We start from the raw sequence: 41,998 nt of genomic DNA on the forward strand, positions 1-41,998 counted from the left end.
CCGCAGGGTATAATGGAAATACATGAGGATTCCGAGCACCGCGCAACGATGCGGGCGGGCTGCGCAGTAGATTTATTCCCAAGCTCTCACTCCACCGCGCTAAACCTTGCTACCAGGCGGCGCAAGACCACATCCTCCGTTCCCGCCCGCGCCAGCATCTTCAAAACGGGGCCTGCGGCCCGGCCATCGTTCGCGGCGCGCGCCGCTTCGAGCAAGATGCGCGCGTCGCGGGGCTCACGCTGAAGCGACCAATTCGCGCGCGCCAGTTGCACGGACCGCCGCGGTTCCTGTAACAGCACCAAGGTAAACCTCGCCTCCTCTCCGGGGTGCAGGAACGGACCGCGTACCCGGCCGGCTTCAAAGCGCGCCCTGAGATTCGTGACCCTCTCGGCGGTCTCCAAGCCCAGTGCGTGTTCCGCGAGCGCTATGCGCAAGAGCAAGCCATCGACGCGCGTCTCAGCGCGCAAGAGCCGAGCGACCTCCGCGTAGCGGCCTTGATCCAGCAAAAAATCGGCGTAGGCCGAGAGCAAGTACACATCGCGGCGCCCGAGATCCATCGCTTCGAGGAAATGCCGCTCCGCCTGGGCTACGCTACCGAGCCGCGCGGCGATCTCGCCGAGTAAGGTCAGCGCCCAGAGCCGCGTCGCCGGATCGGCCGCGGGCGCGGATTGGATCGCCCCCTCGAGCGCCGCGTAGCTCTCGCGCGCGCGCCCCGTTAGGCTTTCCACCGCGCCGAGACAGGCCGTCACGACGAGCGCATCGGCAAGGCGCAGCAGGGCGAGACAACTCTTCCGCGCTTCGGGATAACGTCCAATCACCGTCAGGATCGTGGAGCGCATCAGCCAGGCCTGGCCGTTGTGCGGGTTTTTGGCCAGTACGCGATCGAGATCCTTCAAGGCCGCGCTGAACTCGTGCCGATGCTGGCGCACCGCGGCCCGCAGCACCCTCACCTCGGCCGGCGCCTCTGCCACGTCCCACCACGGCTGCAGCACCGCTTCGGCGTAGCCGGCATAGCGCGGATCCGCTTCCGCGCGTCCGATCTCGAGGTAACGCCTGGCAAGCTCCGTGGCGTACCCGACTTGCTTGGGCGCGCGTTGCAACCTCAGGCGCAGATCCCGCAACTCGCGTGCAACGCGGTGGACAGAGATCGGCAACCGTTCGAGCACTTCCCCGTCAGTCATCGGGATATAGGGCACCGCCTGCGCGAGATCACAGAGCAGCACGATGACGAGACCGACGGGTAAGTGTTTCATGAGCAGGCCTTGCCGATCTCTGCTCGCGTCACCTAACAGGGGTTGGCGCCGGCTTCACCACAGTCGATGTGGCGCCGATCGCGGCCGCTATGGGGTGTCGGCAAGTACGGAAACGTCTTATAGATGCCGTTCGCGGTGACATTCGATCCGGGCGCCGCGATATTGAAGTTTACCCCGTCCCCAAGATTCGGGACCGGACCCAGCAATGCACCCGCGGCCACCCGCAGAACGATATCGGTCACATCGTCATTGGGACGGCGGCCATTCGGGAAACCCGCCGCATCGCCGGCCAAGCCCCCCAGGCGCTTCTGGTCCGCGGGCAGGCTCGGAGCTGCCGCGGTATTGAGCCGCAGTAGTTCCGAACAACGGTTAGCGCGGTTACAGATACTGGGATCCTGCCCGGGATACTTGAGGAGCGCGGTCACCAGATCCGTGCGATCGGTGGTCGGAAAATCAGTACCGAAAGCCAGGTTGATGACCGCAACCAACCTCGGATTGAGAAAGAAATCCAGGAACTGTTTTTCTCGCTTCGGATCCTGTGCGTTCCAGCGATCCTTCATGCCGGTGCCGATGATCAATTCATTGACCAAGGGGTTGGCCATGCGGGCGACCTGCACGAAGTCCCCTTCGGCTTTCACCTTGCCATCGGGTCGATGGATCTCAGTGCGTCGGCGGCTGGTCGAGGCATACATCCCGATAAAGCCATTGGACCCTTCCGGGACCAGGTCCGAGACTGGCACCTCCAGTGCGATGGTGTTGATGTTGAAACCGGAGAACATATCGTTGCCGAAGGGATCGGCCCCGTCGTTGCCATCATCCGGATCGGTCAGGATCGGGGCGGCGGCACGAAAATTCAGCGTGTCGAACGTGGCGCCGAGATCGATATAAAACGTCTCGTCGCGCTGTCCGGTGAAGACCCGGCCGCCGTTCTGGAGAGGATAGATCCCCTTTGCCGCCAGATCCTCATATTCGGGCATGGTCCGTGGGCCGATGTTTGACGGCACGGCAAACATCGGGCCGCTCCCCAAGTCGCGCCGTTTTCCCTTGCGGATCTCGGTAACGGTGTAACGCTGTCGCAACCCGAGGCCGGCCGCATCCGGACCGGTCAGATCACGGATTCCGGGCGGCAGCCCGGGGACCCCATCGACACCGGCGTAAGCCACGGGCAGATCGTTAAACGGCGGCCGGATCGCGGTCTTAAAGCGCAACCGGTAGACCACATCATCGGCGTTGCCGTCTTGATTGACATCGACATTGATGTCGTAGGCGACATTTTGATCAAAGAAATAATAATTCGGTCCGGCGCTCGGCTCCTGACCGGGGATGACGTTCAGAATAAAAACCACCTTGCCGGGATCTTCCCAACTCCGGAATGCGTAGACATCGGTGATGTCCGCTGCCGGGTCGAGAGCGATCAAGGGCGCCTCGCGGTGACTGGCGGCCTGGGTCATTGAGATACCCGCTACGGCCACAACCAGCCCCAGCGCCGTGGCCTGGATCATCGGTTTCAATGTGTTGCGAAGCATAAGGGTTCCTCCTTTTGCGTTAATACCTGGAAACTGCACCGACACGAGCGAAAACACTCGCATCTGAGCTAAGTACGCACGCAATCGGATTTTGGATGTACGCCTTTCTGGAACGCCGCACGCCGCGGCGGGGTGACGACTAATCGCCACCCAACATCAAGCGACGTTTAGGGACGAAACGCAGACCTGTTCAGAGAACCTACGCGAGCTTGCGCGCGATCAAGCTTGCTAGCGCCTTGGCTTCGTCCTGGGGCAGCGTCTGCGGTTTCCATCCGATACCGAGCCCCGGTCCGTCTTGATACTTCGGGATGATATGGAAATGCACATAGAAGACCGCCTGATGCGCGAGCGGCCCGTTGTTCTGGAGTACATTGTAGGCCGTCGCTCCGGTCGCGCGCATGATTGCCCGGCAGATGCGTGGCAAGGCGCGGCCGATGGCCGCACCGTATTCTTCCGGTAACTCGTCTAAGGTCGCCGCCGCCTGCTTTGGGATCACCAAGGTGTGCCCGCGCGACAAAGGAGAGACGTCCAAGAAAGCGAGCACCTGCGCGTCTTCATACACGCGGTGGCACGGGATCTCACCGGCAACGATCTTATGGAACACCGTGGACATGATAGAACCCTCGCCAAAAATGACAATCAAGCCCCGCCATGCTTCGAGAGACCGCCTCGGCGAACTAGCGGACCCACCTGAGAGCTTGTGAAAAAATCGTCGCGAGCGAAGGGAGGTCGCGTTTCGCCGGAGCGCAGGAACCGGAGTGTATGTTGAAATACATGAGGATTCCGAGCACCGCCCGGAACGCGAGATCCCGAGCGCAGTAGATTTATTCACAAGCGCTGAGCGATCCTAAACGCTTTCTAGGCGCTAAGGCTAGGGACGGCGGCCCGATAAAGCCACGCCAGAGTGAGGAACAGGCACAAAATCGCCACTCATTTGGCCGGGTGGGTAATCGGGGCGGTGCCCGCGCGGACAAGCCGAGATGTGTGAGGATCTTGGCCATCACGGGAAGCTATTCGAGGCGGCGGCTGCCCTTCAGAAGCTCGCCCGCAGGGTGAGCATGACACTGCGCCCAGGCAGGGGGGCGATGTCTTTCAGGAAGGAGGTATGGCGCCTTTCTTCCTCGTCGAGGAGGTTGGTGCCTCGCAAGGCCAACGTGAGGTCGCCCGGCTTGGTGCCGAAGGTGTAACCGACACCGAGATCGACCTGGGTATAGCCGTCGGTCTCGGTTTCGAGCGGCGCGTTTTCGGTCTGTTTCGCGATCCGCATGACCTCGAAATCACCGCTCCAGACCCCGAACCGGTAATCGAGGCCGCCGCCGAAACGCGGCGGGGTGATGCGCGGGAGGTCGTCGCCGCCGGTCAGCTTGCCGCGTACATAGTCCGCGAAGAGCCGGGCATCGAGGTCGCCGTAGCTCGTGCCCTCGAAGATCCCGAAGACGGTCTCGGCTTCCGCGCCGTAGAAGATCGCGTCGTCCTGCACGAAGTCGAGCCTCAAGAGATCCCCATCCGGGACGACGTTGCCCTCTTCATCCACGCGGTCGGCAACCCCGTCGCCGTCGGCGTCCACGGAATCGGCGAAGATGAAGTCCTCGATGAGATTGGCGAAGGCCGAAACGCGCCAGGTCCAGCGGCCTTCCGACTTGCGCAGCGTGAGGTCGAGATTGTTGGCGGTCTCCGGATCGAGTGCCGGAGCGCCGCGCTCGAAGGTGGCGGTCGCGTGATGGGGCCCGTCGTTGTAGAGCTCCTCCAGGCTCGGGGCGCGCTGGGCGCAGGTCACGGAGATCCCGGCCGAGTAATCTTCCCCGAAGCTTCGCAACGCACCGCCCGAGATGCTGTAGATGTCGTGCTCGACATCCGGGCTGCCTGCGTCGGCGTCGTAACGGGCGTTCTCGTAACGGGCGCCGGCCTCGAAGTGCCAGAGGTCCCAGTCGCGCTCCTCGAACCAGAATACCCCGACCGATCGGCCGACGACCGGGGGCGTCAGGGCCTCTTCACCACTGGCTTCGAAGTCTTGGTGGCGCACCTGGACCCCGAGCGCGCCGTTGAAGCCCCAAAGTGGTTGGTGCAGGAACTCGACACGCCCCTCGTATTCGTCGTTCTGGAAATCCGTGCCGACCTCGCCGCTCGGCTCGATCTCCTGATGCTCGTAGTCGTTGTGACCGAGCTTCATCTTCAGACGGCTGAAACCGGGAGCCGGGTTCTCGACCTCGCCTTCGATGTCGTAACGGAGCTGATCGAGATCGATCCGAACGCCCGCCTCGTCGCCGCTCCCCGGGACCCCGTAGTTGCTGGCGTAGTGGCTGATGGCGAAGCCGAGGTGGCCCCAATCGCCAATATAGGAGGCGCCGCCGGCCTCGTTCTCGGTATCGACGTCGCTATTGAAGAGCTCGCCTTCCGGCTCGCCGGGCCCGGGGTTTATAGAGCCGAAGCCGGGGATGTCATAGTCGGAGGTGCGGCGCTTCAAGCCGTCGAAGTGCAGCGCCAGGTTTCCGTAGCCCGCCTCCACGGTGCCGCCCCCGGTGCGCCCGTTGGTGGCGGAATCGTAGCGAAACTCCGCCTCGAGGCGGGGCTCATCCGGCACCTCCGTCGGGATGCGGTCGGTCACGATGTTGACAATGCCGCCGATGGCCCCGCTGCCGTAGAGCAGGGTGGAGGGTCCCTTCAGGATCTCGATCTGGCGCGCGTGCAGGGGATCGATGCCGACCGCATGGTCCGGGCTCAGGTTCGAGACATCCATGGACCCGATACCGCCTTCGAGGATGCGCACACGCGATCCGCCGAGCCCTCGGATCACCGGCCGGCTGGCGCCCTGACCGAAGTCGCTGGCGCTGATCCCAGGCTCGCGCGCGAGCGTCTCGCCTATGGTGAGGGCTTGCTTGCGCCTGAGGTCCTCGCCCGTGAGGACCTCGACCGGCTGGGCGATGTGACCCGCTTCGGCCTCCAAGGGGGTGGCGGTGACCGTGATAGGCTCCAGGACCAGCGTCTCTTCGTCCAATTTCTGTGGCTCTTCTTCCGCGCCCGCCGCAGGTGCAGCGCACGAGACTAGCGCCAAGCCGAGAATCAGAAGTTTCCGTCGCATGATTTCTCTCCAAGAAGTTTATGCCGAACGCGCATGCCGGCGCCCGAGGCCTGGCACAAAGCGCGTCGATCGAGAACAGACTTAGAAAACTAGACTTGGAGAGGGGCGGGCGGTGCGCGCGCCAGGAAGGGAAAGACAGTATCAACATCGGCGGCGATGCGAGGTTCCTCGGCCGCCAGGGCAGGGCTTTGAGGTAATGTTGCTAGCGCGTAGCCGGACGATAGACCATCCCCGAGATGATCGGCGGCATGGCATAGAAGACAAGCTGCATGGGGCCGGGCTTGCGCCGGTTCGATGGTATGTTCGAGCGCGTGCGCCAGCATCCCGAGCTGAGCGATGAGCAGCCCCAAGGTGATGGCGAAGACGCGCCGCCGCAAGCGGAGCTTAAGATTCGCGCCGATTGTCATGACCATCGCTCCGACATCTTAGGTGGAAATCAGTGGCTTAGCCAGCCTGAATTTACCGCCTCCGCGCACGCAATTACTTTTCGCGTTTTTCCAGACGCTCGATGCGGTTTGCGATGGCTTCCAAGGTGTCCTGAAGATCGCGGATCTTTCGGTAGGATCTGACGCTGACTTCGGATTCGAGCTCGGCGTGCACGTTCTGCCGTGGAATACCGATTGCGCAGTAGCCCCTGCGACCGTCTTTCATACGGCGGATTACGCTATCGCTAATCCGCTACGCGGGCTGAAATGCTCCGCCGCGAAGGCGGAACAGAGTTAGACCGATCAGGCTTTTCGACGTGAGCCGGTGAACGATTTGACGGCAAGCACTATGAAAAGCAAACAAACCACCGCCATCGAGATTTGCGCGATCTCGGGGCCCGAAAAGGTTAGTTCACCAAGACGCGGGATCAGGCGTCCGGCCGTTGCGATAAATCCGAGCAGAGCTACAACGACGGCCGCATGCATCAGATGTTTTGCCAGATTTTCTTTCATCCTGGCAAACACGCCCAACAGTAACAAAGCGGCACCGAACACAGCAGGGATCAAAGCTGTAAGACTTGCACGCCCGGTCATTAAACCGTTTGCGTAGCCAATAATCCCGATCAAAATGAGAAGAGATCCGCAGGCTATTGAAGTCGATGGCATATTCTTCACTCTACAAGATCCGGCCGGCATCAAGATCAAAATGTATTGGGCACTCCCGGAAGTCAAAAACGAATACGGCCGCCGTTACCGGATAAAAATCATTTTGTGCGCCGCCGCGTTATTTTTAAGTAAGAGTTTATCCGCCCATGGCTTGTTTAGCAATATCAACTCGTCGTACTGCAATGCCCTGCCGTGCACCCGAAGGTTCGGCACACCCCGTCGCTGTTGGATGTCCCGCACCTTGAGCGAGCACAATTTCCCCCGGCGCAACCCGTCGTGGAGAAATCGCCAGATCGCGTAGGATGCGCTGAGGAACGAAGCGCATCGTTCGAGTTATTCGCCCGCACAAACGTCGAACAGTCCATCACAACCCCGGTTTGCCGGATACATACATACCACGGGCCGCATTGTCGTGAAAACTCGAATGCGGCCAATCCGCAACTGCTTGACCCAGCCATGTTTTACCGGATAGCAATGGGATGTAATCGACGTGTTTCTTGAAATCGTCCTGATCTCGCAGCAGGTGCTTCCATAATCGACGTTGCCACAAGCCCCGTTCTCTCCGTTTCTCTCGGCTTTGAGAGATTCGTTCGCCTTTCTCGATAGCACTAGAAAAGTGTCCTTTCAGCATATTCCAGCGATAAACAACCAGGGTGGGTTAAGCGGAAATCATGACCGAATATCGCCGCGCCTATGCTGCGCGTTGTCGATGATAGTGTCGGGTCTGGTCTTGAAATATCAGTTTCTTATTTTTAGGGACTTGACCCGAATGGCACTCACTTAAGGCGGGAGTCCAAAATTTCCGTCATTCCCGCGGAGGCGGGAATCCAGGAAGGTACACGAATGACTGGATTCCGGCTCGCCGCTTCGCTCCGGCCGGAATGACGGTTTTGCCGGATTTTCTCTTAAGTCCGTAGGATGGGCTACACAACGTGCAGCCCATCAATCGCGAATAATGGGCTTCGGCGTAACGCGATTGCGAACGCACCAACATGCTCGGCGACTAGGCCAAATCGGGTAAAATCATCGCGGCTATCGGCCGGGAACTGATGCGTTTACCAAGGGGACATGATTTGCCACTTGCAACCAAGGCGTTAAAAATGGAGCGAATCTCGGTACTCAGCGGACCCCCCGCGCACCGAAGATTGGCTGACTGATGCCAAATCCACATCACGCCCGGCAGCATGAGATTGAATTCTGCGCCGATGTGAAATCATGGGCAGAGGCATTGTTCACGAGTCGCCAAGATTGGCCGTTTACAGAAGCCAAGATTGAGCAGTTTGGCCGGGGGACAAACAAGCGTTCCGACCTGCGCATTTATCGGAAAGGCAGTCACACGCCGGTCCTCGCCGGTGAAGTAAAGCTACCGGGAACCGCTGAAGGCCGCAGCCCTTACGATCCCGTCCTCATGCAGGACGCATTCAACAAGGCAGACAATATTCAGGCGCCGTATTTCTTCACTTGGAACGTCAACACCTTTGTCCTTTTCGATCGCAGCAAGTGGAACGTGCCGATGATCGAACGCCGGGTCAAGGACTGGAATTTGGGCGTCACTCTCGCGAGTCCTGGGGACTGTAAGCGTTCTGAGAATCAAAAACGCATCCGGGAAACGTTCTTGCCGCAGATCTTTGAATATCTCGCAGAGATTGTTACCGGCAAAGTCGTCGAGTGGGGAATGTCGCCTGATGACGTTTTCATTCGCTCGCTCGAAAGCCATCTTGATTGGCCGGTGCTTGGCACCACTGACTACTTGATCAGGATTTCCGATCAAGACAGCACCTTTGCCACAAAACTCCAGTTCTGGATGTCGGACGAGATGAACTGGACATTCGATCCTGCAGATCGGGAAAACTGGCGAGAAACTCTAGAGCGGGCGGCGTGTACGCTTTGTTACGTTTTCTGTAACCGCGCGATTTTTTATGAGGCGATCCGCGCGAGATACCCGGAACATCTCAACGAGCTCAAAATGCCCCGCCGTGGCCGACATTCACACTCCGGCATCTATGACTATTTCCGTAATCAGTTTCAACAGGCCGTGTCTAGGAAATTCCCGACCCTCGCGGCGTATCCCCGCAATTGGCTGAGCGCCTTTCGAAAGCTTTGCAACGCATGATCCAGCGGGAGGTAACACATTTGGTTGATGAGGCAATGCTTCAATGCCATTCTGAGGAGGCAATGCGAGAAATTCTGCGTCGACCTCCCGAACTCCCAAGTGAATTATGTCATGAAGACCGACGCGAATTGGACGATTGCGTCATCGACCTCATCGGCGTGAGCGACAAAAAGCAGCGCCAAAAATTGCTCGACGAACTCTATCGCGAAACTACCGAATACTACCGCTACGTGCGCACGCAAGAGATTCAAGCGATGGTGAATCGCTCTGGAAAAAAAGGCCGTCGCCTGGGCCCGCAGGACTTAGCCGAAAGCATTTGGAATTCGCTTGCTGACACTGAAAAAAGCCCTCCGATCATTGAATGGATCAAGTCATCGTGCAGCCATTCCGAAATGGTGGAAATTCCCGAAGGCAAACCAGAAGCGTTGGGCGCGGCAGACATGTTCAATCCGACAAGCGTGAACTTCAAAGGTAGTAAGGAAAATCATCTCATAAGTTACTCAAGTGCTGACCAGGCTGCCTTGGTGGCAGAACTAGCGAGGTTGGAAGTTCGCGGGAATGTCGAAGTACCCAAATCCGCTTCAGAGTGTATTGCGTGCTCAGAGCAATTGCGTGATCGGCTTAGGGATGCAGAGAATCGTTTCTGCGAACTCGCTGCTTCCCGCACCGGGACACAATCACTGCAAGAGAAAACGTCGGCTCTTTTGATGCATTGGTACCTCCACGGTAGAAATTGAAGAGGTTTCTCACACTGTCGAGGAAACCCCATTTTACAAGCAGAGTGAAATGAAGCTGCCGAACGCGAATCTGGCCATTATCGAGGAGACTAAGGTGATCGACTACTTGCTCAACCAGAAGCATCGCTTCGGCGCGAGCAAGGCACGGTTCTTTGGACAGTTCGGTTTCCGCCGCGAGAAGTGGGAGGATTTGGCCGCTGCACTGCGCAAGCACGGCCGGCAGAATGAAGTCACTGAGGTACGGGAAACTGGCTTTGGCCCGCGTTACGAAGTGGAGGGCGAGTTGACGACCCCGGACGGCCGACGTTCGCGCGTGCGAACCGTCTGGCAGGTGGACGCTGGCGAGATTGCACCGCGTCTTATCACCGCGTATCCTCTGGAGCAAGTATGATTAATGAACACGATTGCGTTGTACTGACTCAGGACGTGCCGGACGACCGGTTGGAAGCCGGTGACGTGGGCACGGTAGTTCACATTCACCACGGCGCGGCCTATGAAGTCGAATTTTTTACGCTTACCGGCCAGACTGTAGCCGTGGCAACGGTGTTGCCAAACCAGTTGCGTCCCATAGGCCAGCGTGACATCTCCCACGCACGCGAGCTGGCTGTCAGGTAAACCAATAGTTACCGACGCCGAGAGGTTGCTTGGCTACGACATAATCTGCTTGGCAGGTTAGTCCGCGTAGCGCATCGTTCGAGTTATTCACTGTATATCCGGCAAACCAGGGTTGTGGTGGACTGTTCGACGTTTGTGCACCACGACCGCATAGTCGTGAAAACTCGAATGCGGCCAATCCGCAACCTGCCATGTTTTACGGGATACCAATGGATATGGCGTGTTAGTGGCAATCGTCCTGATCTCGCAGCAGGTACTCCCATAATCGACGTTGCCACAAGCCCCGTTCTGTCCGTTTCTCTCAGAGATTCGTTCGCCTTTCTCGATAGCACGAGAAAAGTGTCCTTTCAACATATTCCAGCGCATGGAACAATCCGTGTCACCCAGAGGCAACGTCCAAATACAACGGAGATGATCCGGCAAGATAACCACCGCATCCAACTGGAATGGATGCTTTTTCCCTGACGTACCGAAACGCCCGACGTAACTCATCGATGTGACTTACCAGCAGGGTTACCCTTCTGCTTGGCAAAATTGACCGTGAAAAACCGCGTTGCCCCCGAAGCATAGGCGCGGCGATATTTGGTCATGACTTCCGCTTAACCCACCCTGGTTGTTTATCCCTCGACCGATGCGCTACGCGGGCTACGCGGGCTATAACTCCGTATCGCAGCATCAGCACCAAAGTAAGGCAGAACCGCAACGATTAGCACTATCTTGGTGCGAGACCAAGCTCCCGCCACCGTATCGGTAAAATATGTAGCTTTATAAATCATAAGGTTATGGTTTTATCGGCTATGGTTCAGTAACTGCTAAATTTGTCAGGTCATCGAGAGCGACGCGGGCGCGGGCTGCCCGCAAAGCGATCTTTGACGGGGGAAGTTACTCTATAAACGAGGCTAACTACGGGAGGCGAACACCATGTCTAACATTCTGGAAAATGGAAATCCTTCGCTAAGGTATAGGCGGAACAGGCATATTCTCACAGTCGTGCTAATGCTGCCTTTTGTGATTTTAACGTCTAACGCATCTGCAAAGCCGATATTCCAAGTAGAAGAGACGACCATCGATGGTATCCACCAGGCGATAAAGGGAAACCGGATCACGTGCCAAGGATTGGTACAAGCCTACATCAACAGGGCCGCGGCCTATAATGGTGTCTGCACCAAGCTTGTCACTGCAGACGGAGCAACTATACCTGCTACTACGGGCACTGTTCGCGCAGGTTCACCACTGGATTTTCCGACTGACACAGTCCTAGCATCGAGTATATTTCCGAATTTAAATCAGTATAGTGGACTGCCGCTTGAATTTGGCAGAATGGAAGCAACAGCATCTGATCCAAGCGTACAGCAGCAGTACGGCATGGTTGCCGCTATCCCTGATGCGGGCCAGCTTAACGCGCTTAGCACCCTCAACATCCGTGGCGAGCGTTCTGTGACATGCAAAGGCGCATACGATGCGCATCCGTCATCAGGTCCTCTTCCAGGAGGAGCTCCCCCAGGTTGCGAAGCATTCCGCCAGCAGCTAGATGCACTGGAAAGAGCCGCTGAATTGGATGCGCAGTACGGCAGCAATCCTCCACTAGACGAGCTGCCGATGTACTGCATTCCATTCTCCTTTAAGGATGTTTATCATACAAAGGATATGCGGTCAACCGCGGGCGGTGACATCAACTATGCCATGGATGCACCGCCATTTGACTCAACCCATGTGGCTGAGGTTAGGGCAAAAGGGGCCATCATTTACGCCAAGACAGTCAACACCGAATGGAACTTCAGCATTGGGGATCCACATGATGAGAAGTTCATCACTGCTACAGCAGAGAAGAATTTCCTTGGACTTTCGTCCCGCAGCACTTGGGCTGGCAACCCTTGCAATCCTTATGATACAGAGCGCGATCCCAGAGGGACGAGCTCCGGCTCCGGTGTGTCGGTCGCTGCCAATTTGGTTGTCTGCTCCTTTTGCGAACAGACCGCGGGTTCCTGCAAGGGTCCCGCATCCAGGACGGCCACGGTTAACCTTCTGGCCACCAAAGGTATAATGCCGGATGGAGGTGGCACTGGTTCGCAGAATTTCCCTGACCGCGTAGGCCTGACTTGTCGCACGGTCGGAGATGCAGCCCGTGTTCTCGATGCAGTGAAGAACCCAGAGAGGGGCTACTTCGATCCAAGGGATATTTATACTGCGCTACCAAAAGCCTTGATATCGGATGAACCATACGCCAATTTTGTTGTTGATGATAAAGACCTAAAAGGTAAAAAGAAACCTCTTGAGGGAATGCGCATCGGCGTTGTCCGCGACTACTTCGTAAAACACAGCCTAAACGATGTAGCAATTAGCGACCAAATTAACGATGAAGTAAAAAGAGTTCTACGCGATCAGCTCGGAGCGGAGCTCGTTGAGTCGTTCGATCCACGGTATGGTGACGATCCGGGGATTCCCGATATGACATACACCTTCCAAGATGCTTTCGCAGAGATGATGCCACGCTTTATTCCCGAGTACTTCTTTATGGAGAGGGATGGCGCTCTAGAATTCGCCGTACCAGGCCATGACGTGAGGACGCTAGATTATGCGGTTAAATTATCTGAAGGCGAGGCACCATTATCGGACAATATGAATCTCCGCCGCATCGTCAGCGGGGCCGGTAGTGCTGGCAGCAAAGTGTTAGCTATTGACAAATATCTGCTCCAAAGAGGTGATGAGAGGGTAACAGATATGGTAAGTTTGGACGCCAACGCGAAATACTATACGGACCGTGATAGAGCGGGGTCCCAAAATCAGGCGAGTGTGACTGACATAGAGACTTCGGTCAGCGGCAACCGCGCGAAGGTGAGTGACATGATGAAGCTTGTGGTTCTCAAGGTGATGCATGAAAACGACATCGACGTGTTCGTGAATCCGGAGAATACGATCCCCCATCCGAAGACTGGGTTCGCTACTGAGCCCACGAAAAACGACCGAGGGTCAGCCGGGGCAACCCAGAGTTTCACCGCCCTTATGGGAATCCCTGAGATTGTAGTTCCCGCAGGGTATAACCAAATCGTCTACGAGCCTCAGTTTGCATTAAGTGCAGACAAGACGGATTACATCACTGTCAGCGGCACCGAACAGTCGTTGTTTGATACGCCACTCCCAATCAGCATCATGTTCTGGGCCGGTCCAGGCGACGAACCACCCCTTATCAAGGTAGCTTCAGCCTACGAAGCAGCAACGCAGCACCGCGTGCCTCCGCCTGACTTTGGACCACTGTAACTATTCAGCGCCGTCAGCCAGAGAGGATAGCCTCAGGAGGCTCGCCTTGAAAGTGAGCACGAGCGACTCGAAGAGATCGCGGCTTTGTTTGCGTAGGGTGGCAAGGTAGGAGCGATAGTACAGAAAGTGGCCGCGCCTTCTGGGGTGAAAGGCGCTGGCGACCTTCTGTTTCAGTTTCGGCATGCGCATATCGTGCTCGGCTGGATGGTTGTCGAAGGACACGCGCAGATCGGCTAGGAAGCGCGGGACATCGTCGGCATTTGGTCGTGCAGGCGGCGCAGCAGATTAACCGTGTCGCACTGCTTGGCTCGACCCCACTGGCCGGTCAGGGGTTGTGCAGGATGGAGCCGTTGCGCGTTGTCGATTGATAATGTCGCGCCGAAGGGGTCTAGTCTTGAAATATCAGTTTCTTATTTTTAGGGACTTGACCCGAATAGCACTTAACTTAAGGCGGGAGTCCAAAATTTCCGTCATTCCCGCGGAGGCGGGAATCCAGGAAGGTACACGAGAAGGTACACGAATGACTGGATTCCGGCTCGCCGCTTCGCTCCGGCCGGAATGACGGTTTGCTGGATTTTCTCTTAAGTAAGTGCCATTTGGACTTGACCCTTTTGCCCGCGTATTGTCGTCAGCGCCACCAGACCCTGGCATGCCGTCCGAACGACCTATCGCCGTCTTCCGCTGGTCTCCGTCGGACCGGCTGACACGCCTCAGACCGCGCACGAACGAGGTCTGGTCTTGACATATCAGTATCTTCTATTTCAAGCCTTGACCGCTTTAGTCCCTGCTTTATTCTCTGCAACGTCTCCATCGTATCGCGGCCACGCTCTATCAGCAGCAACCCGGTGCGGCGGAGGCAATGGTCACGGCCGCGCCCTTGGTCTCCGCCGCGGGCCGCCGTGTGCCCGCCGGAGCGCACCACGGGACCGCGGCGCTCGCAATTCCCGGGTTAATACCGATAAAATCCTCACGATAAGGTCCGGTGGTCAGCAAGCGGTAGGTGCGTTCACACACGGCGATGCGCGCCCCGCGCGGATAAAGGTGGCCTTCATCGTCGCTGACCGAAGCGTAAGGGCCTCGATAGATCACGGCTTGACCCACGTCCAGGCACGGCGTGCCCTCGCCCTTGACCGCGGTTAAGGTCACGGATCGAAATTCGATCCCCTCAATGACCCGCCACGGCTCCTGCCCCCATTGATCATAGCGCACGGCCAGAAACCCCGCGCCGGTAAACGCCGCTAACATCTCTTCTTCCTGGAAGGCGCCCGAGACACATCCGCTCCAGAGCATGGGATCCTGCTTGAGTACGGCCGGGACGGATTCGTCGCAGACAATATCCGAAATCGCGACCCGCCCTCCCGGTTTGAGCACCCGGAAGATTTCGCGGACGAGATCCAGCTTATCTTGGTCGCGCACCAGGTTGAGCACGCAATTCGAGACCACGAGATCGACGCAGGCATCGGCGATCAGCGGATCGTCGCTCCGCTGTTTTCTTTGCCAGCTCTCGAAATGCTGTAGGTCGGACAATGAGCGCAGCGGACGGGTGGCGAGATACTCCTCGACGGCTTCGAGATCCAAGCCCAAGTCCTGGATCCGGGCCTTGACGAACCGCACCCGATCCCCGCCTAACTTCGCGGCCATCTCGCCGCGGTATTTACGCGCCACGGCGAGCATCTCGGCGTTCATGTCAACGCCGATGATCCGCCCTTCCCGGCCGACCCGATGGGCCATCAGATAGCACAGCTTGCCGGCGCCGCTGCCGAGATCGAGCACCGCGTCGCCCGTCCGCACATAACGCGATGGATCGCCGCAACCGTAATCCCGCTCGATGATCTCATCGGGCAAGAGGGCTAAGAGATCCCGGTCGTATGATACCGGGCAACAAAGCGATTCTTGCCGCCTTCGCGCGCCGTCGCTGTAGCGCGCCATCACCTCTGCTTCAACATTCATAATGCATCCTATACTACCCAAAGATATTTGAAATTGTCGACTCCAGAAATGTAAGGCGGGTTCGGCATGCTGTTTATGCCGCAACCCACCGACTCGGCACTAAGTCATAGCGAGAGAGGGTTAGCATCCATAACGTTCACGCGCGCGGCGCTCGCATACCCGAGGACCAGATCTACCGTGTCGTGGTGCATTTCCTCCCTGCGCGGGACAGCGTAATTGAGATATCGTGCAGGGTTGCGGTAGTATAATGCCTTATCATCTTTGTGTCGTCACGCAGTTACAATAGGTTCTTCAACCTATGCCTGTAAAAATAAAGGGGTATCGCGAGGCCTTGCAGGCCGGTTACGAATTGCTCTGGTACCGGGTACAAGAAGTACTCGGCCAAGGCACCTTCGGCATTACCTATCTCTGCGAAGATCTCAACACCGATGGCCTCGTCGCCGTTAAAGAATATCTCCCGCCTCAGGTCGCGCGGCGTGAAGCCGACCAGTACCTGCAGCCGCTCTCCGATGCGCTCGCTGACGACTATGCACGGGGCTTGGCGCGATTTATAGCCGAAGCGGAAAACTTAGATCGGTTCCGGCACCCGAATATCGTCCGAGTCGTGGATATCTTCGAGGCGAACAATACCGCCTACCTCATCATGCACTATGAGCGCGGGGAAAGCCTGCAATCGGCATTAGCCCGCCGGGGCACCTTAAGCGAGGGCGAGTTGCGGAAGCTGCTTTTTCCCTTGCTTGAAGGTTTGGAGGCCATGCACCAGAAGGGTTTCGTGCATCGGGACATTAAACCGAGCAACCTCTTCGTCCGGGCCAACGGTACGGCGGTCATTCTCGATTTCGGATCGGCCCGGCAATTAATCGTCAGCGATCCTCAAACCGTGACGAACCTAGTCTCGCCAGGGTACGCGCCGATCGAACAGTACAGCAGTTCCGGCGACAACCAAGGGCCGTGGACCGACATCTACGGTCTTGGAGCGACCTTGTATCGGGCTGCGACAGGGGACATACCCCAATCGGCAATTGCACGCGCCGAAGCCATTGTGCATGGTGCGCCGGATCCTTTTTTGCGGGCGGTCGGACATGCTAACAGCAAATATTCGACCACATTTTTGCGGGCCATCGATCAGGCATTGGAGTTCAAAGCCGGCGATCGCCCCCAGAGCATCGATGCGTGGCGTTGCGCCTTTGAGACTTACGGTCCCGCCAAGGTATTACCAGGCCTTGCGCAATCTAGGGCGGTAGATGAATCTCCGACCGTCCCTACTGAACCCGAGACCCTACCGTTGGAACTTCCGTTAATGACCGATGCCATGGCCTGGCTACCGGAAAGGCAACAGAATGCTCACCCTCCCGGCGCCACCGGCGCGCCGCATCAGCGGCAGCAGCGTCGCACGGCAATCGAGGTTCTGCGGGCCGCGGCGGTAATTCTTGCCGGTATCGGATCGATTTGGTTGCTTGCACCAACGCCAATCGATCAAGCGCCGGCCCTTGCGTCTTCAGCAAGCCGCACCTCGCCCCCCTCTCAACCCCCCCCGACGGTCAGGGCAAGTTCGCTCGCTGCGCTAAACGTCGATCCCACCGTGGTTGAACAACCTCTTCCCGATGAAATCAACGCGGATTTATCGCGGGGGTTTCCGGTACCTGGGCCGATCGACGCACGGCCGGCGCAGCCAAAGAACGCCACCAAAGCCGGACCATCCGTGGCTAAGCTGCTGGCGCTAGCGGGGGATGATGTCGCGGCTTATCGCTTGACGACACCGCAAGACAACAACGCCCTTGCAAAGTACCGGCAGGTATTGCGAGTGGAGCCTCAAAATCAGAAGGCGATTCGCGGCCTTCGGGCGATCGTGGCCAAGTACGTGGATATGGCGTACCGGCAAATCAGGCGAAATCACCTTGACGAGGCCGCGCTGTATCTCCACCGAGCGGCGGGCATTGCGCCCAAAGACCCGAGTGTAAGGCAAGCGCGTAATCTCTATGTTAAGCGCAAAATAGCAAAGGCGAGAGCCGGCTCGCCCGCACGACGCGGCCTCACGCAGATCGAGCGAGGCGCGGGACCGCGGAACACCGGGCAACCGGGCGCGCGATTCGAAGACTTGCGGCGGCGTGCTAAGCCAGCCCCCTAACCTACGCCCGCCGGCAAACATCCATGGATCTATCAGCGCTCACCGCGATTTCACCCATTGACGGCCGCTACGCCGAAAAAACCGCGGGGTTGCGGCTTATTTTCAGCGAATACGGTCTCATTCGGTATCGTCTTCAGGTAGAGATCCGATGGTTACAAATGCTGTCGGCGTCTCCGGAGCTTTCGGAGGTACCCGCCTTCAGCGCCAATACGAATGCGTGGTTGAACGGCCTCATCGATGACTTTAGCCCGCGCGATGCGCAAAGGGTCAAAGCCATCGAAGCGAGCACCAATCACGACGTCAAGGCAGTCGAGTATTTCCTGAGAGAACGCCTTGAAGCACACCGGGAGCTTGCGGCGGTGAGCGGGTTCCTACACTTCGGCTGCACCTCGGAAGACATCAATAACCTGGCCTATGCCTTGATGCTGCGCGCCGCGCGCAGCCACCCGATCCTGCCGCTATGGGATCAGCTCATACAGACTTTGGTCGGTTTCGCACACCGGTTCGCCGCGGACGCCATGCTTGCCCGAACCCACGGCCAACCCGCCTCCCCGACGACGCTCGGAAAGGAGATCGCCAATTTCTCTCACCGGCTCGAGCGCCAGTACCGGCAGTTAAAGGAAACTCCGCTGCTCGGAAAATTCAACGGCGCGGTCGGGAATTACCATGCGCATCTCGCGGCCTATCCCGGCGTCGGCTGGCCGGCGATCGCGCGTGCCTTTGTCGAAAGCCTCGGGCTCGAACATAACCCGTACACCACCCAGATCGAACCCCATGACTACCTCGCCGAGTTCTTATCCGTCTTAACGCGTTTCAACACCATTCTCATTAACCTCTGCCGCGACACCTGGGGGTATATTTCGCTCGGCTATTTCCGGCTGAAACCGGTTGCCGGCGAGGTCGGCTCGTCCACGATGCCGCACAAGATCAATCCCATCGATTTCGAGAACGCCGAGGGCAACTTAGGGCTTGCCAACGCGCTCTGTGAGCACCTCATTGCAAAGCTGCCCGTCTCGCGCTGGCAGCGCGATCTCACCGATTCAACGGTGCTGCGCAATCTCGGCGTAGGCATTGCTTACAGCGTGATCGCCTATGAATCCTGTCTCAAAGGACTGGCGAAACTCGAGGTCGACCCGAGCGCCCTAAGCCGCGATCTCGACGACGCCTGGGAGCTTCTGGGCGAAGCGGTACAAACGGTCATGCGCCGTTACGGGATCGGCGATTCGTATGAACAACTTCAAGCGCTCACCCGCGGCCGCCGCATCGACCGCGAGGCGCTGCACGCCTTTATCGGGACCTTGGCCATCCCCGAGCCGGAGAAAGAACGGCTGCAGGCGCTCCAACCCATGAACTATACCGGCAACGCAACCGAGCAGGCGTTATCGATTTAAGCCGTGAGGATGAGATCAGAGTCCCATGCCCGCAGCAGACACCCGAACGGCGTTCCAAGAACATACCCTGGGGCAGACTCGCGTGCCGATCAAGCTCGCCACGCGCGGAGACCAGCGCCAGGCGATGCTGCGCATGGTGACGCAAAGCCGGAGGACGATCGACATTGTAAGCCGCCATTTGGACCCGCTGATTTTTGATGACCGGCATCTGGTGGACGCTTTCAAGAGTCTCGCGCTAAGAAACCGGAAGGCGAAAATCAGGCTCCTCATCCTTGATCCCTCACCCCTCCTCCACCGCAATCACAGGCTGCTCGAGCTGGCGCTGCGCCTGAGTAGTTTCTTCGAGCTTCGCAGCCCCCCGCCCGAACACCGGCACTGCAACGAAAGCATGCTCATTGCGGACCGGAAGGGATACGTGCATAGCGGGCTATCAGACCGTTACGAAGGCGTGGCTAATTTTCATGCTCCCGATGCCGCCACGGAATTGCAGCGCCGATTCGACGAGCTGTGGCAAACCGCCCTACCCGATCCTAACTTGCGCCGCTTGTCTCTGTGACGCTCGTTGGGCCGGCGAGGCTCCAAAGTTTCGTCGCTCCCGCGTCCTACCCCGCGTTTCGCTTGGAAAGACTCCTTGCCTCGGTGCGCGCCCTCGCGCCGGCCGTCACGTCCTTGGCCGTCGAGACGGCGTACTTCGCGCTCGTCTCTGAACCTCTATCCAGTGCCGAGTACGAGCGCTTGATGAGCATTCTGGGCGCCGGGGCGGTGCGCGCCGCCCCGCGCCCCGAAGCGCTGTTAGTGACGCCGCGTCCTGGCACCGTCTCACCGTGGTCGAGCAAGGCCACGGAAATCGCCCGGGTTTGCGGCTTGGACAACATCGTGCACCTCGAACGCGGAACCGGATGGTATTTTCGCTCCCAAGATCCCGCGCCTCTCGAACGAGAAACGCTCCTTCGGATCGCGCCGCTGCTCCATGATCGCATGACCGAGCAGGCCGGGTTCTATCTTGATCATGCGTCCAGGCTGTTCGCACACACGGCGCCGAAAGCGCTGGAAACCGTGGACCTTATCCGCGAGGGATGCCCTGCCTTGGAACGCGCGAACCGGCAACTCGGCCTGGCGCTGTCAGCCGCTGAGATGGACTATCTCTTAGGGGCGTATCTGGATCTCGGCCGCAATCCGACGGACGTCGAGCTTATGATGTTTGCGCAGGCCAATTCCGAGCATTGCCGGCACAAGATCTTCAATGCGCGCTGGGTCCTGAATGACATCCCGCAACAGCATTCCTTATTCGACATGATCCGCACGACCCATGCGCGCAATCCGGCGCGGGTGTTGGTGGCCTACCGAGACAACGCAGCAGTAATACGCGCTTACGACGCCCCTTGGTTTCTTGCCGACCCCACATCGCAGTCTTATGCTTATGCGCAAGCATCCGCCGGCATCACGATCAAGGTCGAAACCCATAACCACCCGACCGCGATCTCACCCTTTCCCGGGGCCGCCACGGGGGCGGGCGGCGAGATCCGCGATGAAGGCGCCACCGGGCGCGGCGCCAAGCCCAAGGCCGGATTGACGGGTTTCTCGGTCTCGAATCTCCGCATCCCCGGTTTCATTCAGCCCTGGGAGCGGAGCTATGGGCAGCCAGGCCGCTTCGCATCTGCCTTGGACATCATGCTGCAAGGGCCCATCGGCGCCGCGGCGTTCAACAACGAGTTCGGAAGACCGGCCTTGTGCGGATATTTCCGCACCTACGAGCAAGCCCTGCCCGGCTGCGGTGAGGTGAGAGGCTATCATAAACCAATCATGTTGGCCGGGGGACTCGGGAGCATTCGCCTGCAACATATCCACAAAGAAACCATCCCGCCCGGGGCCAAGATCGTCGTCCTCGGGGGACCCGCGATGCTCATCGGTCTGGGAGGCGGCGCCGCATCCTCCCTGAGCGCGGGCCAGGGGGATGAAGCGCTCGACTTCGGCTCGGTACAACGCGACAACGCCGAGATGGAGCGCCGCTGCCAGCAAGTCTTGGATAGCTGTTGCGCCCTCGGGCGGCACAACCCTATCCTTGCCATCCATGACGTGGGCGCGGGCGGGCTCTCGAACGCGGTCCCCGAGCTTTTGGATCAAAGCGCTCGCGGCGGGCGTCTCGATCTAGGCGCTATTCCTAGCGCCGATCCCAGCCTCTCGCCCTTGGAGCTTTGGTGTAACGAAGCTCAAGAGCGTTACGTGCTCGCGATCAATCCCGAGGATCTCGATCGCCTCGAAGCCCTCTGCACGCGCGAGCGCTGTCCCCACGCCGTCATCGGCGAGGCCACCGAAGCACGCGATCTGGTCGTGCATGATGGCGGAGAGACACCCGTGGATCTCCCGTTGCGCGTGTTGCTGGGCAGCCCGCCCGGGATCACCCAACGGGCCGCGCGTTTGCAGCCCTCGTTCGCGCCGTTTTCGGCGCGGGATCTCGATCTCAGGGATGCAGTCGAACGCGTCCTGCGCTTACCCGCGGTCGCCGACAAACGCTTCCTCATTACGATCGGCGATCGCACGGTGTCGGGGTTGGTGGTTCGCGATCAAATGGTAGGGCCCTGGCAGATTCCGGTGGCTGACTGCGCGGTTACCGCCAGCTCGTTCTTGAGTTTTACCGGCGAGGCAATGGCCATCGGCGAGCGCGCGCCGATCGCCTTGATCGATGCGCCGGCCGCGGCGCGCATGGCCGTCGCCGAGGCCATCACCAACATCATCGCGGCACGTATTCCGCGGCTATCTGACGTCGCACTTTCCGCCAACTGGATGGCGGCTTCTGGGCATCCGGGTGAAGACGCGCGCCTCTACGATGCCGTGCGCGCCGTCGCGATGGAGCTTTGTCCGGCCCTCGGCGTCACTATTCCGGTCGGCAAGGATTCACTGTCCATGAAAACAGTCTGGCAGGAGGCCGACGGACAGCGGTCGGTGACGGCGCCGCAGTCGCTTATCGTCTCGGCCTTCGCACCGGTGGCCGATGTTCGTCAATCGCTCACGCCGCGGATCCAGCTTTGTGATGAGCCGACGGTATTGCTCTTGGTGGATCTCGGCCGGGGCCGCAACCGGCTCGGAGGCTCGTGCCTGGCGCAAGTCTATAGCGCGTTGGGCGATACGCCTCCCGACCTCGACGACCCCGAGGATCTCAAGGCATTGTTTCAAGTGGTCCAAGTGCTCAATGAGATGGGGATCATCCTCGCCTACCACGACCGCTCCGATGGCGGTTTGTTCGTGACGCTCATGGAGATGGCGCTCGCGGGCCGTCGCGGCGTGCGCATCGAGATCGATGCGCTCGGAGGAGACCCGCTCGCGATCCTCTTCAACGAAGAGTTAGGGGCGGTATTACAGGTGCGCCGCGAGGACCTCAAAGGCGTGTCGGAGGCCTTTCACGCCCACGGGACGCTGGCCGCGCGTGTGCACGTGATCGGTGCTCCTATCGATGCGCCGGCGCTTATTATCCGCCATGAGGGTCACGACATTTACCGATCCGATCTCGCCGGCCTGCAGCGTCTATGGTCCGAGACCAGCTACCGCATGCAGGCCCTACGCGACAACCCGATCTGTGCCCGCCAGGAATTCGATCTCCTATCGGATCTCGCGGACCCGGGCCTGAGTGTTCGAGTCGGCTACGATCCACGCGAGCATGCGCCGGCGGTCGCGACCGGAGCGCGCCCGGCGGTGGCTATTCTAAGAGAGCAAGGCGTGAATGGGCACATCGAGATGGCCGCGGCGTTTGAGCGCGCCGGCTTTCATACCGTCGATCTGCACATGAGCGATATTATTTCCGGCCGCCGAAGCCTCGCTCCGTTCCGCGGTCTCGCCGCCGGCGGCGGCTTCTCCTACGGCGATGTCCTGGGCGCGGGGCGCGGCTGGGCCAGCGCCATCGTGTACAACGAGCGGGCGCGGGCGGAATTCGCGGCCTTTTTCGAACGCCCCGATACCTTTGCGCTCGGCGTCTGTAACGGCTGTCAGATGATGTCGCACCTTCGCGATCTGGTCCCGGGCGGGGCCGATTGGCCACGATTTGCGCGCAATGTTTCCGAGCAGTTCGAGGCGCGCCTGGTGATGGTCGAGGTGCTGCCCTCGCCCTCGATCCTGTTCGACGGCATGGCGGGGTCCCTGATCCCGATCGCCGTCGCCCACGGCGAAGGCCGTGCGGATTTTTCGGCCGGCGGCGGCGCGCGGGAAACCTTGGACAATCAAACCGCGGCGCTGCGCTTTGTCGATCATCATGGCAAGCCCACCGAAGTCTATCCTAACAATCCCAACGGATCGCCGGGGGGATTGACCGGTTTCACCACCACCGACGGACGCTGCACGATCCTTATGCCGCACCCCGAGCGGGTTTTCTTGCGCTGGCAATATTCATGGTTGCCCAAGACGTGGCGGCACGAGGCCGGGCCTTGGTTCCGATTGTTCGAAAATGCACGGCGGTGGGTCGCATGAGGCAGCTCACGGAACCCGACGCTATTCCCGATGGTTCGGAAACGAGCACGGGGAGAAGTACATGCGGCGGCGCACCGGGCCGCCATAGCGGCCCTGCGACAGATCGCGCGCCGCTTACTCGGTGCCCTTACGCGGCGGTGTTCTTGATTTGGCCGCTCATCCAGTCAATCCAATTCAGGTATGAGTCTGAGCGATGGGTTTTGAATTGCTGATTGCGTAACCGATTATTGAGGCCTGTGGAGGTTGTGGGCAGCCGCTATCAAGAAAAGTTAAAGCATGACCTTACGCTGGAAGGCGCAAAAAACCTTATTCTGATAAGCCGCAAGTGGCGCGGCCGGACGGGCGTGATTTCACGGCTGATTCCCGAACTAAAAAAATCGCCGGTCCGCGCCGAGGGCTTTTATACCGAGGATATTTTCGAGAACCGGAAACGCGTGGGTTACCTCACGAAAACACTGCAGGGAGAGAGCCGGATCCTTGCCAAAAGCGGCCTTCCGTCAGAGCTCTGCGTGGACCGGTTTGGAGTCGATCTTCAAACGGTAGAGACTCTTGTTGTTCCTGCCATTGAAACAGCTCTGCGTTCTGCGGATCTTCTCATTATGGGCCAAATCGGAAAGATGGAAATCGCATCTCCGCGCTTCCGAGATATCACAGCACAGGCATTAAATTCCCGGCTCAAAATAATTGCAACGGTACCGAATTACCCGTTGAAATTCTTAAATCAAATCCGGAACCGCCCGGACGTTCTTCTGGTGGAAATCACGAAAGAAAATGAAGATTTTTGGCCCGAGGCGATTTTGAAGGGCTTCGTTCCTCTGCAAAAAAGCAAGCGGCTTAGTTAAAACAAAAGGCTGGGAATTGCTACCTTCGTAAATTGCAGCAGATCATCACCAGGATCACAGAAAGGAAGAGGTTCCTAGCGCTTCAGGCTGGCTTGCACTTTCTCGGTTTCTTTGAGGTGCATGGCGACATGGCCGCGTGTTTCGGAGGTGCTTTTTCAAGGCGTCGCTCTTGGCACCTTTGAGAAGCTTGTCGATCATTTGCAGCGCCTCCGTGTGTCCCTTGATCATCGCCGCAATATAAGCGCTTCCGAACTGGTCGCCATCGAGCGGAATCAGCGCGGCTAGCTCCCCCGCACCTTACGCGCAGCTGGTCAACGGCCGTCGTCTCGATCGGCGTGACGCGCATCTTTTGGCTGAGCTTAAGCGTGGCATCCAGATTTTTACCGTGCTCCTCGTGGAGCATTCTTGCGTAGTCTAGGACCGGCGGACTGACCTTCTTTTTCGCGGCCGCGGCCGCAGCAAGGGTCTCGTTGTCGTCGACAGCGACGACAAAGCCAAGGATCTCGGCGTCATCGCCATCTTGCCTGCCTTCGCTCGGCGCCGGCGGCGCGCTTGGGCGAACCTGGGATCACTGGTGTGTCCGCGAAGGGGCCTGCCCTCGTGGCCGGGTCGAACTGCAGCGCCTCCACGTAAGCCGGGTGCTTCCCCATTGCATCGTCCACGACGTTTTGGCCGAAAGCGATCCGCGCCTGCTTCACATCTTCTTACCTATCACCATGTCGTGGGCGAGGTTAAGCGTGAGGATGTTGTGGCCTTCCAGATCGCAACGCGCCGACATCTCGCCGGCCGTGCGATTAATGGTAATGCTGCCGTCGAAAGCGACGATCACACTGGCCTTCTCGGCGGGCACGCGATATTCGATCGCGTGCTCGAGAAAATCCATGTGAGGCTTTGGAAAATCGTGCGGGATTTCCACGCGAGTCACCTTGATGGTTTGTATGGGCCGGCTTTGTGCCAAAAGAGTGTCTCGGAGGGCTTCCTGGGGCACGCCATACTTGGCGATCATCTCCTGCGCGGCGAGTATGCAGCCACCAGCTTATCGAGTGCGGGGCGATCTACCGTGCTGGCCGCGGCAGATTGTGGCCTGTGTTTTGGTCCTTGTCCGCGCCCGCCGCGCCAATCGGAAAGCGAATCATGGCGAGTAAAGATTTGGTTAAGACTCGCGGTCAACGAGGCGAGTTAAGATTCGAACTTCACTTCCGAACTCTCGGCGGCCAACTTGGCCGCCGAGATTCGATCGGTCTTTCACGAAGACAGCGCCGACCCTGTTTTTTTGCAGCGGCCTCTAGTGCTTTCTTTGAGGCTTGCCGGTACCGAGCCCGCGGAGGAACTGCACCATATCTGAACGGTCAGCCGCGTCCTCTAGAAAGAAAGGATGGGGCGCCGTGGAGCCGCGATTGGGATTCAGGAGATCGTCCAAAGTGGCCACCGAGTTGTCGTGCAGGAAGACCGGCTTGCGTGCAAGATCGAGCAGCAAGGGCAGAGCAGTCCCGCGTTCAAGCCCGCGTATGCTGGCGTTGACCACCGCCATCTTGTCGTCAAAGATATTGACGGGCATGTCAACGATATTTCCCGGCGTGTTCAAGATCGGATTCAGCGGCGGATCGCGCTGCGCGAGCAGCACGACTGGATCGTCGCCGGGGAAGATCGTCTTCATATCAACGATGAAAGTCGGCACGAACTTGCGCTGGTTGACGTTATGGCAATTCGTGCAACCCACGGTGCGAAACAACTCGCGTCCACGCGCAATCGCCTGCCGATCTTCGCGCAAGCCACGCGGCGCCTGAAGACGGAATAGAAAGGCATTCATGTCAATGAGCTTCTTAGTGTTGACACGTACGCCGAGCGGAAAACCTTCGGTGCCCGCCAAAGCAGGATCGGCGGGCGGACGGGCGCGAATGAACGGAAACGGGCCCGCAACGCCGGTGTCGGCGAGTACCTTGGCATAGTCGTCGGCAATTTCAGTCCCAGCCGCATCACCGCCTAACTTCCGTAAGAATGCGCCTCCGCCGGGGGTGAGAAGCGTCGTCGGATCGAGCAGCGCCGTGTAAACCAGGTTGCTGAAATTATCCAACCGGGAGATCGCACCCTCGCTGCCGAACGGAAACGCGAGATCCTGGCGGAACAGCGGCATGTTGTGCATGGGGTCGCCATTGCCGTCCACCGTGTCATCGAACATGCCAACGGGGTAGAAGTCCTTGTTGGTCAGATACGCGTCTACTTCCTCCTCGGTGGAGGTCTCAGTCAACCCTGTCGGCGCCCGGCCGAGGGTCGCGCCTTTGTTGGCGTCAAGCGCGAGTTGAAGCACCGGATAATAGGCGCGCGAATTAGCGCCGAGGGCGACCAGCGTGCCAAAATCGAGCGTGTGCGGCGCGCGGCCATCCTGCCGCCTGCCAATGGAGCCGCCGTTCGGCATATTGAAGACCGATTCATTGGTGATAGTGTGACAAAGCGCACAGCTCGCGCCGACTTTGTCGCCCTGGGTGATGTCGATCGTGGCGTCACCGTTACTGTCCTTCGCAGGCAAGCCAATGATCGCGTTGGCGTTGATAAGTTTGACGGTGGTCGCTGGGTTATTGAGCGTAGGCGAACTCTGACCTGTGGGGTCGGCGATCAATTCCGACTTCAATAGTTCTACGGTGTCAGGATCGAGACGTTTGATATCTATGTGCAGGCCTAATTGCAACGCCTGAAATGGCGTCACCCCGGCGTCAATCATTCCCGCGGGCAAGCGTACGGCATCCGTCCAGAAACCCTCATTACCGAACGTCGCAAAGCGAAAAACGGCTCGGCCACGGTCGATGTCTCCGAGCCGGTGTGCGACCGGTTGTCCTGGATTGGGGAGGCCATTTGATTTCCTTGACTTGCTGGCATCTACGTCTGCGATACAGGCCGCCAGCAATGCGCCGATCCCCACGACCGAAGTTTTAGTGAGAGTACGTTTATGGAAAGTAAACATGGCTTTATCCTTTGTCTTAATCAAAGAGAGGAGAGCACGCACTTTCGTGCTCTTTACGCGAGCCTTTAGAAGACGCCTAGCAACGCCAGAATGATAACGACGGAAAGTGGTATACCCAGAAGCCACAATATAATAGGCCGCCGCTCCGACGCGGCTGGCGCGTCCCACGTTATGACTTTTCCCCACGCTCATCCTTCGTCTTCATGTTGACTCTTTTTTGTCGAGACGTAGGGTCACCGCTTGGCGACCGGGGATTCCCCCGTGTCCAAGCTCCGCAGAAAATCAACCATCTCGCCGCGTTGCGAAGGGTCAGCGATGTAAAAGGGATGCGGCGCGGTGTCGCCTCGCTTGGGGTCAAGCAGCGCATCCAATCCCGTGACCGAAACATCGTGCAGGAATTTTTCTTTCCTATCCAAATCCAGAAGCAGCGGCAGCGCGAAGCCACGCTTGTCTCCACGGTCACTCGCATCCACGATGATCATTTTGTCGTCAAAGCCACCGGATGAATTTTGAATCGGGCTCAACGGGGGCCGCTGGCCGAGAACTTCCGGCTGGTAGTCGGGCATCATCTTCTTCATATCGACGAGCATGGTCGGGACCGGCCTGCTCTGATCGACATTGTGGCAACTCGTGCAGTTGTTGCGGAAATGTTTCCGTCCGCGCGCCGACGCCGATGAATCGACCTTCGCGCCCTTCGGGGCCTTGAGCGCGTCGATGTAAGCATTCATGTCGATGAGCTTTTGATCGTCCACGCGACGCCCCACGATATTTGCCAACTCGCCAGGCTTTCCCGCCATCTTCGCTTTAACAAAGGGATAACCGGTTACGCCACTCTCCTTGAGAATCTTTTCGTAGTTGTTGGCCAACTCCTCGCCCAGCGGACCCGCTTTGATTCTTAAGAATGCCCGGCCCTCTGGCGTCACCAAGGTCGTCGGATCGAGATTCGAGGTGTAAGAGGAATTGCCAATGTTATCCAGGATGGCAAACTCGCCTGCCGTGCCATAGGGGGCGGCCAGGTCCTGCCGAAATAGGGGCGTGTTCACGACTGGATTACCGACGCCATCCTGCGTTTCGTCAAAAGTGCCAACGGGATAGAACTCGGGATTCATGAGATAAGCATCGACCTCAGCTTCAGTTGAATCCGGTGTGATGCCCTTTGGCGCTCGCCCGATTGTTTTGCCGCCGAGAACGAGTTGAAGATTCGGGTAATAAGCTCGCGAGTTCGCCGCCAGCGCGAGCAACTTGCCGACGTTCAACGTCAGCGCCGCCCGTCCATCCAGGCGCTTCCCGATTGAGCCGGCGCCCGGCATGTCGAACACCGACTTGTCTGAGATTGTATGGCAAATGGCGCAGGAGAGGCCCACTTTGTCACCGCTCGCAATATCAATTTTGCCGTCGCCGTTACTGTCTTTCGGGACGATACCGGCAACCGCTTTCAGCTCGATGAGCTTCACCGTCGTCATCGGATCGTTGAGCAGCGGCGCATTCTGCGGAGACATGTCGGTCTTGAGTTCCTTCGCCAACGCCGCACGCAGGGATGGCTCAATTGCTTTCGCATCGACAGTCACGCCGGCCTTCAGCGCATCGATCGGGGTCACCTTCGCGTCCTTCATGCCTTGGGGCATTCGCATCGCGTCAGTCCAGAAACCTTCGTTGCCGAAGGTCTCGAAGCGGAAAACGTCACGGCCGGCATCGGCATTGCCGCGTCGGTGCGGCATGGCCGGCCCGGCCATTCGTGGTCCATCCGAAGCAGAACGTTCAGCCTGATTCATCGTCTGAGGCGAGGCAGACGCGGAGGGCGGCTCCGGGCTCTTTGCTGGCTGTTTCGATGAACAACCGCTCAACCAGATGAAACCGGTGGCCAAATAGAAAATACCCAAACGATGGAAAAAGGTTATAGGCGTGTGGGTTTTCATAATTATTTCTCTTTTTTGTTCATGGCGTTGGTTCGTTCAGGCAGTGTTTATTTATTCACCCGTGCTTGGAAATTCTAAATCTCATTGGCTGGTCTGAAGTAGCTTGCGAATCACCTCGGCGTGCTTTTCGTTTTCAGTGCTTCCTTTGGTTTATTTGTTTGTTTTTGGCTGGTTTGCCAAAATCTTGCGTGTGAGCGTCCGGGTTTGTTTGGTTCCCTGTAACGGGTCGCGTCGATTGGCTTTTCGGCACGGCGGCTCTATCTCTCCTGTTCTTGCTTTTGCCGCACCGGGACGCGTGTCGGATCTGAAGCGGTACCGGCGATTCCTCCCTGAAGCTTTTTCGCTGCTTCAAGGTGCGCCGCAACGTGCTGGCGCGTTGCGGTGAGATGTTTCCTCAGGTCGTCGCTTTGGGCTTTGGGGAGAAGCTGAGTGTCGATCATTTGCAGCGCCTCCGTGTGTCCCTTCGTCATCGCCGTAATGTAAGTGCGGCTGAATTCCTCGCCGTCCAACGGCACCAACGGGGCGAGTTCGCCCGCGGCTTTCACGCGCAGCGCGTCCACGGCCGGAGTTTCCAGCGGCGTCACGTCGATCTTCTGTCCGAGCTTCATCGTGTGGTCGAGATTCTTGCCATGCTCCTGGTGCAGCATCGTCGCGTATTGAGCCAATTGAGAATTCACCTTCTTCTTGCTCGCCACCATCGCGGCCACGATCTCGCTCTCATTGATCGCGCCAATGAAGCCGAGGATTTCCCCGTCGCCTCTGTCGCCCTTCAAATGCGCGTTGGCCACCGGACGCATCGGAGAGCCGGGAATAGCCGGCTTATCGGAAAAGGCCGCCTGTGTCATCGCCATCGGCTTGAATTGAAGCGCCGTGACGTAGCCTGGGTTTTTGCCGAGCATGTCCTCGACGACGATTTGGCTGAACGCTTTGCGCGCCTCGCCTGAGTCCTTCTTCCCGGTCGCGATGTCGTGCGCGAGGTTCAGCGTCAGAATGTTGTGCCCTTCCAGATCGCACCGCCCGGACAACTCGCCTCGCGTCCGATCGAACGTGGCGCTGCCGTCGAAGGCAGAGATGGCGTCGGCTTTATCCGCCGGCACATGGTAATGGATCGTGTGTTCGATAAAATCCATGTGCGGCTTCGGGAAGTCGTGATGATGCTCCTTCTTCGTGACGGTGATGCGCTTGTAAGGGCCTTGGTTGTGCCAGACAAGCTTCTCGGACGTGACTTCCTGCGGAGTGCCGTACTGCGAGAGCATCATTTGCGCGCCCAGCTTTGGACGCTCCGGCCATTGCGCGATCATCTCATCGACCGCGGCGCGATCCGGTGTTCCGGCAGTCGTGGCGCGAGTATGTTCCTCGGCGAGCGCCGGCCAGGCCAGCGCCGTGATCGTAAGCGTCACGATCGTTCCGAGTGCTTTTGCATGCTGTAATGTTTTCATTTGTTTCTCTGTGATTTGGATGCTAGTTGACCGAGATCGTTAAGGTGTGGGCACGACTTACACAGTCGCTCGTCTGATTATTGGAAATTGTTTCATGCCGACGAATCTCCTTGTTACAGCCCTCGCGTGCAGCTCCGTCAAGCAAATTGGTGAAGTCTTTGCGGCCTCGCTGTATTTTTTCCTGCTTCACATCTTTCTTACCTATCACCATGTCGTGGGCGAGGTTAAGCGTAAGGACGTTGTGGCCTTCCAGATCGCAACGCGCGGACATCTTGCCGGCCGTGCGATTAATGGTAATGCTGCCGTCGAAGGCCGCAGCTTGTCCGAAAAGCGTCTTTAAAAGTGAGCATGCTAGGTCTCCTTGCCGAATGGTGAGGCCCCTTTCGGGACTCTACAAAACTAGTCTAACAGCGAGCCCCACGTTTTTAACGTTCGTGCGCTAACGTCGCGAGCTTCTTCCCTGTGCTAAAATCTAGTTTTAACGGGTTCCCCGGAAAGGGATGCCCGTAGGCAGCAAGGCGAGTCCCGCTTACCTTCTGTTTCAAAGGTTCCTGATCAAGTTTCTATACCTAAAGACGAGGTGCAACAGTTCTCGACCCATCTCGCTTGTCAGACGCTGACAGGAATCACCCTTGAGCACCTGCCGCGCGACGGCTCGCTCGGTCGTGTACGCAGCTTTCCTAAAGGCGCGGACATCTGGCGCCCGGATGATCGTGCGGATCGTATTTACTTCCTTGAACGCGGACAGGTCGCGGTGATGACCGGCGATACCCGCGGTCACGAAGTCATGATGAAAGTGATCACAGCTGGAGAGCCATTCGGTGAACTTTGTTTGTGCGCGCAGGAAAACGGAGTGCAGCACACCACTGGGCGAGCTCTTGTTGCGAGTGTAGCGTTACAGATAAAGCAGCGAGACTTCGTCAATTATTTACAGCAGGACCGCGAGGCGCTGACCGCTTTCGTGTTCACCTTCTGCGAGCGGCTCAGTGATGCCGAACGTCGCATCGAAGTCCTCACGCATCGTGATGCGGAAGGACGTTTGGGGAGCCTGCTGCTACAGCTTGCAAGTACGCCCGGTGAAAAGGCCGGAAAAGTTCAATTGCGAGTAGGGCATGAGGATTTAGCGAAAATGGCCGCAATGAGTCGCTCCCATGTCACAGTCATGATGGGCAAGTTTCGACGGCGTAAACTCGTGCACTATGAACGCAATCGTCCGCTCGTCATAGACGTCGTAGCACTCAAAGCCTATTTGACGGAGGCTCCTAAGGAATCACTCTGAAGCCGGTTTCTAAACATGTCCCTGCGACAGAGGAGCTTAATGGATGTTAAAGTCAGAACAGGCGAGGCGCCTCCGACAACAAACAGCGACACAAACACGAACAAAAGGAGAAAACACAATGCCACAATCAAAACCTGAGACCCCGACGCGGGGCGCTAGGTACCTGCCGAAGGAAGGAGCCGGAATTTCATTCCCTGCTGACCGGACGGCCCTGGTGGTGATCGATCCGGTCACGACTTCCTCTCCGAGGGCGGAGCAGGCTGGGAGATGACCAAGACTACCGTGGAGATGAACGATGTGGTCGGCCATCTGAAGCGCGCTATTGAGGGCGCACGACCGCGCGGTATCCCCATCCTGTTCGGCCCGATGGCGTACACGGAGGAGGATTACGCTGGCGAGCAGTTACACCGGAGAAGCGGGATCAACCGCCTGATGTTTGAGAAGAAGATGTTTCTGGCGGGCAGTTGGGGGGCAGACTTCCATCCCGACTTGCAGCCGCGCGAGGACGATACGGTGCTCCTGCCGCATAAGAGTTGTGATGTTTTCCAGACCGACCTCCCTGAACACCTCCGGCGGATGGGGATTACTCATCTGGTAATCGCCGGAATGACCGCCAATCTGTGCTGCGAGTCCACCGGGCGGCACGCGATGGAAGAAGGATTCGACGTGACGTTTCTCTCCGACGCCATCGGCGCGTCAGGTATTCCGGAATACGAGGCTTCGATCCGCGTGAACTATCCGCTGATCGCCAACGCCGTCATAACGTGGACGAGTTTCTAGCCGTCGTTGAGACTTCGACGGCAGCCCGCGTTGACGTGCAGCCGGGCGATGCGGTTCGTGGCTCCGACCACGGGGCGATCGGCACGGTTGACAAGGTCGTCGAAGCGACGGAGGAAACTGAAGGCTACCTGCTTGTGCCGCACGGGCTGATCTTCAAAACCGACAGCTATATCCCGTTGGATGCGGTGGTCAAGCGTAGCGGCACGGACGTCTTCATCAACATCCCGAAGCTGATCGTGGGAAAGATGCCTTAGGGCGAACCTCCTTCACGGACTGATCAGCAGGCGAAGCACGGCCCTCGCGCTATAGAGGTAGACAAGCTTTACGGCTCGCGCTCTCCCTCCAGTGCGGAGCGATCAGCTCGTGAGTAGGAGATAGCGCGGCTGGCGACGATCGGCACGCATTCGACCGACCTCGACTTCCAGTCAGGCGCAAAAACGGGACGGATTTTATTTTTGAGGCCTTCGGGGGGCGTCCTCTGCCCCGGTGCTCCACGCGAATGCTCAGTTTTCGCTCAATCTCGTCTGCAAAACGCTGTGTGCCGGTCAGTTGTCCACGTTGTAGCGCCTCCCGGATCAGAGTTTGTTCGGAGGGTAACACCCCCACCCCGACAAATTCGCGGTACCTATTCCGCCGTGATTGTTCCGGTGCACCCAGCGCTTCATAACACGGATCGAGGTCGGTGCCGGGATCCTGCCATAGACCGATCTTCCCACGGTAGCTCGACCAGCGATACGCCCCCGGACTTGGGACTATCCCGGCCCGCACGGGATTAAGCTCAATGTACCGACTACACGCCAGCAGATAGGTCTCGGTTTCCACCGGACTGGATTTGTACCGTCCTTCCCACAAGGTGCCGGTGCGTCTCTCAATTGTATTGACATAGCGGGTCTGTCGGGCCGCGAGATGTTTGAGTAACAACGCCAGGCCGCTCGGTCTAGCAGGCCCAATAGCAGGTGCACATGATTCGTCATCAAACAGTAGGCATACAGCTTGACGCCGAAGGCATTCTTGAGCTCAACGAGGTTTTCTAGGTAGCACTGAAAGTCTTCCTCGATGGCGAAAACCACCTGCCGGTTGTGACCGCGCTGAATGACGTGATGAGCGACTCCGAGTATACGATCCTTGCCTTTCTTGGCATGGCTTGTTCCTCCTGAACACTGACCGCGGAATCAGTATGCCGGAGTCTTCGCGGAAAATAAATCCGTCCCCTTTTTGCTCTGCTTACAGCGTCTATGGTCCGAGACCAGCTACCGCATGCAGGCCCTACGCGACAACCCGATCTGTGCCCGCCAGGAATTCGATCTCCTATCGGATCTCGCGGACCCGGGCCTGAGTGTTCGAGTCGGCTACGATCCACGCGAGCATGCGCCGGCGGTCGCGACCGGAGCGCGCCCGGCGGTGGCTATTCTAAGAGAGCAAGGCGTGAATGGGCACATCGAGATGGCCGCGGCGTTTGAGCGCGCCGGCTTTCATACCGTCGATCTGCACATGAGCGATATTATTTCCGGCCGCCGAAGCCTCGCTCCGTTCCGCGGTCTCGCCGCCGGCGGCGGCTTCTCCTACGGCGATGTCCTGGGCGCGGGGCGCGGCTGGGCCAGCGCCATCGTGTACAACGAGCGGGCGCGGGCGGAATTCGCGGCCTTTTTCGAACGCCCCGATACCTTTGCGCTCGGCGTCTGTAACGGCTGTCAGATGATGTCGCACCTTCGCGATCTGGTCCCGGGCGGGGCCGATTGGCCACGATTTGCGCGCAATGTTTCCGAGCAGTTCGAGGCGCGCCTGGTGATGGTCGAGGTGCTGCCCTCGCCCTCGATCCTGTTCGACGGCATGGCGGGGTCCCTGATCCCGATCGCCGTCGCCCACGGCGAAGGCCGTGCGGATTTTTCGGCCGGCGGCGGCGCGCGGGAAACCTTGGACAATCAAACCGCGGCGCTGCGCTTTGTCGATCATCATGGCAAGCCCACCGAAGTCTACCCTAATAATCCCAACGGATCGCCGGGGGGATTGACCGGCTTCACCACCACCGACGGACGCTGCACGATCCTCATGCCGCACCCCGAGCGGGTTTTCTTGCGCTGGCAATATTCATGGTTGCCCAAGACGTGGCGGCACGAGGCCGGGCCTTGGTTCCGATTGTTCGAGAATGCGCGGCGGTGGGTCGCATAAGGCGATTTACGGAACCCCACGGTTTTCTCGATGTCAATCCTCGAAGAAGAGCACGGGGAGAACTACAGGTAAGCGTTGGCTTGCGCTCCGATTTCGCGCAGAATGTCAGCCTCTTAAAGCGAAATGCGCCGCCGCCGTGGACAAGTCTATGGTCAAGACCCCCTCCACCGAAGAGATCACCCTCTTCCGCGACGCCGTGGGAGAGGTGAAACCCATCGTCCATGACAGCGTCTTCCCCGAACGACCGCGCCCCGAGCCGATCGCGGAACAGGCGCGTCTCGAGACGCTGCGGGTCATGCAGGCGCTTTTGAGCGACGACTATGACTCGAGCGATCTCGAGACCGGCGAGGAGCTGCTCTTCCTCGCCCGCGGTGTGCGGCGGGAAGTCGTGCGGCGGCTGCGGCGGGGTGATTTTAGCATGCAGGCACAGCTCGATCTCCACGGTATGACGGTGCCCCTCGCCAAGGAAGCCTTGTCCAAGTTCTTGCGGTCCGCGACCATGGCAGGCCACCGTTGCGTGATCATTATCCATGGCAAGGGCCATGGATCGTTCCAGAAGCAGCCGGTGCTCAAAGGTAAACTGAACCTCTGGCTCCAGCGCCGCAAGGATATACTGGCGTTTTCATCAGCCCGCCCCGCGGACGGCGGGACCGGCGCCGTGTATGTCTTACTCCGGCGCTAAGGATGGGAAGCCTCCCCGTTGACGAAGCACACCTGCCGAAGCACCACAAAAAGCTCGGGGCGGGTGGCGATTACGGGCCCAAACTTCCAAAATGGTTGCTTTAATGCAAACGTACCTTAACTAATCTCGTCATTTTATTCGTTCAGCAGGGTTTCTGCGCGGAAATGCGCTACACCGCAACGTCGCCGCGCATGAGCCGACGCAACGACAGGTCGAGGGCGGGCGCCTTTTCCCGGTGCGCCGCGAAGATCTGCTGGACCAGCCGGTGTTCGCTGTTGATGTCGGTGAGGGGGCCATGCCCGATCCGCTCGATTACTGCTCCGGGGCAGCCGGCTCCGGGGCCGACTGGCGTTCTTCGACCAGCTTGCCGTCGCGCACCACCACCACGGCGGTGCCAGTCTGCCTCGCAATCTCTCGGGCACGTCGGGCGGCGCGGAGCAACGCGGCCGGCGCCGCCTGCATGTCGACGTCGGGCAGACGGGAAACGGGTTGCTCGCTCATGGGTTGACTCCTTCCTCCAGTAGCAGCGGCAGGTCGCCACCATTGGTCGAGCCAGTAATCCACGCGCTGGCGGTAACGATCAAGCTCAGCCGCGGCCCTGCCGGAGCGAAGCGGAGGCAGGGACGTCGGCTGGAGCGCCTTGTTAGATCGCCCTGCGGCGAGAATGTATGCGCTGCATAGAAGCACTATATTAGGTTCGCAAGTGCATTCATATTGCCAATTTGTTCAAGCTACGTTCTTGGTATCCGCTTCTCTTCGAGAAATAAAACGAGATAATGTGTCGGGAACAAATCGCTCAGCGAATCCAGCAATAAAAGACCATATTATCAGTTTTGCGTAATCGCGACTTGATCCCGGTCTAGCATGTTTTAAGAAATCCCACATCGAAGTCCCATCCTGATTATTGGTATTCCCAGGATTGCTACCCAGCTTGGGGAATAAATCGCCTTCAAGTAATCCTCCAATAAATAACATGTAAAGCAAAGCTGCAAAGATGGCACCACTAATAGCTGGGAGAAAAAGCCTCGACCAGTTCTGCATCAATTGGGAGATGTTATCAATTGGATCACCTTCTCGTGATACGCTTTGATATCGTTGCTGCATACTCAAAAGTCCTCCCATTGCTCCAACAAATAGAACTGGCAATAATGTTGCTGGGGGTGTCTCTCTTATAATACCAGTAACGTTCAGCAAAACCGCTAACACGATTATTGCAACCCCAGCGAGTATTACGACTGTGACGCGTCTCGATATATGATCACTGACCTCTTGATTAATTGGAGTAATCGCATATCGTAAGTATATCTGGCTCAATAGGTATTCGATATCAGCTCGTAGATCTTTCTCCTCCACTTGACCTCCCAAATCAGGTGGTTTTGATGCTAAATACGCTTCATACTCGCGAAGACCAGTAACATCTCGATACCTAGATCGTAAACTCCAAACCTCTCGGGACAAGCTCTCTGGCGGCAAAAAGCGAGAGAGTATTAAATCGAACGTGTAGAGATCATTCCAGGTGAGTGAACGATCCCGTCTCTTGTTACGTATACTGTCGATAACAGCTCCTAATTCTTGCTCTATTGGTTGAGATGGCTTGCTTCGGAGTTCAGCGTCCAAAAGATCAAAATAGAGAATGCCGTGTTGCGGTAGTGGTTGTTCACAATCGGGATGCCGAGATGTGAAAATTTCTTTAATTGATTTAATCATAGAAGTTCTCGCTATTAATAGAATGGTAGGCGATCTCCGCGGTAGGGACGCCGGTTGCCCGGCGCCCCCCGCACAGACCCGGACGTGCAGTATTCCCGCATTCGGTTCCTCGCTTGCACTCGCTTTCGCGCAGGCGGAAACCGTCACCGGCCCTCCACCTGTTTGGTGTTCCCCGCAGGGAGGTTGACTCATGCTAGTCCGGCCCGACAGGTCCGGGATGAGTTTCCTTTGCGGGCTACGTGCTTCCGTCAGGTACTTCCCCCTAGTGGGGTTTCCCCACCTCCGAGTACTATGCCTGATAAGACTTCCCATCGGCATCCGGCGGGCTTTTCCTTTCACAGTACTCCTCCGCCTGCCTGGTTCATGGTTCCATGCACGTGTTTAGGTTCCAGCGTAACCCCGTGTTTCCCCTTGTGTGCCTCAATAGCTGTCTACCTTGCACCTACACCTCCCCATGCCAGGAACCGATGGGACCTCCGGGGTTCTCTGACGCGTCTCTTCCTGCATGCCACGGCCTGTGGATTCCGGCGGACCTCCACACCCTCGCCTTTCCGGGTGCTTCTGTGTTGCCTTCGGTGTACGTTAAAACCCTCGGCATCTGCAACAAGCTCATCTAGAAGCTGTACCAGCACTTCAGGGTACGCGTCACCCAGGATACTCTGTGTACGCTTCGCCTGTTTCGTTCGTCGCTCCCTCGACTCCTCCACAGACGCAACACTCGATACGGGTGGGTGGCTAGCCCTTACCCGACAGGGACTCTCACCCTGCAAGATGCGCCGAGCTTTTCCCAGCGCGATAACGACCGAGATCAGCGGCGCGAGGTACGAGCGTCCGGTAGAGCGCGTGGTTGGGCGTCATAGTTAAGTGAAATCATTTAACTTCGAACCGAAGCGCCTCTCTATTCCATGCTACAAATGTGATTTGGTTTCGGAGAACAGTATCTCGCACGAGGTTGTATAGACTAAAGGGTGTTACGACCTCTAGAACAGACCGCTTCTGAAAGCCCTCGAAGCCCTGTAGGGTACGCACCGCGTACCTTTTTCGGCGTATAACATGGTCATGACCCAAACCCGCGATGCGTTGTTTACAATGGAATCGTGAACCCATTGCGATCAGGTTTCTGGCGGGCGTAATGGTACGCGGTACGCGTACCCTACGGCTTGCTACGGCTTGCTACGGCTTGCGCGGGGATGGTACTACGATGGGGTTGATATTTTAGCATGGCGGATTATCGGCGGTGTTATGTGCCCGGCGGATCGTTTTTCTTCACCGTGGTGACGGAACGGCGGGCGGCGATCTTGGGCAACGACCGGGCGCGGGACTGCCTGCGCGCGGCATTTCGGGATTGCCTGCAACGCTGGCCGTTTCGGGTGGATGCCCTGGTAATGCTGCGGGATCACCTGCACGCGATTTGGACCATGCCGCCTGACGATCCCGATTATTCCAAACGCTGGGGCGCGATCAAGAAACACTTCACGCAGTCCTGGCTGGCATTGGGCGGGTTGGAACAGCCCGGAACCACATCTCGCTCCCGCTACCGGCGACGTGGTGTCTGGCAACGGCGTTTTTGGGAACATACCCTGCGGGATGAACGGGACTATGCACGGCATTTCGACTACCTGCACTACAACCCGGTAAAACATGGGTTGGGGGATTGTCCACGGGCCTGGCCTTATTCCACCTTCCATCGCTGGGTGGAACGGGGTGTCTACGATCCGACGTGGGGTTGTACGGTGGATGAACCCCTGGATTTCGCCGATCTGGCGAACACGGTCAGGGAATGATGGTGGGCGAAATAATGGTACGCGATGCGTACCCTACTGCTACCGGAAAGGAATGGTCGATATATCCACCGGGACTTTCTCGTACCCGCGGAACTGAAGGAATTCACGGATTCCTGCTGCGATAACGTTCATGTGCGGGTGAGGGCCGACCACCACACGCCCGATCGGAAACTGTTGTGGGTCGGTGATGCAATCCAGCTCAGCTGAGGTTGTGTACGGTACGAGCATCGGTCCGGACACTCGAAAGCTCTTTGGCGCAGGTTTAAGCGGTAGGCGGCTGAACAGACCAGGATCTTCGTGATAGACGAGGCGACATTCCCGCTCATCCTGAAATCCGATGTCCTTGCAGAGAACGACGAGCTCGAAAAACACTCCGCGTAACAAATTGTCATACGATTCTATATGACGCGGATCGGCGGCGGCGTCGAGCTTCCAAGCCTGCTCGAAATACGAAAAGCAATTCCGAAGCATGCACCGCTTCAGGTCGTCGTCGTAGACGACCCTCGAAAGATTGGCTTGGCGCGGGTATCCAATTCCGTCGAAGAATTGCGTCAGTTCGAAGCCGATGGCCACACCCGACGAGCCGCGTGAGTATGCGCGCCACTGACTCAGGCTGTCGCCGTCAAGCGAAAAGCATGCGACGCAGAGGCGAGGCAGTAGCTCGATTGGCGAATCCACAACATTTGCGAAGATCTTTGCGATCACTTGATCCGAGCCGAAATCTCGAAGCGCCTCGTGAGCGATTTGAAGACCGTGTTGTACTTCGGACGAATCATTCAGGTACGCATAATCCGTTAGCCAAAGAGATTGGGATTCGATGATCTTTTGAAGAGCGTCAACAGTTGTGTAGTGATAGATGAGGTCGACTTTCTCCGCGTTAAGGCGCGCCATCTCACCCCGAGCCAGATGGTTAGCCCCGAGCGCAAATGGCATGTCTTTGGTGTGCCAAAAGTAACGCGGCTGTTGTTCGACATCGGTGAAGAATGCACGCTCGTGCGTAATCGCCTTGCCGGTACCTGGGTCCTGGGTCACGCAGTCGTTGGCCGTGCCGTTCGGGCAGCCCGGATACGGACAAGGAAGCAACCCACCAAAATTATGCTTTTCGCAGATGTTCACGCCGAAAGCTTAACGCGGTCTAAACGCCCCGCTTCAGCCGCGGATTTGCCGTAGCGAAGCGAAGGCAAATACGTCGACTGGAAGCGATGGTTATGCCTGATCATCACGCGACTCGTCATCAGGTTTCGTGTCTATGGCAGCAATCTGCTTTGCAGCCTCCAGAATCCGGGCGGCATCCTTTGCAGAGTAGCCCTCCAACCACAGTGCCGTATTGTCTTTTGTAATGACGTTGATCTTTCGACTCTTTCGTGCCGATGCCCATGCAATGCATGCGACGGCAAGAGCGCCCCACGCCCCATGAATGAGTATTTCGACGGTGATTCCCGAAGCAACGGGAAACGGCGGCGGAGGCAGCTCCCTGTATACAACACCGCCCTTCGTCAGTGCTTCCAAGAAGGACCGATGGCTATCCTTGAATGTTGTCGCTTTAAGAACTTGGCCGGCCATGTCAGCGGTGCGTTGGTTTCTCAGGAATAACGTGATGTAGGAGGCCGATCCGTCGCCCCGCTAGGCGGCGGCCAGCCCACTTGCAAAGAGTAGCACACGCCGCATCAAGTACTTAGCACCGGCTTCGTCTCGGTCTTGCCCCGGGATAGGCTGCGGGACCGTAGGGGGTTGCGTGAGCAAGCAAGCGTAGGGCGCGTCCCTGCGCCACCTTACGGCGTACGGAAATATCTCGGTCGGTGAAGGCGCGCACGGCACGCCCTACCCAGCAAGCGTGTCCGCGCCCATTCGCTCGCCGAACATATCACCATCGGATAACGGCATCGTGCTTCTCCAATCGAGCGGCAACAGGCCCCGTTTCACATAGCGATGAAAACTCGAATACGGCCAATCCTTCACCTCTCGCACATAGCCGTGCTTCACCGGGTTCCAATGGAGCTAATCCACAGGCTGATTAAAGTCGTCCTCGTCCCGAATGAGATGTTCCCAGAACCGATGCTGCCAGAGCGTGCTCTGGTGGCGTTGTCTACGACGCTCCGTTGACCACTCCGGTCGGTGGAGCCGCGCTGCGCACCCTTGGGTGACGAGGCGCTTGATGACTCGCCAGCGGTGGGAGAAATCGTGATCATCGGGAGGCAATGTCCAAAGGGCATGGAGATGATCAGGCAAGAGCACCCAAGCATCGATGCGAAATGGATGCGTCTGGCGAACTGTCCCGATTGCCTCTCGCAATGCGGTGCGCACGTCGGCGCCGGTTAAAAACGTTTGGCGACGATAGGTGTTGACCGTGAAGAAGTAGGTGCCGCCCGGCACGTTGGCACGTCGATAGTCCGGCATGCCGATATCATATCGTCAACGAACGGCGCGGACACGCGCCCTACGCGGGCTGACTTTGGCGCGATGCGTCTCCTGCTTCGCCCGTCGACGCGCGCCTATCGCGGGCTCCTCGACTTCGCCTTCGGCTCTCCATGTCTCGTCGGCTGATGCTCTCGCTGAAGAGCAGATCGAACAAAGCAAGCTCGTCGTCGCAGATCCCCTCCTCGGCCGCGCGCCTCTGCTCGGCATCGAGGCTGTTGGCGAGGGAGTAGGGCGCATTAGGCGATAGCCGTAATGCGCCGAATGGTGGCTGCACACATCCGGCGGAACCCGCTTCACGGTTCCGCCCTGTCATAGCTTTGTCAAGCGCCTTTTTTTCTCTTAGTTACCTGGCTATTCCCCATACCGAATCTTTCACACTTGATTTTATCGAAAAGCAAGTATGCTTGAGGGCATGGACAGAGTG

General features: G+C 58.2%; 36 protein-coding genes and 3 pseudogenes. 18 read left to right on the forward strand and 21 right to left on the reverse strand.

The genetic code is table 11. The features are described 5' to 3' along the window. Positions 1–86: 86 nt before the first annotated feature. The 7 genes from M3436_03765 to M3436_03795 form a co-directional block, all read right to left on the reverse strand. On the reverse strand, positions 87–1,253 hold the full coding sequence (locus M3436_03765) for a hypothetical protein (protein ID MDQ3563277.1): 1,167 nt from the start codon (positions 1,251–1,253) through the stop codon (positions 87–89). Between the two features lie 32 nt (positions 1,254–1,285). After that, complete coding sequence (locus M3436_03770; GenBank protein MDQ3563278.1) at positions 1,286–2,779, reverse strand: DUF4331 domain-containing protein; 1,494 nt, start codon at positions 2,777–2,779, stop codon at positions 1,286–1,288. 199 nt (positions 2,780–2,978) lie between these two features. Then, complete coding sequence (locus M3436_03775; protein MDQ3563279.1) at positions 2,979–3,392, reverse strand: HIT family protein; 414 nt, start codon at positions 3,390–3,392, stop codon at positions 2,979–2,981. 420 nt (positions 3,393–3,812) lie between these two features. Next, positions 3,813–5,858 (reverse strand): TonB-dependent receptor, encoded by a 2,046-nt coding sequence (locus M3436_03780; GenBank protein MDQ3563280.1) that lies wholly within the window; start codon positions 5,856–5,858, stop codon positions 3,813–3,815. Between the two features lie 89 nt (positions 5,859–5,947). Next, the gene (locus M3436_03785) at positions 5,948–6,265 is read right to left on the reverse strand and encodes a hypothetical protein (GenBank protein ID MDQ3563281.1); all 318 of its coding nucleotides are present in this window, start codon (positions 6,263–6,265) and stop codon (positions 5,948–5,950) included. A 73-nt stretch (positions 6,266–6,338) separates the two neighbouring features. After that, the gene (locus tag M3436_03790) at positions 6,339–6,509 is read right to left on the reverse strand and encodes a hypothetical protein (protein MDQ3563282.1); all 171 of its coding nucleotides are present in this window, start codon (positions 6,507–6,509) and stop codon (positions 6,339–6,341) included. 77 nt (positions 6,510–6,586) lie between these two features. Next, positions 6,587–6,910 (reverse strand): hypothetical protein, encoded by a 324-nt coding sequence (locus M3436_03795; GenBank protein MDQ3563283.1) that lies wholly within the window; start codon positions 6,908–6,910, stop codon positions 6,587–6,589. Position 6,911: 1 nt separating this feature from the next. Here M3436_03795 and M3436_03800 point away from each other — a divergent pair, with 1 nt between their 5' ends. The 6 genes from M3436_03800 to M3436_03825 all read left to right on the forward strand — a co-directional run bounded on the left by M3436_03800 (position 6,912) and on the right by M3436_03825 (position 13,672). Beyond that, complete coding sequence (locus M3436_03800; protein ID MDQ3563284.1) at positions 6,912–7,250, forward strand: hypothetical protein; 339 nt, start codon at positions 6,912–6,914, stop codon at positions 7,248–7,250. Between the two features lie 855 nt (positions 7,251–8,105). Then, on the forward strand, positions 8,106–9,062 hold the full coding sequence (locus M3436_03805; protein MDQ3563285.1) for a hypothetical protein: 957 nt from the start codon (positions 8,106–8,108) through the stop codon (positions 9,060–9,062). Beyond that, the gene (locus tag M3436_03810; GenBank protein MDQ3563286.1) at positions 9,050–9,799 is read left to right on the forward strand and encodes a hypothetical protein; all 750 of its coding nucleotides are present in this window, start codon (positions 9,050–9,052) and stop codon (positions 9,797–9,799) included. The genes M3436_03805 and M3436_03810 overlap by 13 nt, the downstream gene beginning before the upstream one ends. Positions 9,800–9,848: 49 nt before the next feature. Beyond that, positions 9,849–10,190 carry a hypothetical protein gene (locus tag M3436_03815; GenBank protein ID MDQ3563287.1) on the forward strand — a complete coding sequence of 114 codons (342 nt, stop codon included), beginning with the start codon at positions 9,849–9,851 and terminating at the stop codon, positions 10,188–10,190. Continuing rightward, positions 10,187–10,414: a DUF4926 domain-containing protein gene (locus tag M3436_03820; protein ID MDQ3563288.1), complete on the forward strand. Its 228-nt coding sequence runs from the start codon at positions 10,187–10,189 to the stop codon at positions 10,412–10,414. The genes M3436_03815 and M3436_03820 overlap by 4 nt, the downstream gene beginning before the upstream one ends. Positions 10,415–11,335: 921 nt before the next feature. Beyond that, positions 11,336–13,672 (forward strand): amidase, encoded by a 2,337-nt coding sequence (locus M3436_03825; protein ID MDQ3563289.1) that lies wholly within the window; start codon positions 11,336–11,338, stop codon positions 13,670–13,672. Here M3436_03825 and M3436_03830 read toward each other — a convergent pair whose 3' ends face one another. Further along, a complete protein-coding gene (locus tag M3436_03830; GenBank protein ID MDQ3563290.1) occupies positions 13,673–13,855 on the reverse strand; it encodes a hypothetical protein in 183 nt (60 codons plus the stop codon). A gap of 648 nt (positions 13,856–14,503) precedes the next feature. Continuing rightward, on the reverse strand, positions 14,504–15,622 hold the full coding sequence (locus M3436_03835; GenBank protein ID MDQ3563291.1) for a methyltransferase domain-containing protein: 1,119 nt from the start codon (positions 15,620–15,622) through the stop codon (positions 14,504–14,506). A gap of 298 nt (positions 15,623–15,920) precedes the next feature. On the opposite strand from M3436_03835, the gene M3436_03840 reads away from it, so the two are divergent. The 5 genes from M3436_03840 (at position 15,921) to M3436_03860 (ending at position 24,441) form a co-directional block, all read left to right on the forward strand. Next, a complete protein-coding gene (locus M3436_03840) occupies positions 15,921–17,750 on the forward strand; it encodes a serine/threonine protein kinase (GenBank protein MDQ3563292.1) in 1,830 nt (609 codons plus the stop codon). Between the two features lie 23 nt (positions 17,751–17,773). Beyond that, positions 17,774–19,141, forward strand: a complete 1,368-nt coding sequence (gene purB, locus M3436_03845; GenBank protein ID MDQ3563293.1) for an adenylosuccinate lyase — start codon at positions 17,774–17,776, stop codon at positions 19,139–19,141. Positions 19,142–19,166: 25 nt separating this feature from the next. Continuing rightward, complete coding sequence (locus M3436_03850) at positions 19,167–19,697, forward strand: hypothetical protein (protein ID MDQ3563294.1); 531 nt, start codon at positions 19,167–19,169, stop codon at positions 19,695–19,697. Further along, positions 19,694–23,599: a phosphoribosylformylglycinamidine synthase gene (gene purL, locus M3436_03855; protein ID MDQ3563295.1), complete on the forward strand. Its 3,906-nt coding sequence runs from the start codon at positions 19,694–19,696 to the stop codon at positions 23,597–23,599. Before M3436_03850 ends, purL begins: the two co-directional genes overlap by 4 nt. Positions 23,600–23,844: 245 nt before the next feature. After that, the gene (locus tag M3436_03860) at positions 23,845–24,441 is read left to right on the forward strand and encodes a hypothetical protein (GenBank protein MDQ3563296.1); all 597 of its coding nucleotides are present in this window, start codon (positions 23,845–23,847) and stop codon (positions 24,439–24,441) included. 509 nt (positions 24,442–24,950) lie between these two features. On the opposite strand, the gene M3436_03865 is transcribed toward M3436_03860, so the two are convergent. The 5 genes from M3436_03865 to M3436_03885 form a co-directional block, all read right to left on the reverse strand. Continuing rightward, positions 24,951–25,139, reverse strand: a complete 189-nt coding sequence (locus M3436_03865) for an NAD-glutamate dehydrogenase (GenBank protein ID MDQ3563297.1) — start codon at positions 25,137–25,139, stop codon at positions 24,951–24,953. After that, on the reverse strand, positions 25,136–25,447 hold the full coding sequence (locus tag M3436_03870) for a hypothetical protein (GenBank protein MDQ3563298.1): 312 nt from the start codon (positions 25,445–25,447) through the stop codon (positions 25,136–25,138). Before M3436_03870 ends, M3436_03865 begins: the two co-directional genes overlap by 4 nt. A gap of 279 nt (positions 25,448–25,726) precedes the next feature. Beyond that, entirely contained in the window at positions 25,727–27,160 is a 1,434-nt protein-coding gene (locus tag M3436_03875; protein ID MDQ3563299.1) for a hypothetical protein, read from the reverse strand. A gap of 473 nt (positions 27,161–27,633) precedes the next feature. Next, positions 27,634–29,316, reverse strand: coding sequence for a hypothetical protein (locus M3436_03880; protein ID MDQ3563300.1), 1,683 nt, complete (start codon positions 29,314–29,316; stop codon positions 27,634–27,636). Positions 29,317–29,573: 257 nt separating this feature from the next. Beyond that, on the reverse strand, positions 29,574–30,755 hold the full coding sequence (locus M3436_03885; protein ID MDQ3563301.1) for a DUF4142 domain-containing protein: 1,182 nt from the start codon (positions 30,753–30,755) through the stop codon (positions 29,574–29,576). Between the two features lie 94 nt (positions 30,756–30,849). Here M3436_03885 and M3436_03890 point away from each other — a divergent pair, with 94 nt between their 5' ends. From M3436_03890 to M3436_03905, 4 genes are all read left to right on the forward strand, one after another. Next, complete coding sequence (locus tag M3436_03890) at positions 30,850–31,095, forward strand: hypothetical protein (protein ID MDQ3563302.1); 246 nt, start codon at positions 30,850–30,852, stop codon at positions 31,093–31,095. A gap of 240 nt (positions 31,096–31,335) precedes the next feature. Then, complete coding sequence (locus tag M3436_03895) at positions 31,336–32,034, forward strand: Crp/Fnr family transcriptional regulator (GenBank protein ID MDQ3563303.1); 699 nt, start codon at positions 31,336–31,338, stop codon at positions 32,032–32,034. A gap of 288 nt (positions 32,035–32,322) precedes the next feature. After that, positions 32,323–32,814: a cysteine hydrolase gene (locus M3436_03900; GenBank protein MDQ3563304.1), complete on the forward strand. Its 492-nt coding sequence runs from the start codon at positions 32,323–32,325 to the stop codon at positions 32,812–32,814. Further along, positions 32,799–33,068, forward strand: coding sequence for a hypothetical protein (locus M3436_03905; protein ID MDQ3563305.1), 270 nt, complete (start codon positions 32,799–32,801; stop codon positions 33,066–33,068). Before M3436_03900 ends, M3436_03905 begins: the two co-directional genes overlap by 16 nt. A 214-nt stretch (positions 33,069–33,282) precedes the next feature. On the opposite strand, the pseudogene M3436_03910 reads toward M3436_03905, so the two are convergent. Next, a pseudogene (locus M3436_03910) lies at positions 33,283–33,932 on the reverse strand (transposase). A 106-nt stretch (positions 33,933–34,038) separates the two neighbouring features. Between M3436_03910 and M3436_03915 the strand changes: the two are divergent. Beyond that, a pseudogene (locus M3436_03915) lies at positions 34,039–34,983 on the forward strand (phosphoribosylformylglycinamidine synthase subunit PurQ). 148 nt (positions 34,984–35,131) lie between these two features. Continuing rightward, on the forward strand, positions 35,132–35,665 hold the full coding sequence (locus M3436_03920) for a Smr/MutS family protein (protein ID MDQ3563306.1): 534 nt from the start codon (positions 35,132–35,134) through the stop codon (positions 35,663–35,665). Between the two features lie 312 nt (positions 35,666–35,977). Here the strand turns inward: M3436_03920 and M3436_03925 are convergent, their stop codons facing one another. Beyond that, positions 35,978–36,166 carry a hypothetical protein gene (locus tag M3436_03925; protein MDQ3563307.1) on the reverse strand — a complete coding sequence of 63 codons (189 nt, stop codon included), beginning with the start codon at positions 36,164–36,166 and terminating at the stop codon, positions 35,978–35,980. Between the two features lie 225 nt (positions 36,167–36,391). Next, a complete protein-coding gene (locus M3436_03930; GenBank protein MDQ3563308.1) occupies positions 36,392–37,372 on the reverse strand; it encodes a hypothetical protein in 981 nt (326 codons plus the stop codon). A 1,220-nt stretch (positions 37,373–38,592) separates the two neighbouring features. On the opposite strand from M3436_03930, the gene M3436_03935 reads away from it, so the two are divergent. Next, positions 38,593–39,156, forward strand: a complete 564-nt coding sequence (locus tag M3436_03935; GenBank protein ID MDQ3563309.1) for a transposase — start codon at positions 38,593–38,595, stop codon at positions 39,154–39,156. Between the two features lie 39 nt (positions 39,157–39,195). Here the strand turns inward: M3436_03935 and M3436_03940 are convergent, their stop codons facing one another. The 4 genes and pseudogenes from M3436_03940 to M3436_03955 form a co-directional block, all read right to left on the reverse strand. Continuing rightward, the gene (locus M3436_03940) at positions 39,196–40,272 is read right to left on the reverse strand and encodes a DUF2971 domain-containing protein (GenBank protein MDQ3563310.1); all 1,077 of its coding nucleotides are present in this window, start codon (positions 40,270–40,272) and stop codon (positions 39,196–39,198) included. Positions 40,273–40,362: 90 nt separating this feature from the next. Then, positions 40,363–40,719 (reverse strand): hypothetical protein, encoded by a 357-nt coding sequence (locus M3436_03945; GenBank protein ID MDQ3563311.1) that lies wholly within the window; start codon positions 40,717–40,719, stop codon positions 40,363–40,365. Positions 40,720–40,977: 258 nt separating this feature from the next. Then, a pseudogene (locus tag M3436_03950) lies at positions 40,978–41,553 on the reverse strand (transposase). A gap of 40 nt (positions 41,554–41,593) precedes the next feature. Further along, a complete protein-coding gene (locus M3436_03955; GenBank protein MDQ3563312.1) occupies positions 41,594–41,887 on the reverse strand; it encodes a DUF3387 domain-containing protein in 294 nt (97 codons plus the stop codon). Positions 41,888–41,998: the final 111 nt, after the last annotated feature.

The organism is Pseudomonadota bacterium (genome assembly GCA_030859565.1).
Classification (GTDB): domain Bacteria; phylum Pseudomonadota; class Gammaproteobacteria; order JACCXJ01; family JACCXJ01; genus USCg-Taylor.

Excerpts from the sequence above, each read along its gene's own strand:
- M3436_03880 (MDQ3563300.1), bottom strand. The coding sequence starts at position 29,316 with ATGAAAACCCACACGCCTATAACCTTTTTCCATCGTTTGGGTATTTTC.
- M3436_03820 (MDQ3563288.1), top strand. The coding sequence starts at position 10,187 with ATGATTAATGAACACGATTGCGTTGTACTGACTCAGGACGTGCCGGAC.
- M3436_03870 (MDQ3563298.1), bottom strand. The coding sequence starts at position 25,447 with ATGATCGCCAAGTATGGCGTGCCCCAGGAAGCCCTCCGAGACACTCTT.
- M3436_03835 (MDQ3563291.1), bottom strand. The coding sequence starts at position 15,622 with ATGAATGTTGAAGCAGAGGTGATGGCGCGCTACAGCGACGGCGCGCGA.
- M3436_03850 (MDQ3563294.1), top strand. The coding sequence starts at position 19,167 with ATGCCCGCAGCAGACACCCGAACGGCGTTCCAAGAACATACCCTGGGG.
- M3436_03775 (MDQ3563279.1), bottom strand. The coding sequence starts at position 3,392 with ATGTCCACGGTGTTCCATAAGATCGTTGCCGGTGAGATCCCGTGCCAC.
- M3436_03765 (MDQ3563277.1), bottom strand. The coding sequence starts at position 1,253 with ATGAAACACTTACCCGTCGGTCTCGTCATCGTGCTGCTCTGTGATCTC.
- M3436_03830 (MDQ3563290.1), bottom strand. The coding sequence starts at position 13,855 with ATGCCGAAACTGAAACAGAAGGTCGCCAGCGCCTTTCACCCCAGAAGG.
- M3436_03815 (MDQ3563287.1), top strand. The coding sequence starts at position 9,849 with ATGAAGCTGCCGAACGCGAATCTGGCCATTATCGAGGAGACTAAGGTG.
- M3436_03945 (MDQ3563311.1), bottom strand. The coding sequence starts at position 40,719 with ATGGCCGGCCAAGTTCTTAAAGCGACAACATTCAAGGATAGCCATCGG.
- M3436_03935 (MDQ3563309.1), top strand. The coding sequence starts at position 38,593 with ATGGCGGATTATCGGCGGTGTTATGTGCCCGGCGGATCGTTTTTCTTC.
- M3436_03930 (MDQ3563308.1), bottom strand. The coding sequence starts at position 37,372 with ATGATTAAATCAATTAAAGAAATTTTCACATCTCGGCATCCCGATTGT.
- M3436_03920 (MDQ3563306.1), top strand. The coding sequence starts at position 35,132 with ATGGTCAAGACCCCCTCCACCGAAGAGATCACCCTCTTCCGCGACGCC.
- M3436_03770 (MDQ3563278.1), bottom strand. The coding sequence starts at position 2,779 with ATGCTTCGCAACACATTGAAACCGATGATCCAGGCCACGGCGCTGGGG.
- M3436_03800 (MDQ3563284.1), top strand. The coding sequence starts at position 6,912 with ATGAGAAGAGATCCGCAGGCTATTGAAGTCGATGGCATATTCTTCACT.
- M3436_03805 (MDQ3563285.1), top strand. The coding sequence starts at position 8,106 with ATGCCAAATCCACATCACGCCCGGCAGCATGAGATTGAATTCTGCGCC.
- M3436_03780 (MDQ3563280.1), bottom strand. The coding sequence starts at position 5,858 with ATGCGACGGAAACTTCTGATTCTCGGCTTGGCGCTAGTCTCGTGCGCT.
- M3436_03840 (MDQ3563292.1), top strand. The coding sequence starts at position 15,921 with ATGCCTGTAAAAATAAAGGGGTATCGCGAGGCCTTGCAGGCCGGTTAC.
- M3436_03900 (MDQ3563304.1), top strand. The coding sequence starts at position 32,323 with ATGAACGATGTGGTCGGCCATCTGAAGCGCGCTATTGAGGGCGCACGA.
- M3436_03875 (MDQ3563299.1), bottom strand. The coding sequence starts at position 27,160 with ATGATTGACGCCGGGGTGACGCCATTTCAGGCGTTGCAATTAGGCCTG.
- purB (MDQ3563293.1), top strand. The coding sequence starts at position 17,774 with ATGGATCTATCAGCGCTCACCGCGATTTCACCCATTGACGGCCGCTAC.
- M3436_03785 (MDQ3563281.1), bottom strand. The coding sequence starts at position 6,265 with ATGACAATCGGCGCGAATCTTAAGCTCCGCTTGCGGCGGCGCGTCTTC.
- M3436_03890 (MDQ3563302.1), top strand. The coding sequence starts at position 30,850 with ATGCCGACGAATCTCCTTGTTACAGCCCTCGCGTGCAGCTCCGTCAAG.
- M3436_03885 (MDQ3563301.1), bottom strand. The coding sequence starts at position 30,755 with ATGAAAACATTACAGCATGCAAAAGCACTCGGAACGATCGTGACGCTT.
- M3436_03925 (MDQ3563307.1), bottom strand. The coding sequence starts at position 36,166 with ATGAGCGAGCAACCCGTTTCCCGTCTGCCCGACGTCGACATGCAGGCG.
- M3436_03955 (MDQ3563312.1), bottom strand. The coding sequence starts at position 41,887 with ATGACAGGGCGGAACCGTGAAGCGGGTTCCGCCGGATGTGTGCAGCCA.
- M3436_03790 (MDQ3563282.1), bottom strand. The coding sequence starts at position 6,509 with ATGAAAGACGGTCGCAGGGGCTACTGCGCAATCGGTATTCCACGGCAG.
- M3436_03825 (MDQ3563289.1), top strand. The coding sequence starts at position 11,336 with ATGTCTAACATTCTGGAAAATGGAAATCCTTCGCTAAGGTATAGGCGG.